Below are 52902 nucleotides of genomic sequence, written 5' to 3'. Positions count from 1 at the left end.
CACCGCCTGGCGCTGCATGTTGGAGCCCATCAGCGCGCGGTTCGCGTCGTCGTTCTCGAGGAACGGGATCAGCGCCGCGGCGACGGAGACGAGCTGCTTCGGCGAGACGTCGATGGCCGTCACCTCCTCCGGCTTCACCAGCCGGAAGTCGCCGCCGTCGCGCACCGACACCAGCTCGGCCTTCAGCCTGCCCTCGGGGTCGAGCTCGGCGTCGGCCTGCGCAACCACCAGCCGCTCCTCCTCCATGGCGGAGAGGTAGCGCGGGTCGCCCACCACCTGGCCGTTGCGGACCAGGCGGTACGGTGTCTCGATGAAGCCGTACTTGTTCACCTTGGCGAAGGTCGCGAGGCTGTTGATCAGGCCGATATTCGGGCCTTCCGGCGTCTCGATCGGGCAGATGCGGCCGTAATGCGTCGGGTGGACGTCGCGCACCTCGAAGCCCGCGCGCTCACGCGTCAGGCCGCCCGGGCCAAGCGCCGAGAGACGGCGCTTGTGCGTCACCTCGGACAGCGGGTTGGTCTGGTCCATGAACTGGCTGAGCTGCGAGGAGCCGAAGAACTCCCGCACCGCGGCCGCGGCCGGCTTCGCGTTGATCAGGTCGTGCGGCATCACGGTGTCGATGTCGACCGACCCCATGCGCTCCTTGATCGCGCGTTCCATCCTCAGCAGGCCGACGCGGTACTGGTTCTCCATTAGCTCGCCGACGGAGCGGACGCGGCGGTTGCCGAGGTTGTCGATGTCGTCGATCGAGCCGTTGCCGTCCTTGAGCTGCAGCAGCACGCGCACCGTCTCGACGATGTCCTGCTTGCGCAGCGTCCGCTGGGTGTCCGGCACCTCCTCGGCGGAGAAGCCGAGGCGCATGTTCATCTTCACCCGGCCGACGGCCGAGAGGTCGTAGCGTTCGGCGTCGAAGAACAGGCCGCGGAACAGCGTCTCCGCCGTCTCGGCAGTCGGCGGCTCGCCCGGGCGCATCACCCGGTAGATGTCCATCAGCGCTTCGTCGCGGTTGTTGTTCTTGTCGACCGTCAGCGTGTTGCGCATCCACGGCCCGGCCGACTGGTCGATCGCGAGGGTCGGCAGGCGGTCGAGGCCCGCCTCCTCGATGGCGAGGAGCTTCGGCTCGGTCAGCTCCTCGCCGGCCTCGGCCCAGATCTCGCCGGTCTCGAGGTTCACCAGGTCCTCGGCCACGTAGCGGCCGAGCAGGTCGGCGCGGCCGACCAGCACCTCCGTCGTGCCGCCCTCCGCGATCTTGCGCGCGGCGCGCGGCGTCAGCTTCGCGTCCTTCTCCGCCACCACCTGGCCGGTCTTCGCATCGACCAGCGGCTCGGCGAGCTTCACGCCGCGGAAGCTGTCCGGGTCGAAGGGGCGCGACCAGCCCTTGGCCCCGCGGGAGAAGACGACCTGGCCGTAGAAGGCGTTCAGGATCTCCTCGGCATCCATGCCGCGGATCTCGCCGATCTCGAGCGGCGGCAGGCCGGCGGCCGCGCGTTCGGCACGCAGCTTCTCGGTGTGGGCGGAATCGAGAGCGTAGAGCAGCGTCGTCGCCGGCAGCTTGCGCTTGCGGTCGATGCGGACGTAGCAGATGTCCTTGGCGTCGAACTCGAAGTCGAGCCAGGAGCCGCGATAGGGGATGACGCGCGCGGCGAACAGGTACTTGCCGCTGCTGTGCGTCTTGCCCTTGTCATGGTCGAAGAAGACGCCCGGGCTGCGGTGCATCTGGGAGACGATGACGCGCTCGGTCCCGTTGATGATGAAGGTGCCGTTGTCCGTCATGAGCGGCATGTCGCCCATGTAGACGTCCTGCTCCTTGATGTCGCGGACGGAACGGCTGCCGGTGTCCTCGTCCACGTCCCAGACGATCAGGCGCAGGCGCACCTTCAGCGGCGCCGCGAAGGTCAGGCCGCGCTGGATGCACTCCTCGACGTCGTATTTCGGCTCCTCGAGCTCGTACTGGACGAATTCGAGCCGGCCGCGACCGCCGAAATCGTCGATCGGGAAGACCGACTTGAACACCTCCTGAAGCCCGGTGTGCGTGCGCGCGTCCGGATCCACCCCCATCTGCAGGAACGCCTCGTAGGAAGCGCGCTGCACGTCGATGAGGTTGGGCATCGGCGCCACTTCGGGCAGCCGCCCGAAGGACCGCCGGATTCGCTTGCGCCCGGTGAACGACTTCGTGATAGCGTTCATGCCTGTCCCGCTTCCCTGACCCCAGGGCCGATGCGCCGGCCCGGGGCTGATCCTCTCGGCGGGTCCTGCCAGAGGCGCCCTCGCCCCCGCCCGACACCCGCCGTACCAAATTCCGAGATGCCGTCTCATCCGACGACACCGCAGCCATCAAACGCAGGCGCGGGCGGGATTCCCCTTCGGGATTCCCGCCCGTTCCCGCGAGCTTTGTCCGGTCCGGATCCCTCCGGACCGTCGCCATGACCGGCCCCGCCCTGCGGCGAAGCCGGCCACGGCCAAAGGCGTCAGCTGATCTCGACCGTGGCGCCGTTCTCTTCCAGCACCTTCTTGATCTTCGCAGCTTCGTCCTTGTTCACGCCGTCCTTCACCACCTTCGGCGCGCCCTCGACCAGGTCCTTGGCCTCCTTCAGGCCGAGACCGGTGATGGTGCGGATCTCCTTGATGACGTTGATCTTCTTGTCGCCCGAGGCCTTGAGCGTGACGGTGAACTCCGTCTTCTCCTCGACCGGGGCGGCCGCAGCGGCACCGCCGCCCGCAGGCGCCGCCGCCACCGCGACCGGAGCCGCGGCGGAGACGCCCCACTTCTCTTCCAGCATCTTGGAAAGCTCGGCAGCTTCCAGGACGGTCAGGCTGGAGAGCTCGTCAACCAGCTTCGCAAGGTCGGCCATGTGTGTATGTCCTTCGATCTAATGGCTTGGCTTGGTATTTGCAACACCCGAGGGAGAGCAGCTCCCCCGGGCGATCCCCTTCGGTGGTCGGTCAGGCCGCCGCCTGCTCGTCCTTCTTGGCATAGGCCGAGAACACCCGTGCGAGCTGGGAGCCCGGGGCCTGCAGCACGCCCGCGATCCGCGTCGCCGGCGTCTGGATCAGGCCGAGCAGCTGCGCCCGCAGCGTCTCGAGCGAGGGAAGCTCGGCGAGCGCCTTCACGCCATCGGCGTTCAGCATCTGCGTCCCGAGCGCCCCGCCAAGGATCACGAACTTGTCGTTCACCCTGGCGTAGTCCACGGCGGTCTTGGCCACGGCCACCGGATCCGTCGCCCATGCGAGCGCGGTCGGACCCTTCAGCAGCGGCGAGATCGCCTGGAACCTGGTGCCATCGAGGGCGAGGGCGGCCAGCCGGTTCTTCGCCACCTTGTAGGTCGCGCCGGCATCCCGCATGCGCCGCCGCAGCGTCGTCGCGTCGGCCACCGTCAGCCCCTTGTTCTGGCTGACGAGGACGAACGACGTATCCGCGAACACCGCCTGCAGCGCCGTCACGAAGGCGCGCTTTTCCGTACGGTCCACGTCCCGTCTCCGTATTTGGCCCGGACCTTCTGGAAGGGCCCGGACCGGTTCAAGCCGCGCCGGTCGCCCGGCGCGGGAATCGCCTGTGGAACGGGAACCGCAAGCCAAGCCGGGCCGGGAACACCGGGCCGGCAGCACTTCTCGGCACCCCGTCTATCCCCTGCGCGGGCTTCGCCGCTTCAAGGCCGGCCCGCCGGGGCGGGACGCGGACCACAGGAGGTCTCCGACAGGTTCGGGCGGAGGAAAGCCCCCGCCCTGCCCGGCAGCCTCACGGCTGCCGAATTTCACCCGGCCCGTCGGGCCGGAAGCAATTCAGGCCTGCGCCGCCAGCGTCTGGAGGTCGACCTTGAGACCCGGGCCCATCGAGGAGCTGATCGACACCTTCTTGACGTAGGTGCCCTTGGCCCCGGTCGGCTTGGCCTTCTGGATGGCGTCGATGAAGGCGCGCGCATTGCCCATCAGCGCGTCCTCGGCGAAGGACGCCTTGCCGATGCCGGCATGGATGATGCCCGCCTTCTCGGCCCGGAACTCCACCTGGCCGGCCTTCGCCGCGGTGACCGCGCCCTTCACGTCCATCGTCACGGTGCCGAGCTTCGGGTTCGGCATCAGGCCGCGCGGACCGAGCACCTTACCGAGCCGGCCGACGAGGGCCATCATGTCCGGCGTCGCGATGCAGCGCTCGAACTCGATCTTGCCTTCCTGCACGAGGGCGGCGAGGTCGTCAGCGCCAACCACGTCGGCGCCGGCGGCCTTCGCTTCCTCGGCCTTGGCACCGCGGGCGAAGACGCCGACGCGCACGGTCTTGCCGGTGCCGTTCGGCAGGCCAACCACGCCGCGCACCATCTGGTCGGCATGGCGCGGGTCGATGCCGAGATTCATCGCGATCTCGATCGTCTCGTCGAACTTGGCCCTGGCATTCGCCTTGATGAGGCGGATCGCCTCGTCCAGCGAATAGGCCTTCTCGGCATCGAGGCCGGCGTTGATCGCCTTGAGGCGCTTGCCCTGCTTGGCCATGGCGTCAGCCCTCCACCACCGTCATGCCCATCGACCGGGCGGAGCCCGCGAGCATGCGCACCGCGCTCTCCACGTCGGTGCAGTTCATGTCCTTCATCTTCACGGCCGCGATCTCGCGCAGCTGCGTCCGGGTGACGCGGCCGACATTGCCGCCCTTGCCCGGCGTCGTGCTGCCCTTCTCGATCTTGGCGGCCTTCAGCAGGAAGTAGGTGTTCGGCGGGGTCTTGGTGATGAAGGAGAAGGTGCGGTCCGAGAAGGCGGTGATGACGACGGGCGTCGGGGTGCCCGGCTCCATCTGCTGCGTCGCCGCGTTGAATTCCTTCACGAACTGCATGATGTTCAGGCCGCGCTGGCCGAGCGCGGGACCCACGGGCGGCGACGGGTTCGCCTTGCCGGCCGGGATCTGCAGCTTGATGTAGCCGACGATCTTCTTCGCCATTCTTCAGTCCTCTGTCGCGCCTCTCGGCGCTGGGTTCACAGAGGCCCGCGGTGCCAGCGGCCCCCGAGGGGGCCTCCCGCGTTCCCTGCAACGCGCAACGGCCCGGGCAGGACCCGGGCCGCTTCGCGGAGCCGGGCGTCTAGACCCTGCCGCGCGTCCTGTCCAGGGGGATTCGGGCGCGGCGCCGGCCGCAGGCGCCGCCTCAGATCTTCTCGACCTGCCCGTATTCCAGCTCGACCGGGGTGGAGCGGCCGAAGATGGAGACGCTGACCTTCACGCGCCCCTTCTCCTCGTCCACTTCCTCGACCGTGCCGTTGAAGCTGGTGAAGGGGCCGTCGGCCACGCGGACCTGCTCGCCCACCTCGAAGACGATCGCGGGGCGCTTCGGCTTCTCCGCGTTGTCGGTCATCTGCTTGAGCATGCGCTGCGCCTCCGACTCGCGGATGGCGGTCGGGCGGTTCTTCTCGCCGAGGAAGCCGGTCACCTTCGGGGTGTTCTTCACCAGGTGCCAGGCGTCGTCGGTCATCTCCATCTTCACCAGCACGTAGCCGGGGAAGAACTTGCGCTCCTGGTTGGTCTTCTGGCCGCGCTTGACCTCCACCACCTCCTCGGCGGGGACCAGGATCTCCTCGAAGGCATCGGCCAGGCCCTTCTGGGCCGCCTGCTCGCGCAGCTGCTGGGCGATCTTCTTCTCGAAGCCCGAGTAGACGTGGACCACGTACCACTTCTTGTCGGCCATGACCGGTCTCAGGCTCCCAACCCGAACAGCATCCGCACCGCGAATGCGATGATCCAGTCCACCAGCAGGAAGAACAAGGCCGCCAGCGCCGACAGAGCCAGCACGAGACCCGTGGTGATCAGCGTCTCCTTGCGGGTGGGCCAGGTGACACGCGCCACCTCCTGCCGCACCTCGCGGACGAACTGAGTGGGATCGAGCTTGGCCAAGACGGCCCCTTTCACTGACGACGGTGGTGGCACATCGGAATCCAGGATCGCGCGCCCGCGGAAGGCCCGCGGACCGCGACGCCCGCGCGGCCGCTGGCAGGGGCGGAGGGTCTCGAACCCCCAACCTCCGGTTTTGGAGACCGGCGCTCTAGCCAATTGAGCTACGCCCCTAGGGGGCCGCGCGAGCCGCGTCCTCTATCGCAGGCCGCGCCCCCTGTCGAGGGGCCAGCGGCAGGGAACGTCACGGGATGCGTCAGCGCCGTTCCCGCACCACCAGCGTGCGCCCCAGCTTGTCGTGCCAGGTCTGGCCCTGCCGGTCCCACAGCATCCAGAGATAGCCGAGGCCGAGCGGCAGGGCGGAGACCAGGTAGCCGAAGTAGCGCAGCGCCAGCCGGCCCAACGGCGGCGTGCCGCCCGTGGCCGCATCGACGATCCGCACCCCGACCACCAGCTTGCCCGGCGTTGCCCGACGCTCCGCCCAGAACAGCATCACGACGAGGGCGACCACGACATTGCCCATGACCTCCCCGCCCCAGGAGATCTCGCCCCCGTTCACCAGACCCGCGACGAGGCCCAGCAGCACGGACAGCGGCAGCAGCCAGACCAGGTCGATCAGATAGGCGCCGAGTCGCCGCCCGAAGCCCGCCAGTTCCACGCCCGCCTGCATCCCCGCCATCGCGCATCCCCGCCCGTGGTGCTTCCGTACGGCCGGGCCGCGGCGGCTGTCCAGCACCCGGACGCAGGAAGGGGGCGGACCCTGCGGCCCGCCCCCCCGTTCACGCCCGCCCTGGCGGCGAACCGGCTACTTCGTGATTTTCGCGACGACGCCGGCGCCGACGGTGCGGCCGCCCTCGCGGATGGCGAAGCGCAGGCCCTCGTCCATGGCGATCGGCGCGATCAGCTCGACATCCATCGAGACGTTGTCGCCCGGCATCACCATCTCCACGCCCTCCGGCAGCTTCACCACCCCCGTCACGTCCGTCGTGCGGAAGTAGAACTGCGGACGGTAGTTCGTGAAGAACGGCGTGTGCCGACCGCCCTCCTCCTTCGTCAGGATATACGCCTCGGCCTTGAAGCCCGTGTGCGGCGTGATCGAGCCCGGCGCCGCAAGCACCTGGCCGCGCTCCACGTCCTCGCGCTTCGTGCCGCGCAGCAGCGCCCCGATGTTGTCACCCGCCTGCCCGCTGTCCAGCAGCTTGCGGAACATCTCCACGCCCGTCACCGTCGTCTTCACCGTGGCCTTCAGGCCGACGATCTCGACCTCCTCGCCCACCTTGATGATCCCGCGCTCCACGCGACCCGTCACCACCGTGCCGCGACCCGAAATCGAGAACACGTCCTCCACCGGCATCAGGAACGGACGGTCCAGCGCACGCGCCGGCTGCGGAATGTAGGCGTCCACCGCCTCCATCAGCTTCAGGATCGCCCCCTCGCCGATCTCCGGGTTCTTGTCCTCCAGCGCGCTCAGCGCCGAGCCCTTGATCACCGGGATGTCGTCGCCCGGGAACTGATAGGAGGTCAGCAGCTCGCGCACCTCCATCTCCACCAGCTCCACAAGGTCCGGATCCGCCATGTCCATCTTGTTCAGGAACACCACCAGCGCCGGAACACCCACCTGACGCGCCAGCAGAATGTGCTCCCGCGTCTGCGGCATCGGGCCGTCCGCCGCCGACACCACGAGGATCGCCCCGTCCATCTGCGCCGCACCCGTGATCATGTTCTTCACGTAGTCGGCATGGCCCGGGCAGTCGACATGCGCATAGTGACGGTTCTGCGTCTCATACTCGACATGCGCCGTCGAAATGGTGATCCCGCGCGCCTTCTCCTCCGGCGCCTTGTCAATCTGGTCATACGCCGTGAACGTCGCACCACCGGTCTTCGCCAGAACCTTCGTGATCGCCGCCGTCAGCGACGTCTTCCCGTGGTCCACATGCCCGATCGTGCCAATGTTGCAGTGCGGCTTGTTACGCTCGAATTTCGCCTTGGCCATCGCCCTGTCGCCCTGTTCCAGTTACGCGCCCGTGACCCTGTCCCGGCACCCGCGCGCGTGGAGCGGGTGACGGGAATCGAACCCGCACAACCAGCTTGGAAGGCTGGGGCTCTACCATTGAGCTACACCCGCGCCGTGGGGAAAGCCGTCCCCGGGGGCGCGCGGCCCTCGCCCGCCGGCGGGGCGGACCCGCGCGGCGATATCCGGCCCTGGGGAGAAATGGAGGGGGTTGGATTCGAACCAACGTAGGCGCAAGCCAACGGATTTACAGTCCGTCCCCTTTAGCCACTCGGGCACCCCTCCGCAGTCTCTCCGGGCCGAACGGCGGGAGCGCGGGGGACTAGCCCCACGGACGGGCCGCTGTCAACGGCGGGACCGGCAACGCTGGACAGATGCGGCGCAACGCGCAGGATGGGGCGATGCCACGCCCCCCCACACGACGCCCCGGCCCGCCTTCCGGCAAGGCCGGCCGGTCGCCCGCCCGCCCCCCGCGCGGAGGCGATTCGCCGCAGCGCCCACGTGCCGACGCAGCCCCGCCACGGCGCGGCGATGCCGGGCCGAATCGCCGCGGCGGCGCCGCGCAGGCCCGCGACGAGTCCCGCCCGCCCCGCCGGGAGGAGGCGAGGCCCCCGCAGCGCGACGAAGGCCGGGCATCGCGCCGTGACCCCGCGGCACCCGCGCGGCGCCCAGATGCCCAGGGCCCGCGCCGGGGCAATGCCGCTCCCCTTCCCGGCCGAGACCGCTTCGCGCGCCCCGAAGCCGCCGCCGAGCCCGCACCCCGCGGCCGCGACCGCCGCGGCATGGGCGACCCCCGTCCCACCCGCGCGCCGGAACCCGCGCCCGCGGCGCGGACCCGCCCTTCCGGCCCGCGGGAGGCACCGCCGGGCGGCGCGCTATGGCTGCACGGGCTGCACGCGGTAGCCGCCGCGCTGGCCAATCCGCGCCGCGGCGTGAAGCGCCTGCTGCTGACCGAGGAGGCGGAGGCCGAACTGGCCCAGCGCCTGCCGAAGCCCTGGCGCATCCCGGCCGAGCGCACGGACCGCGTCCGCTTCCAGACCTTCCTGGCCGAGGACGCCGTCCACCAGGGCGCCGCCCTGCTGGCCGAGCCCCTGCAGCCGACCGCGCTCGAGGACGCGATCGCCGCCTCGGCGGGCCCGGTGCTGATCCTCGACCAGGTGACGGACCCGCGGAATGTCGGTGCCATCCTGCGTTCCGCCGCCGCCTTCGGCGCGGCCTGCGTGGTCATGCAGGACCGCCACGCCCCGCCCGAGACCGGGTCCCTCGCCCGCGCCGCCTCCGGCGCGCTCGAGGTCGTGCCGGTCGCGCGGGAGGTGAACCTCTCCCGCGCCATCGTGGCCCTGCAACGCGCCGGCTTCTGGGTGCTGGGCCTCGCCGGCGAGGGTCCGCGCACGCTGGCCGAGGCCGCGCCGCGCGACCGCCGCGTGGCGCTGGTGCTGGGCGCCGAGGATGCCGGGCTGCGCCGCCTCCAGCGGGAGACCTGCGACGAGCTGGTGCGGCTGCCGATCGCGCCGGGGATCGAGAGCCTGAACGTCGCCGCCGCTGCCGCCGTGGCGCTCTACGAGATCGCCCGCGGCACGGGCGTGGAGGAGATCGCCCGCGGCACGGGCGTGGAGGAGATCGCCCGCGGCGCGGGCGGGGAGACGGGCGAGGACCCGGGGGAGGACGAGGCATGACCAGTCCCGCAGCCGCCGCCATCCTGGCCGCGCGGCAGGGCCGGCAGGTGCTGCTGCCGCTCGGCGCCGCCGCCCCCGCCGATGCCGAGGCCGGCTACGCTGTGCAGCACGAGGTGGCGCAGGCGCTCGGCGCAGTGCCGCCGGCGGGCTTCAAGATCGGCGCGACGACGCGGCAGATGCAGGCCTATCTCGGCCTGTCCGGCCCCGCCGCCGGCTTCGTCGCGCGGGAAGGGCTGCACGCCTCCCCCGCCCGCCTGCGCTTCGCGGAGCTGCTGGCACCGGGGGTGGAATGCGAGGTGGGCCTCCGGCTCGGCGCCGACCTGCCAGCCGGCCCCTGCACGCGCGACCAGGCGGCGGCCGCCGTCGCCGATGTCTTCGCCGCGATCGAGGTGGTGGAGAAGCGCTACACCGACCTTGCGGAGCTCGGCACGCCGACGCTGATCGGCGACCAGGTCTTCCACCGCTGCGGCGTGCTCGGCGCGCCGGCGGCGGGCTGGCGCGGCGCCGATCTCGGCGCGATCCGCGGGCGGATGACGGTGGATGGCGCGCTGCGCGGCGAGGGGGTCGGCGCCGACCTGCTCGGCCATCCCTTCGAGGCGCTGGCCTGGCTCGCCGGGTCGCCCGCCGCGCGGGTCTTCGGCGGGTTGCGGGCGGGGCAGGTGGTGTTCCTCGGCTCCGTCACGCCGCCCATCTGGCTCGATGGCCCGGCGAAGGTGGTGGTGGAGTTCGACCTGCTCGGCCGGGCGGAGCTCACGGTCGGCTGATCGCGTCCTTCACCATCCCTCAACCCCGCCGCGCGATCATGCCCGCGCCGCGGGGTTCTGCGCGGCCAATCCCGCCAGGACGGCGCCCATGCACCGGGACCGTCATGCGAACAGCCAGTTGGAACATCCTGCCCGAGGAGATGCAGCTCGTGCTCTCGCGCGAGGCGCTGCGCCGCGCCGCGGAGACGCTGGCCGAACATGCGGAGCTGCTGGCCGAGGAGATGGAGCGCGGCACCCTCTCCGACCGGGGCGGGCCGGATGCGCTACGGCTGTTCGCCGCCGTGGTGCGCGCGACGAACGAGGACGCCTTCGGCCCGGTCGGCCACGCGTGAGGCGGCGCGCGGCGCGGCCTCGTACACCGTCGCGGTGAAGCCGCGCCGGGCATCGCGCCAGGGCGTCGCGGCCTCCCGCCAGGCGGGGTCGGCGGCCAGCGCCGCACGGGCGCGGGCGACCTGCCTGGCCCCGTCACGGTCGGTGACCGCGAGCAGGACAAGCCGCGTCGCGCCATCGGCCGGGGCGGGGATGTCCGGGGCATCCTCCCGCAGCAGCAGGATGCGCTGGTCCGGCGGCGCCTCGGCCAGCACGGCGCCGACGATGCCGACGCCGTCATTGCCGCGCGGCACCAGCAGCAGGGTCCGCGGGCCGAGCAGCGGCGAAAGCGCGGCGAAGGCATCGCGGAAGGTCTGCTGCGTGGCCGGGTGCAGCACCATCCCCGCCGCGCCCGCCGCCTGCACCGCCAGCACGAGGCCGAGGGCGGGCAAGGCGGCACGCCGGGGCAGCGCGGCCGCGGCGCCGGCGAGCAGCGCCCCCGCGAAGGGCGCGGCGAAGGCGAGGTAGCGCAACTCGATCGGCGTGTTCCCGAAGGCGGCGCCGAGCAGCAGCAGCCCCGCCGAGGGCGCGGCGAAGCCGCCGAGCCAGAGCCAGCGCGTCGGCCCCAGCGCGCGCCAGCGCCACGCGACGGCCAGCGCCGCGGCCGCCAGCAGCAGCACCAGCGCCCCCCCGAGCAGGAGCCGCGCCGGTCCCTCGACATAGAGCGGCAGGCCGCCGAACAGGCTGGCCGCATTGAACTGGCCGAGCAGCGTCAGCGCCGGGGCGATCGCGAAGGGCTCGAACTGCTCCGTGCGGGACCCGCGCTGGGCGAGGAAGAACCAGAGATTGCCGATCTGCACCAGGCCGAAGGGCAGCGCCGCCGCCGCCAGCAGCCGCAGCCGCGACCGCGCCGGCATCGGCGCGATGAGCAGCCAGCCCACCAGCGCCGCCGCCGGGAAGGCAGCGAGGTAGTTGGCGAAGGAGGCAAGCCCCGCCGCCAGCCCGCCCGCCGCGGCAGCGCCGGCCGCCTGCCGCCGCCAGGCCAGCACCACCGCCAGCGCACCCAGCCCCAGCAGCAGATGCGCCAGCGCGAAGCCGCGTGCGACACCGCCCGTATAGGCGAAACCGAAGGACAGCGCCGTGGCCAGCCCCGTCGCCAGCGGCGGCAGCCCCGCCCGGTGCGCCGCCGCCATGAAGGCGAGGACGGCGCCCAGCGCGCAGGCGACCGACAGCGCCCGCAGCGCCCCGACCGAGGTGCCGCCAAGCCCCCGAAGCACCCCCGCCGCCCAGAAATAGAGCGGCGGGTGCACATCCGTCTCGCGCAGGTTGCGCGCCGTCGCGGCCGGGCCCACCACCGCCTCCAGCGCGGGCCGGGCCTCGGCGGGCGTGAAGGGCGTGGCGGGCCAATCCGGCCGCGGCACCGGCGAGGTCACGAGGCGGGTGTAGGTCTCGTCATATTCGGTCGAGCGCAGCGCCGCCCCGCCGCCGATGACGGCGAGCGCGAGCAGCAGCACGAGCACCGCGCCGCGCCATGGAAAGGCGCCGTCCCGGCGCAGCAGGGCCGCTCCCATGCGGCAGGTCCCCCGGTCTGGTCCGGGGCCAGGACGCGGCAGCGGGCCGAAGGCTGCATCGCATCGCAACATATTCGTGCGAGTTCGTAGCGGATCCGCAACCGGCCCCGCCCGCGCCGCCGTGATTGAGCACGCGCCGCCGCTGCGTTAGGAAGGGGCCGCGCCGGGTTAGCACAGCGGTAGTGCAGCGGTTTTGTAAACCGAAGGTCGGGGGTTCGATCCCCTCACCCGGCACTTGCGCATCCCAGCAGCGGGTCGGCCTTCGATGCCGGCATCGGCAGGATTACCGGTTCGCCCCCGTGCATCCACCGATGCGTGCCGACGGCGGGATGCCGTCGGCACGCATAGGCGCAGTGGTCAGGCGACGTCGCCGCGGCGGCGGCGCGTAGGGTCGTTGGCGCTGCCGAGGTCCTCGGTCAGGCCGGGCGCGGGACCACGGCTGCCCAGCCCGTCGGAGGTCGTGCCCGTCAGGCCCGCGCCGGTCAGGCCCGCGCCGGTCAGGCCAGCGCCGCTGCCGAGGCCGGTGCCGCTGCCGGTGAGGGTGCCGGAGGCGCCGGTGCCGGCCGTGGTCATTCTGGCGGCGGACCCGCCCGTCCAGCCCTCCGCGCGCCAGTCGGCGCTGCGGCTCGCGACATCGATCGGGCCGTGGCGCTCAAGGATGCGCTCAGCCTCCATCGCGCGCGCATCCGTGGCGCGCACGACGACGAGGTGGCCGCCGCGGCGCACGCCCTCGGCATAGGTGGTCGCATGCTCCTCGCCGAAGCCCGCGCCGGTGAGTGCCCCGAGCAGGCCGCCCGCCGCTGCGCCGGCGCCGGCGCCGGTGAGGGTCGCGATCAGCCAGCCGGCCGCCACCACCGGGCCGACACCGGGGATGGCCAGCGCGCCGAGGCCCGCGAGCAGGCCCGCGCCGCCGCCGAGCACGGTGCCGAGCGTGGCGCCGGTGGCAGCGCCCGTGTCGGCGCCGGTGTCGCCGCGGCGGTCGGCGGTCGTCGTGTCATCGGCGGTGCCGCCGGTCTGGTTGCCCATGTAGCTGACGTCGTCATTGGAGAAGCCGGCCGCCTCGAGGTCGCGGATGGCGGCCTGGGCGATGGCGGAGGTTTCGTAGAGCCGGGCGATGCTGCGGGTGGTCATGGGTGTCTCCTTGGCCGTTGCGCGCCGGGGGGCGCGGCCGATCGGGGGAAGCCTGCGCGGGGCGGAGCGGCGCGCGGCCGCTCCGGCGGGCGCTACTGGGTCGCGACGACGTTGCCCTGGTAGTCGAGGGCGACGCCGGTCTGCTGGCCGCCGCGCATCGCACGGCCACGCCAGATGCCCTGGTCGTCGAGGCGCAGGTCCTGCACGTCGTTGAAGCCGGCATCGCCCATGCGGGCGCGGGCCTGGCCTTCGGTGAAGGAATTGGCGCCGGCCACCGGGGCCGCCGCCGTGCGCGGCTCGGTGTGGCGGGTGGTGGCCGCGGGCGGGCTCGCATCCGACCGGCCGCCGCCCTGGGTGGTGGTGCCGGGCGTGGTGGTGCCGGTGGCCGAACCGCCGGGCGCCGCGCCGGCGCTGCCGGTCATGCCCGGGCTCTCCCGCGTGCCGCCCTCGGCGCCGACGCCGGGGACGGGGCGCGGCTGGGCCATGGGCACGCCCGTGCCGGTGCCGGAGGTGCCCGGCTGGCTGCCGGGCGCGACGCCCGGGGTGCCGCTGGTGCCGCCCTGGGCGAGCCCGGGCGAGGCGCCGGCGCTGCCGGGGGTCGCGCCGAAGCCGCCGTCGCGCGGCGCGGTGCCGCGCTGCACGTCGGGCTGGCCACTGGGCGCGAGCGCGCCGGTGCCGCCCACCGTGCCGCGATCCTGCGCCACGCGGTCCTGCGGGTTCATGCCGCGCGCCTGGTCGGCACGGCTGCCGGGGGGCATCGGGCTCGGGTTCACCTGCTGGGCGGTGGTGCCGGGGGAGTTGTTGCCGGCGCCGTCGCTGCGCATCCCGGGCGCCTGTTCGGCGCGGCTGCCCGGCGGCATCGGGCTGGGGTTGACCTGCTGGGCGGTCTGGGCTGCGGCCATGCCAAGCCCAAGCGAGGCCGCGACAGCCGTCGCGGCCGCCATGTGGCGGATGCTCATGGGGTTTCCTTCCGTCGTTCCGGGCTTCAACGCCCGCACGGAAGCCTCAACGGCGCCCGGCCGCTTCTGTTCGTCCCGGCACCGTCACGGCGCCTCACAGGGCGGCGAGCGGAACGGGTGACGTCACCGTCACCCGGCCGCGAGGGCGGCGTTGGTCCAGGCCGGATCGCCGGTCACCTCCTGCCCGAGCCAGTCGGGCAGCGGGGGCGCCACGTCCGCCGCCGGAAGCTCGACCTCGGCCAGGACCAGCCCGGCGAGGCGGGCGGGAGCGTGGAATTCATCGACGGTCCAGGGGTGCCCGCCATGCGGCACCGACCAGCGCGTCTTGTGCAGCACCGCGCCGGGGCAGAGGTCGAGCATCGCCGCGGCGTGGTCGGGCGGGACGGGATACTCGAATTCCGCCCGCACCAGCCCGCCCGGCCCCTTCACCGTCAGGAAGGCGTGGTCGCCGGCCAGGCGGATCCGCACGCTCGGCCCCGCCGCGCCGGGGGCGGAAAGATAGCCCTGGCGCATCGGCGTGCCGGGCCCCTCCACCGCGGCGCGCCAGGCATCGCCGGCCACCAGGAACTTGCGCTCGATCTCGACGGGCATGGTGCGGATGTAGCGCGGCGCTCGACGTTGCGCGATGGCGGGCCCACATTCGGGGCATGAACGTCGTCGCCGCCCCGCCCGTGCTGTTCCATCCGCGGAAGCGCCCGCCGCTGCCGCGCGGGCTGCCGCTGAAGGTCGTCTCCCCCTTCGAGCCGAATGGCGACCAGCCGGCGGCGATCCGCCAGCTGGTGGACGGGCTGCGGGGGGGCGAGCGTGACCAGGTGCTGCTCGGCGTCACCGGGTCGGGCAAGACCTTCACCATGGCGAAGGTGATCGAGGCGGTGCAGCGGCCCACGCTGGTCCTGGCGCCGAACAAGACGCTGGCCGCGCAGCTGTACGGGGAGATGAAGAGCTTCTTCCCGGAGAACGCGGTCGAATACTTCGTCAGCTACTACGACTACTACCAGCCCGAAGCCTATGTCCCGCGCACCGACACCTACATCGAGAAGGACGCCCAGATCAACGAGCAGATCGACCGCATGCGCCACAGCGCAACGCAGTCGCTGCTGGAACGGCAGGACGTGGTGATCGTCGCCTCCGTCTCCTGCATCTACGGCATCGGCTCGGTCGAGAACTACAGCCGCATGGTGGTGAAGCTGGAGCGCGGCGGGCGGATCGACCGCGATGTGCTGGTGAAGGGGCTGGTCGAGCAGCAGTACCGCCGCAACGACACCGCCTTCGGCCGCGGCAACTTCCGCATCCGCGGCGAAACGGTGGACATCTGGCCCTCCCACCTCGAGGACCGCGCCTGGCGCGTCAGCCTGTTCGGCGACGAGGTGGACGGCCTGCGGGAGTTCGACCCCCTGACCGGCGAGGTCACCGGGGAGCTGGAGCGCGTCAGCATCTACGCCAACAGCCACTACATCACCCCGCGCCCGACGCTGCAGCAGGCGATCCGCGACATCAAGACGGAGCTGAAGCAGCGGCTGGAACAGCTGAACGCGGAAGGCCGCCTGCTGGAGGCGCAGCGGCTGGAGCAGCGTACCACCTTCGACATCGAGATGCTGGAGACCACCGGCAGCTGCAAGGGGATCGAGAACTACAGCCGCTACCTCACCGGCCGGAAGCCCGGCGAGCCGCCGCCGACCCTGTTCGAGTACCTGCCCGAGGACGCGCTGCTGGTGGTGGACGAAAGCCACGTCACCGTGCCTCAGATCGGCGGCATGTACCGCGGGGACTTCGCGCGGAAGTCGGTGCTGAACGAGTTCGGCTTCCGCCTGCCCTCCTGCATGGACAACCGCCCGCTGAAGTTCGAGGAGTGGGACGCCTATCGCCCGGGGACGGTCTTCGTTAGCGCCACCCCAGGCCCGTGGGAGATGGAGCGCACCGGCGGCGCCTTCGCCGAGCAGGTGATCCGCCCGACCGGCCTGGTCGATCCCGTCACCGAGATCCGCCCGGTGGAGGGCCAGGTGGACGACCTGCTGGCCGAGTGCAAGGAGGTGGCGAAGGCGGGCGGGCGCATCCTGGTCACCACGCTGACCAAGCGCATGGCCGAGGACCTGACGGACTACATGACGGAGACCGGCATCCGCTGCCGCTACCTCCATTCCGACGTCGACACGCTGGAGCGGATCGAGATCATCCGCGACCTCCGCAAGGGCGTCTTCGACGTGCTGATCGGCATCAACCTGCTGCGCGAGGGGCTCGACATCCCCGAATGCGCGCTGGTGGCGATCCTCGACGCAGACAAGGAAGGGTTCCTCCGCAGCACGACCAGCCTGATCCAGACCATCGGCCGCGCGGCGCGCAACGCGGAAGGCCGTGTGATCCTCTATGCCGACGTGATGACCGAGAGCCTGCGCCGCGCGACGGAGGAGACGGCGCGGCGCCGCGCCAAGCAGCAGGCCTGGAACGAGGCGCACGGCATCACGCCCCAGACCATCCGGCGCGACATCAGCGAGGTCCTGCAATCGGTCTACGAGCAGGACTACGTCACGGTCGAGGCGGTGGAAGGCGACGGGGCCGCGAATTTCGTCGGCAAGGACCTGCCGACCGCCATCGCGGAGCTGGAGAAGAAGATGCGGGCCGCGGCCGCCGACCTCGAATTCGAGGAGGCGGCGCGGCTGCGCGACGAGATCAAGCGGCTGGAGGCGCTGGAACTCGGCCTGCAGCCCAACCTCGCCGGGCGGTCGCTGCAGGCGAGCGCGCCCGCGGCCGGTGCGAAGCCGCGCGAGAAGCAGGACTGGAAGCCGAAGCCGCTCGGGCCGGGCGGGGGCGGCTACGACCCGAAGAAGGGCAAGGGGGCACGCGGCCGCAAGGGGCGCTGAACGGCGCGGCGGGTGCCGTTGCGGCCACGGATCGGGCACCCGGTTGCCCTTCCGTCGCCACAACCTGGCGATGTATTGACCTGCGACGCTGCGCGTCACAGGAGATCGCCATGCATAACATCCCCACCCGCTTCCTCGGCCGCCTCGCCCTCGCCGCGGCCATCCTGTTGCCGCTTGCGGCCTGCGAGGGGATGAGCCGCACGCAGCAGCGCGCCCTGTCGGGCGGCGCGATTGGCGCCGCGGGGGGCGCGGCGGTGGGCGTGCTGACCGGCGGCTCGGCGGTGACCGGGGCGCTGATCGGCGGCGCGGGCGGCGCGGCGGTGGGCGCGCTGACCGGCGGCAACGGCCGCAGGTAAGGAACACCGGCCCGCGCGCGGCGTTCGCCCCCCCGGACCAGCAGGGGCAGCACGACATGGCGGAACATCGCGCGCGGATCACGGTGCAGGCACCGGCGACGGAGGTCTTCGCCTTCCTCGCCAATCCCACCAACCTGCCGCGCTGGCAGCCGAGCTTCCGGGAGGCCTTCCGCGAGGAGGGCGACCGCATCCGCGCGATCGGCGGCGGGGTCGGCGCCAAGGGGGTGGTCGCGCATGCCCGCTTCAACGCGGACATCGACGGGCGCACCCTGTCCTGGGCCTCGGCATCCGGCGTCGGCTGCGCGGGGGATGTGCGCGTGGAGGAGGAAGGCGGCGCCGCGGCGGTGGAGATGGTGCTGCGCCTTGCCCGCAGCGCCGACCGGCCGGAGGCGCTGGCGGCCTGGACGGGCGACCCCGCGCTGGATGCCGATGCCGCGCTGCGCGCCAGCCTCGCCGCGGTGAAGATGCTGTGCGAGGGCGGGACGCAGGCGGTGGACCTCGTCTCCGGCGGGACCGGGTCGCACCCCGACCGCGCGGCGCTGCGCGACAGCCGGGCCTACGGGACCTCCGCCACGCAGAACCCGGAGACCACCTGACGCGACACGAAGCTTGCGCGGCGGCCGCAGGCGGTTACGCTTCGTTGCAGGAGCCTTGCAAGGGAGCACTCCATGGACCGCCGCACTCTCCTGGCCGCCACGGCCGGGGCACTCGCCTTGCCGGCCGTCACGCGGGCGCAGGGCAGCTTCCCGAAGATCACCATCGGCATGTCCGGCTGGACCGGCTTCGCGCCGCTGACGCTGGCGGAGAATGCGGGGCTGTTCCGCGCCAACGGGCTGGATGTGGAAACCCGCTTCGTGCCGCAGCGCGAACGCAACCTGGCGCTCGCCTCGGGCGCGCTGAACTGCGTCGTCACCACGGTCGACACGATGATCCAGTGGGCGGCGTCCATCCCGCTGACGCAGGTGCTGGTGCTCGACCGCTCGCGCGGGGGGGACGGCATCGCGGTGCGGCCGGCGATCCGCGGCTGGTCCGACCTGCGCGGCAAGACGGTGGCGGTGGATGGCGCGGGGACCACGCCCTATTTCGTGCTGGCCTACATGCTGCGCGAGAACGGGATGAGCATCCGCGACGTGCAGACCGCGACGCTGGCACCCCAGCCCGCGGCGCAGGCCTTCGTCGCCGGGCAGTTCGACGCCGCCTCGACCTATGAGCCCTACCTGTCGCAGGTGCGGCAGATGGGGGCGGATCGCGGCCGCATCCTGGCGACCACCAACGACCATGCCTGCGTCGTCGACACGCTCGCCTTCCAGCCCGCCTTCATCGAGCGCAACGCCGAAGCGGTGCGCCGCGTGGTGAAAAGCTGGTTCGACGCGGTCGAGATGATCGCGCGCGAGCCGATGCGGTCGTGGGAGATCATGGGCAACCGCACCCGCCAGACCGCCGAGCAGTTCCGCGATTCGGCACAGTACATCGAATGGCTCGACCTCGCGAAGAACCGCGACTACGTGGCGGCCGGGCTGCCGGAATTCACCCGCAAGGCGCACACCGTCCAGCGGGAGAGCGGGGTGCTGCGGCAGGATGTCGACGTCTCCCGCCTGTTCGACGACCGCTTCCTGCGCGCGATGGGCTGACCCGCTTGCGGCCTCTCGTCCCCGTCTCCGCCGGTGCCCGGGTGGTCCTGGGCGCCGGCTTCTTCGTGCTGTTCGTCGGCTTCTGGGCGCTGCTGTCCTATGGCGGCCTGGTGCCGCCGCTGTTCCTCGCCTCGCCCGGGCGGACGCTGGCGGCGGGGGTGGCGCTGTTCACGGAATACGGTTTCCTGCACGACATCAGCGTCACGGTGTTCCGCGTGGTGGGCGGCTTCCTGATCGCGGCGGCGATCGGCGTGCCGCTCGGCCTCGCGATGGGCGCCTTCAAGCCGGTGGAGGCGTTCTTCGAGCCCTTCATCTCCTTCGCGCGCTACCTGCCGGCATCCGCCTTCATCCCGCTGCTGATCCTCTGGGCGGGGGTGGGGGAGGCGCAGAAGCTCGCGGTCATCTTCATCGGCAGCTTCTTCCAGGTGGTCATCATGGTGGCCGTCACCGCGGGCGCGACGCGGATGGACCTGGTGGAAGCCGCGACCACGCTCGGCGCGGGGCGGCGCGGGATCGTCGCGCGCGTCATCGTGCCGGCGGCGGCGCCGCAGATCGCGGAGACGCTGCGCCTCGTGCTCGGCTGGGCCTGGACCTACGTGATCGTGGCGGAGCTGATCGGCGCGCAGTCCGGCATCGGCCACATGATCATGGACAGCCAGCGCCTGCTGGACACCGGGCAGATGATCTTCGGCATCGTGACCATCGGCGTGATCGGGCTGGTGACGGACTTCCTGTTCAAGGCGCTGAACCGCCGCCTGTTCCCCTGGGCCGTGCTGTGAGCGGCAAGACGCTGCGCATCGCGGGGGTGACGCGCACCTTCCCCGCCACCCGCCAGGCGGGGCCGACGCTCGCGCTCCAGCCCACCGACCTTACCGTCGCCCCTGGCGAGTTCGTGGCCATCCTCGGCCCGTCGGGCTGCGGCAAGTCCACGCTGCTGCGCATCGTCGCGGGGCTGGACCGGCCGACGGCCGGCGCGCTGTCCCTGGACGCCGCGCCCATCGCGGGGCCGGGGCCCGACCGGGGAATGGTGTTCCAGTCCTACACGCTGTTCCCCTGGCTGACGGTCGAGCAGAACATCCGCTTCGGCCTGCGCGAACGCGGGGTGGCAGAGGCGGAGCAGCGCGCGACCGCCGCCCGCTTCATCGCCCGCACCGGCCTGCGCGGGTTCGAGAACCACTGGCCGCGGCAGCTCTCGGGCGGGATGCAGCAGCGCTGCGCGCTGGCCCGCGCGCTGGCCAACGACCCCGAGATCCTGCTGCTCGACGAACCCTTCGGCGCGCTCGACCACCAGACGCGGGAGCTGATGCAGGAACTGCTGCTGGAGATCTGGGAGGCGGACCGCAAGACGGTGCTGTTCGTGACCCACGACATCGACGAGGCGGTGTTCCTCGCCAGCCGCGTGCTGGTGATGTCCGCCCGCCCCGGCCGCATCAAGGCCGAGGTCGCGGTGCCCCTGCCCTATCCGCGCGACTGGACGGTGAAGACCACGCCGGACTTCGCGGCGCTGAAGGCGCGGCTGATGGGCGAGATCCGCGAGGAGGTCCGCAAGGCCGCGGCCGGGTAGGCGCTACCCGCCGATCCCGCATTCGCCGAGCAGCGCGATCGGGTTGCCCCGCGCGGCATTCGCCACCCGCGCGACCCGCGCCGAATCCTCCGCCGGCAGGCTGCGGACGAGGCAGGCGCCAAGCGCCGTCGGATCGAGCGTCAGGCCGCAGCCCCGCGCGGCGCCGGCGACGCGGGTGCAGAAGGCGCGCCGCTGCTCCGGCGTCTGCTGGCCGAAGGCGCCCTGCAGCGCGGCGGCGGCGCCCCCAGCCCCGCCCCCGCCGAGCATCCCGCCCATCGCGCCGCCCAGCCCGCCGCCCGGCGCCTGGCCCTGGCCCTGCCCCTGGCCGCCGCCGAGCCCCGGAAGCCCAAGCCCCTGCGCCACGGCCGGCCCGGCCGCCAGCATCGCCACCACCAACATCGCCGCCCGCATCGCCGCCCCCTGCCTGCCGCGGGCACCCTGCGGGGATGCAGCGCGGCGGGTCAACCGGTGGTCAGGCGCCTCCATGCGCGCTATCCCCGCGCCCGCATGTCCATCCCCCCCACGATCCCACGCCACGCCTTCGTCACCGGAGGCGCGAAGCGCCTTGGCCGCGCCATGGCGCTGGCCCTCGCCGAAGCCGGATTCGACGTCACGATCCACTACGGCGCCTCCGCGGCCGAGGCCGAGGCCACGGCCGGCGCCATCCGCGCGACCGGTCGCCGCGCCCTGGCGCTGCCCGCCGACCTGGCGCGGGAGGCGGAGGTGGCGGCGCTGGTGCCGCAGGCCGAAGCGGCGCTCGGCCCGGTCGGCGTGCTGGTCAACAACGCCTCCACCTTCGAACGCGACGAATGGCACGACGCGACGCGGGAAAGCTGGGACATGCACCTGGAGCCCAACCTGCGCGCGCCCTTCGTGCTGGCGCAGGCGATGGCGAAGGCGCTGCCCGCCACGGCCGAAGGCGTGGTGGTGAACCTGCTGGACGAACGGGTCTGGTCGCTGACGCCGCATTTCGTGTCCTACACCGTCTCGAAGGCGGCGCTCTGGACGCTGACGCAGACGCTGGCACTCGCGCTCGCGCCCCGCATCCGGGTGAACGGCATCGGCCCCGGCCCCGCGCTGCCCTCGCCGCGCCAGACCGCCGCGCAGTTCGAGGCGCAGTGCCGCTCCGTCCCTCTGCGGCGCGGCACCTCGCCCGAGGAGGTGGCGCGCGCGCTGACGATGATCCTGTCGCTGCCGTCGATGACGGGGCAGATGATCGCGCTCGACGGCGGGCAGCACCTGCAATGGGCGCCATCGGGCGGCGCGCGGGAGATCGCGGAATGACCTACCTGCCGGATGCGGACCGCGGGTTGCGGCTGGTATTCGTGCGCGGGCTGGAGCTGATGGCGCGGCTCGGCATCCACCCGCATGAGAGGGCGGGTCCGCAGCGCATCCGCCTCGGCGTCGAGCTGGTGGTGCGCGACGACGCGGCGCCGGCCGATGTGGGCCCGGACGATTTCCGCCGCGTGGTCGATTACGCGCGCCTGGTCGAGGTGGCGCGCGCCACGGTCGCCGAGGGGCATGTGCTGCTGGTGGAGACGCTGGCCGAACGCGTCGCGCTCGCCGCGCTCGAGGACGGGCGGGTGGAGCGCGCCCGCGTCACGGTGGAGAAGCCGGAAGCCTTCTCCGACGTGGAAAGCGTGGGCGTGACGGTGGAGCGCCGCCGCAGGTGAAACGGTTCGTCGCAACTGTTTTCCACCGCGATCACGAAACCAGGAGATCGCGGCGCGACGTCAAGAGGGAAGATGGTCTTGACGAGCAGGAGAGAGGCTTCGCAGATTCAATCTCCAATGATTTCAATAACTTGGAAAAAGTGCCTATTTCCTGGGCAGGGACGTGTGAATGGCAGATGACCGCCATTCCGGGGCATCCGGAACCCCTCCATCCACATAGTTGTCCACAGGATCGGTGGAGAACCACGGGCGCATCGGCGCTTCGCCCCGGGCCCGGTCGTCGCCATATCGGGCGATGATGAACGGCACGCCCCCGCCCCCCCCGACGCCCCCCGCCGAGCCCATCCTGGACGACGACGCTGCCCCACCTGTCATGCAGGGCGTGCGGGTCATCGAGGAGGTGGTCGCGACGCTGCCGCTGACGCCCGGCGTCTATCGTATGCTCGATGCAAAGGGTGATGCGCTCTATGTCGGCAAGGCGCGCAGCCTGAAGCGGCGCGTGGTGACATATACGCAGGTCGCCCGCCTGCCCGAACGCCTGCGCCGCATGGTGCACGAAACGCGGCGGATGGAAATCGTCACCACCGGCAGCGAGGCGGAGGCGCTGCTGCTGGAAGCGAACCTCATCAAGCGCCTGCGGCCGCGCTACAACATCGTCCTGCGCGACGACAAGTCGTATCCCTGGCTGGTCCTGACCGAGGACCATCCCTATCCGCAGATCACCAAGCACCGCGGCGAACGCCGCAAGGGCGCGAGCTACTGGGGCCCCTTCGCCTCCGCCTGGGCGGTGAACCAGACGCTGACGGCGCTGCAGCGCGTCTTCCTGCTGCGAAGCTGCCGCGACACGGTCTTCGACCAGCGCGCGCGCCCCTGCCTGCTGCACCAGATCAAGCGCTGCTCCGCCCCCTGCGTCGAGCGCATCGCGAAGGACGACTACGCCGAGCTGGTGCGCGAGGCGAAGGAGTTCCTGTCCGGCGGCACGCCCTCGATCCAGCGGCGGCTCGCGAAGGAGATGGAGGAGGCGGCCGGAAACCTCGAATTCGAGCGTGCGGCCGCGATCCGCGACCGCATCCGGGGGCTCACGCATGTGCAGGGGCGCGACCGCATCAACCTCGACGGCGTGGGCGACGCGGATGTGGTGGCGCTGCACCAGATGGCGGGCCAGTCCTGCGTGCAGGTCTTCTTCTTCCGCGGCGGCCGCAACAACGGCAACCGCCCCTTCTTCCTGTCCCACGCCAAGTCCGAACAGCCGCCCGGGGAAGTGCTGTCCGCCTTCCTCGCGCAGCTCTACGACGACCTGCCGCCGCCGCCGCTCGTCCTCGTCAGCCACGACCCGGAGGAGGCGGAGGTGCTGGCCGAGGCGCTCACCCTCAAGGCCGGGCGCAAGGTGGATATCCACCGCCCCCAGCGCGGCGACAAGCGCGCCGTGCTGGAGCACGCCCAGACCAACGCGCGCGAGGCGATCGAGCGCCGCATGGCCGAAGGCGCCGCGCAGTCCGAGCTGCTGGCCGGCGTCGCCCGCCTGTTCGACCTGCCCGACAGCCCGGAACGGGTCGAGGTCTACGACAACAGCCACATCATGGGCACCAACGCCTATGGCGTGATGGTGGTGGCCGGCCCCGCCGGCTTCCTGAAGCAGCACTACCGCAAATACGCCATCCGCGACGCCAGGCCCGGCGACGACTTCGCGATGATGCGCGAGGTCTTCGAACGCCGCTTCGGCCGCGCACTGAAGGAGGACCCGGAGCGCGAGACGGATGGCTGGCCCGACCTGGTGCTGATCGATGGCGGCCAGGGCCAGCTTTCCGCCGCACGCGACATCCTGAACGAGATGGGGCTGCACGACATCCCGCTGGTCGCCATCGCGAAGGGCCCGGACCGCGACGCAGGGCGCGAATGGTTCCACCAGACCGGCAAGGCGCCCTTCCAGCTGCCGCCCCGCGACGCGGTGCTGTACTACCTCCAGCGCCTGCGGGACGAGGCGCACCGCTTCGCCATCGCCTCCCACCGCGCAGGCCGGTCGAAGGCGCTGACGCGGAGCGAGCTGGACGACATCCCCGGCGTCGGCACCGCGCTCAAGCGCAAGCTGCTGAACCATTTCGGCTCGGCCCGCGGGGTGCGCAACGCCGGGCTGGAGGACCTGGAGAAGGCGCCGGGCATCGGCCGGGCGGCGGCGCGGAAGATCTACGGGCATTTCCACCCGACCGAGGGGTGAGGGCGCCGCCTCGCCTCCGCCACGGAGGCGGGGCATCCTGGGCGCCTTCCTGCCGAGACATTCCCCTTGCTCCATTCCCTCTATGCCCGCGTGATGGATCTCGCGGGTCACCCGCGCGCCAGGTTCTGGCTCGGCGCCGTCAGCTTCGCGGAAAGCAGCGTCTTCCCGGTCCCGCCGGACGCGATGCTGGTGCCGATGGCGATGGCCCGGCCGGACTGGGCCTGGCGGCTGGCGGCGATCTGCACCGTCACCTCGGTCCTGGGCGGCGTGCTCGGCTACGTCATCGGCTATTTCCTGTTCGAGGCGCTGGCCGAGCCGGTGCTGACCGCCTACGGCCATGCCGGGGCGCTGGCGCGCTTCGAGGAGTGGTTCCAGCGATGGGGCGCGGCGGTGATCCTGGTGAAGGGGCTGACGCCCATCCCCTACAAGATCGTCACCATCGCCGCCGGCGCGGCGAAGATGGACTTCGCCACCTTCCTGCTGACCAGCCTGGTCACGCGCGGCGCCCGCTTCTTCCTGCTGGCGGCCCTGATCCGCCGCTTCGGCCCGGGCGTGCGCGACTTCATCGAAAGGCGGCTCATCCTGGTCACCAGCGCGGTCGCGGCGCTGCTCGTCCTGGGGGTCCTGGCGCTGCGCTACATCTGACGGTGGCACCCCCCCGCCGCGGGCGGCCCGCCCCTGCCGGGCGCCGCGCTTCGTGAGCACCCCCTCGCCTCGCGCCTCGCCCGGGGCGTCCCCTTCTGCTAGAGGGAGGTCCGCATGCCAACCGACCTGCCCAACCTGCTGACGCTGTCGCGCATCGCCGCCATCCCGCTGCTGGTGGTGGCCTGCGCGCTGCGCGACCCCTGGGCGGATGTCGCGGCCTGCGCGGTCTTCTCGGCCGCCGCCATCACCGACTACTTCGACGGCAAGCTGGCCCGCCAGCGCCAGCAGATCAGCGATCTCGGCAGGATGCTCGACCCGATCGCGGACAAGCTGCTGGTCGGCGCTGCGCTGATGCTGCTGGCGGGGATGGGGCGGCTGACGGATTTCGGCCTGTTCCCGGCCATCGTGATCCTCCTGAGGGAGATCCTGGTCTCTGGCCTGCGGGAATACCTGGCGGGGCTGTCGGTCGGGCTGCCGGTGACGCGGCTGGCCAAGTGGAAGACCGGCTTCCAGATGGGCGCGCTCGGCACCCTGCTCGCGGGCGATTCCGGGGCGCGCGTGCTGGGGCTGTCCTTCCTGCCGGTGTCGCTGATCGGGGAACTGATGCTCTGGACCGCTGCGGCGCTGACCCTGGTGACGGGGTGGGACTACCTGCAGGCGGGGCTGCGCCATGTCGGGGCGCGGGACGCCCCACCCCCCGCCCCGCCACCCCCGGCGCCGGAGCGGGCGCGCAGCCCGTTGCGCTCTTGAGGCTTTGCGGCCCGCGGCGCATCTTCCGGACGACACGACGCAGACCAGGAGCCACCATGGCCGCCACCCAACGCCCGACCGAATCCCGTCCGGCGCGCATGCTGGTCCGCCGCAGCCCGTGGCTGGCGGTGGCGCTGCTGGCCGGCGGGTGCGCGGGCCCGGTCGACTTCTCCTCGGTCGGACAGGGCCTCGGCTCCAGCCTCGACAGCATGTGGAGCCCCTTCATGGGCCCGCGCAACATCGTCACCTCCGATGCGCTCACCGTGCAGCGCATCCGCGGCGGCAATCCGGAGGTGGAACCGCTGACGCCCGAGCCCGGCAATGTCTGGCCGGTGACCGAGGCCCCCCGCCCGACCCTGATGTCCGGCCCGGACGAGGCGATGCGGAACATCCCGTCCTACACCCCCTCCCTCATCGAGGGGGCGCCGCCCGCCACCTCGCCGGTCGCGACGCCGGGCGAGCCGGCGCGGCGCGGCCGCAGCCGGGGCACCGCCGGTGCGCCGTCCGAGCCTCTGCCGCTGACCCAGCCGCCCGGCAGCCCCGTGCTGCCGCCGCCTTCCGCCTCCGCCGGCGCGGCCGCGCCGCGGCCGGGGCAGCCGCTGGTCGACCCGACCGGCCGCCCTGCGATCGGCACCGGCGGCACGCCGCGGGTTCAGGGCTTCACCCAGCCCGGCCTCGGCGGCGGCGCGGTGATCCGCGACGGCAATGTCGAGACCTGGGTCGGCCCGGACGGGCGCACCAGCACGCGCGTCGTGCCGAACTGACCCGGCCGGCCGGATGAAGCTTCTCTACTTCGCCTGGGTGCGCCAGCGCGTCGGGGTGGCGGAGGAGGAGGTCTCCCCGCCGGCCGAGGTGCGCGACGTGGCGGGCCTGGTCGCCTGGCTGGCGACCCGCGGGCCGGCCCATGCCGCCGCCTTCGCCGACCCGCGCCAGATCCGCGCCGCGGTGAACCAGGATTTCGCGCCGCCCGACCACCCGGTGGGCGCGGGCGACGAGGTCGCGTTCTTCCCGCCGGTGACCGGGGGCTGACATGGCGGCGACGCCGACCGTGCGCGTGCAGGAAGCGCCCTTCGACCTCGGCGCGGAGGCCGCGCTGCTCGCTGCCGGGCGCACCGATGTCGGCGGGCTGGCCAGTTTCGTCGGCATCTGCCGCGGCGATGACGGGCTGTCGGCCATGGTGCTGGAGCACTACCCCGGCATGACCGCCCGCGCGATCGGGCGCATCGCGGAGGAAGCCTGCGCCCGGTGGCCGCTGACCGGCTGCACGGTCATCCATCGCCATGGCCGGCTGGTGCCCGGCGACCCGATCGTGCTGGTGCTGACCGCCAGCGCGCACCGCCTGGCGGCGCTGGAAAGCTGCGCCTTCCTGATCGACTGGCTGAAGACCCGCGCCCCCTTCTGGAAGCAGGAGGAATTCGCCGACGGGCGGACACGCTGGGTCGAGGCGAAGGCCGAGGACGACGAGGCCGCCGCCCGCTGGGCGCACCGGCCGGCGGCCACGCCATAACCATGCCGCGGGCCGCCTTGGCCCGGGCCGGCCGCTGGCTCGCCATCCCGGCCGGCGCCATGCTGCTGCTGTGGCCCGCCTTCCTCAACGGCTACCCGCTGCTGTTCAGCGACACGGGCGCCTTCCTGCACCAGACGCTCGGGCCGCTGGTCATCTGGGACAAGCCGCATGTCTACGGCCCGCTGCTGCATGCCTTCCACGGGCGGATCACGCTGTGGGGCCCGGCGCTGGCGCAGGGGCTCGCGATCTCCTGGCTGCTGTGGCTGGTGCAGCGCGCGCTTCGCGGCGCGGCGGCGCCGGGGCTTCACCTGCTGGCCTGCGCGGGCGCGGCGGCGCTGACCACGGCGCCCTTCACGGTGGCGCTGCTGATGCCCGACGTCTTCGCCCCGGCGGTGCTACTGGCGCTGCTGCTGCTGGCCTTCGCGCGCGATGCGCTGTCCCGCGCCGAGGCGGCGGGGCTGGTGGCGCTTGGCACCGTCGGCATCGCGTCGCACCTGTCGCACCTGCCGCTCGCCGCGGCGGTGGTGGCGCTGGCGGCACTGCTGGCGCGGCGCCCGGGGCCGGTGCTGCGGGCGGCGCTGCCCGTCGCACTGGCCGTGCTGCTGCTGGTCGTGACGAATCTGTGGGGGCATGGGCGCGCGGCGCTGTCGCCGCACGGGGCGACCTTCGCGCTGGCGCGGCTGCAGGCCGATGGGCCCGCCGCGGCGGTGATCCGCGACCGCTGCCCGGCTGCCGGCTGGTATCTCTGCGCCTTCGCCGACCGCCTGCCGATGGACAGCGACGCCTTCCTCTGGGCCCCGGACAGCCCGGTGAACCGAGCGCCCGACGGCACGCCGCGCTTCCTCGGCGGCGCGCTGCTCTCGGCCGAGGCCGGCGCCATCGTGGGGGAGACGCTGCGGGTGCGCCCGCTGGAGGTCGCGGCGGCGATGCTCCGCAACACCCTCTCGCAGCTCGGCATGGCGACGGCGGGCGACACGCTGGTGGCGGACCACCTGGCGGCGGCGGTGAGGCCCCGCATCGCGGAGGGTTTCCCCGCGCGCGAACTCGCCGCCTACGACGCCGCGCTCCAGCCCCGTGGCGAGCTGGCGGGGGCGGTGGCGCCCTTCCTGTGGCCGCACGCGCCGGTGCTGCTGGCCGGCGCCGCGCTGGCCCTGCTGGCCTGGTGGCGGGCGGCGCGGGCGGGGGAGGCGCGGCGGCTCGGCCTCGTGCTCGGCGTTCTGGTGGGCGTCTCCGCCAACGCCTTCGCCACTGGCGCGCTGTCCAAGCCGCATCTCCGCTACGAGGCGCGGATCCTGTGGCTGGTGCCGGTGGTGGCCGCGCTCGCGCTCGCGCCGCGCCGGCGATGAGGGCGGCGGCCGCCATCCTCGCAGGGGCGGCGCTGCTGGTCTGGCCGGCGGCGCTGAACGGCTATCCGCTCGTCTTCATCGATACCGTCTCCTACCTGCTGCACACCACGACCGGCGAGCCGCCCTGGGACAAGACGCAGGCCTACGGCCCCGCCCTGCACCTGTTCCACTGGCGCCTGTCGCTCTGGCCGCCGATGGCGGCGCAGGGGCTGGCGGCGTCGCACCTGGTCTGGCTGGCGCAGCGGGCGCTGCGGGGCGGCGCCTCGGCCGCCTGGCATCTCGGGCTCTGCGCCGGGCTTGCGGCGCTGACCTCGGCGCCCTGGTTCCTGTCCACGCTGATGCCGGATGCGCTGACGGCGATGGCGCCGCTCTGCCTGTTCCTGCTGGCCTTCGGGCGGCTGTCGCGGGCCGAGGCCGCCTGGGTCACCGCGCTGGGCGCGCTGGCGGTGGCGGCGCATCTGTCGCACCTGCCAGTGGCGCTGGGGCTGGTGGTGCTGGCGGCGCTGCTGGCGCGGCGCCCGGGGCCGGTGCTGCGCGCGGCCCTGCCGGTGCTGCTGGCGGTGCTGTTCCTGTTGGGCAGCAACCTGGCGGGCTTCAGCCGCGCGGTGCTGTCGCCGCATGGCGCGACCTTCCTGCTGGCGCGCCTGCAGGCAGACGGCCCGGCGGCCGTGCTGCTGCGCGCGCGCTGCCCGGAGGCGGGCTGGCATCTCTGCGCCTTCACCGGGTCGCTGCCGATGGACAGCGACGAGTTCCTCTGGGACGGCGGGAGCCCGCTGAACCGGGAAGCCGATGGCTCCCCCCGCCCGATGGGCGGGATGCGCGGCGCGGAGGAAGCCGCGGCCATCGTGGCCGCGACGCTGCGGGCGCATCCGCTGGAGGTGGCGCAGGCCGCGCTGTCCAACGCGGTGGCGCAGCTGCTTCTCACCCGCGTGGGCGACACGCTGGCGGACACGCATCTGGCCGCCTCCGCGCGGCGGCCGGTCGCGGCGCATTTCCCGGCCCGCGAACTGGCCGCCTTCGATGCGGGGGCGCAGATGCGGGGCGTCCTGCCGGACCGCGCCGCGCCCTTCCTGCTGCCGCACCTGCCGGTGCTGGCGGCGTCGGTCCTGGCCGCGTTCGCGCTGCTGTGGCGGGCGGCGCGGGCGCGCGATGCGCGGCGGGCGGCGCTGCTGGTGTTCGCGCTGGCGGCGCTGCTGGGCAATGCGGCGGTGGCGGGGGCGCTGTCCAAGCCGCATCACCGCTACCAGGCGCGGATCGCCTGGCTGCTGCCGCTGGCCGTGGCCCTCGTCCTGCTGCCGGACTGCCGCGGACGGCCGGGTCAGCCGGGCGGCGCGGCGGAGGCGTCGGCCGGCACGGATCGCGGTCGCGGCGGCGGGGCGGCGCAGGCGGCGACCAGCATGCCGATCGCGGGCCACCGCGCCTGCCGTTCCGCCACCATCTGGCCGAAGCTGTCCCGCGGCGTCTCCGGCCCCAGCTCGGCGCCGAGCGCGGCGTAGAAGCGCAGCGCCCCGGCATTCTGCGCGAAGACCCAGAGATCCGCCTCCACCGCCCCCTGGTCCGCCATCCGGGCCGCCGCGAAGCCCAGCAGGGCGCGGCCGATGCCCGCGTTGCGCATCCCGGGGCGGACATGCAGGTTCTCCACATGGCACCGCCCGCCCTCGCGCAGCGCGGCGACGAAGCCTGCCACCTCGCGCCCGGCGGTGGCCAGGATGACCAGCCCCGGCCGGCGCCGCGCCGACAGAACCCCCTGCCAGTGGGCGCCGAGCACCCCTTCCACCGGGCCGGCGAGGAAGCCGGGGTCGAGCACGCCGCGATAGGCGTCCCGCCAGGAGGCGACATGCAGCGCCGTCACGGCGCCGATATCCGTCACCCGTGCCGATCGGAGCCGAAGCGCCACGCCGCCACCCTCCTCGCTACGCATCGTCTCGACACTGTCCTATATCCTCGGGCGGGACGCCACGCGATCGGCCCGGTTTTGTGTCGGGGAAGGAACTGGCCAACAATGCTGCCCCATCGATGAACGAGCGCGAACGCAATCCCGGCCTGGCGGCGCAGGCACCGGGACAGGGCGCGCCGCCCTCCCCCGCCGCCGGGCGCAACCTGCTCTTCCTGCGGGAGGAGGAGCTGCGCCTGGCGCAGGACCTGCTGTTCTTCGGCTATCGCGACTTCACCGCCGGGCCGGATGCGATGCTGGCCGAGATGGACATGGGCCGCGCGCATCACCGCGTGCTGCATTTCGTCGGCCGCCGCCCGGGGATCACGGTGGGGGAACTGCTGGGCATCCTCGGCATCACCAAGCAGTCGCTCGGCCGCGTGCTGACGCCGCTGGTGGAGCAGGGCCACGTCACCCAGGCTCCCGGGCGGCAGGACCGCCGGCAGCGTCTGCTGTCGCTGACCGCCAAGGGCGCCGCGCTGGAGCGCCAGCTGTTCGACCGCCAGCGGGAGACGGTGATCCGCGCCTACCGGGAGGCCGGGCCGCAGGCGGTGGAGGGCTTCCGCCGCGTCATGCGCGGCCTCATGGGCGCCGAGGCGCGCGCCGCGCTCGACCGGCTGGAGGGCATCCCGGGCGGCGGGGACGAACCGCGATGAGCGGGGCGGACGCGCCGCATGTCCTGGTGGTGGACGACGACGCGCGGCTGCGCGCCCTGCTGCAGCGCTTCCTGGCCGAGCAGGGCTTCCGCGTGACAGCCGCGGCCGATGCCGCGGCCGCCCGCCACGCCCTCGCCTCCGTCGCCTTCGACCTCGTCGTGCTCGACGTGATGATGCCGGGGGAGAGCGGGCTCGAGCTGACGGAGAGCCTGCGGCGGGAGGGGCAGGAGGTGCCGATCCTGATGCTGACCGCGCGCGGCGCGCCGGATGAACGCGTGGCGGGGTTCGAGATCGGCGTCGACGACTATCTCGGCAAGCCGTTCGACCCGCGGGAGCTGGCGCTGCGCATCCGCACCATCCTGCGCCGCGCCGCGCCCCCGCCCCTGGCCGAGCCGCCGCACGCGCCCGTGCAGCTCGGCAGCCGCTGGTTCGACACGCAGCGCGCGGAGCTGCGCGGGCCGGAGGGCGTCATCCGCCTGACGGGCGGCGAGACGGCGCTGCTGATGGCGCTGTCCACCCGCCCCAACGAGATCCTGAGCCGGGAGGAGATCGCCGCCGCCCTCGGCACGCCCGAGGCCGGGGAACGCGCGATCGACGTGCAGGTGACGCGGCTGCGCCGCAAGATCGAGCCCGACCCGCGCGAGCCGCGCTTCGTGCAGACCGTGCGCCACCGCGGCTACGTGCTGAGGCCGGGGATATGACGGGGCGCGGCGGATGAGCCCGCTGGAGCGGAGCTTCCGCGCGATGGTCCCGCGCGGCCTGCTGGGCCGGGCGCTGCTGATCATCCTGCTGCCGCTGCTGATCCTCCAGGGGGTGGCGCTGCAGCTGTTCTACGGCGGGCACCTCGACGTCATCTCCCGCCGGCTGGCGGGGGGCGTGGCGGGGGAGCTTGGCTTCGTGATCGAGGTCCTGTCGCGCGACCCCTCGCCCGAGACCCGCGCCTGGCTGTTCCGCGAGACCGCCTGGCGGCTCGACATGACGCTGGCCTTCGAGGAGGGGGCGACGCTCGGCCCCACGCCGGAACGCAGCGCGAGCCTGCCGCTCCTGCCGCTGGAGGAGGACCTGGCCAACGCGATGACGGAACGCGTCCGCCGCCCCTTCGACGCGGACTGGGTGAGCGACCCGCGCAGCGTCATCATCCGCGTCCAGCTGCCGGGCGGCGTGCTGCATGCCGAGGCCCCGCGCAAGCGGCTGTTCACCGGGACGCTCTACCTGTTCGTCATCTGGCTGGTGGGCTCCACGCTGCTGCTTTTCGCGGTGGCGGCGCTGTTCATGAAGAACCAGGTGCGCGCGATCCGGCGTCTGGCCGGCGCGGCGGAGGCCTTCGGCCTCGGCCGCGACATCGGCCCGATCAAGCCGGAAGGCGCGGCCGAGGTGCGGCAGGCGGCGACGGCCTTCAACCGCATGCAGGAACGCATCCGCCGCTTCGTGGGCCAGCGGACGGAGATGCTGGCCGGCATCAGCCACGACCTGCGCACCCCCCTCACCCGCATGCGCCTCGCCCTCGCCGTGCTGCCGCGGACCGAGGAGGAGGAACCCGACATCGCCGCCCTGGTCGAGGATGTGGAGGAGATGGAGCGGATGGTCGCCGCCTATCTCGCCTTCGCCCGCGGCGAGGGACAGGAACAGACCCGCCCGGCCGACCTGGCCGCGCTGGTGCGGGAGGTCGCGCAGAAGACGCGGCGCGACGGGGCGGAGGTGGCGGTGGAGGCGCCGGCGGCGCTGGTGCTGCCGCTGCGGGCCGATGCGCTGCGGCGCTGCCTGGCCAACCTGCTCGACAATGCGCGCAAGCATGCGCGGCGCATCGCGGTCGCGGTGGCGGAGGTGCCGCGCGGCGAGGCGGGCCTGTCCGGCCGCGGCGCGCCCCGCGGCTGGGCGCAGGTGACGGTGGACGACGACGGCCCCGGCATCCCCGCCGCCCAGCGGGAGGAGGCGTTCCGCCCCTTCGCCACCCTGTCGGCCGGCGGCACGGGGCTCGGCCTCGCCATCGCGCGGGACATCGCGCGCGCGCATGGCGGCGACATCGTGCTGGAGGACAGCCCCCTCGGCGGCCTGCGCGCGCGTGTCAGGCTGCCGGTGTGATGCGGCCGGTCATCTTCGATGACCGGTCGTCTGCTTTTCCATGCCCTCGACCGCCGGGCGCCGGCATGCGCCGGCTTGGCTCGCCGCATTTGCGGCGGCACCCATTCGGGCGCTCGGCCGGCTGCGCCGGCCGCCATCCGGCGGCTCGGGGGGCTTCGCCCGCCGCCATCGGATCACCATCCACGCAGGGCGGTGCGACCGGCGCGGGGCGGGCGGCGGCTCAGCCGCCCTTGCCCGCCATGGACTTCACCTCGTCCATCGCCTCGGCGAAGCGCTTGTTCAGCAAGCCGAGCGCCTCGGCGTTCGACTTCTGGATGAGGTCGGCGACCTCCTTCATGTTCGCCACGGCGCGCTCGTAGCCCGCCTTCAGCAGTTCCGCCTGGCGGGTCGCGCGTTCCTGCGGGCTCTCGGCGCCGGTCATGGTGCGGATCGCCTCCGTCATCTCGCCCATGGCGGACTGGACGATCTCCATGTGGCGCCGCGCCACCGCCTGCGCGCCTTCGAGCGCGATGCGGTTCGCGGCGGACAGCGCCTCGAGGTTGCGGCGCTGCGCCTGGGCCAGCCCTTCGAGGTCGGGCATGGCGGGCAGGCGGAACTCCGCCAGCATCTTCATCATATCGTCGGGCTTCATGCCGAAGCGGTCGGACATCGCGCAGCTCTCCCCTGCCTGTCCGCCCATGCTAGCCCGCGTCCCTCCGGGGCAGAAGCGCGGAGGTCGATCACGGCATCGGGGGCGGCGGCGCGGCCGGGGGGGCTTCGGGCGGCAGGGCATCGTCGGCCGGCAGGGCCAGGTCCCCCGGCCGGATGCCAAGGCTGCGGGCCAGCTGTTCCGCCCGGTCCAGCGCGCGGTCCAGCGCCGCCATGGTGGGGCCGAGATCCTGGCCCTCATCCCCTTCCCAGGCGCGCAGCGTCGCCAGCCACACGCCGATCAGCCCGGTGGCCCGCGCCGCCCCGGCCGCGCCGGCGCTGTCCAGCTCCGCCGCGTCCAGCATGCGCGCCATGCTCCAGCGCAGCACCGGGGCATAGGCGAGCGCCAGCACGGGGTCGCCCCGCATCTCCCGCATGACGCGCAGCATCCCCGCGCGGTGCGGCTGCAGGGCATCGACGCCGCGCATCAGCACGTCGAACAGCCGGTCGCGCGGCGTGCCGCCCTGGTTGGGAACGGTGCCCGCCGCCACCGCCTGCTCCACCGCCTCGGCGTGCAGGCGGAGCAGGTCGAGCCGGTTCGGGAACCGCTCCACGATCTCCCGCGCGGGCAGGCCGGAGGCGGCGGCGAGCCGCCCCGGCGTCACCCCGCGCCAGCCATGGGCGGCGACGGTGGACCAGAGGGCGTCGATCAGCGGGGCGTCGGCGTCGGTGTACATGGCCCAAGGGTGGGGGCGGCCGGGCCGCGCGCCAATGGGCAAAATGCCGTCAGCCCGCCAGTTCGCGCGACCGCGCCGTGGCGGCCGCGATGGCCCGCGACATCAGGGCGGGCAGCGCGCCCTCCGCCATCAGCACCGCCAGCGCGCGTTCGGTCGTGCCCTTGGGGCTGGTGACGTTCTTCCGCAGTTGCGCCGCGTCCTCCGCGCTCGCCCCCAGCAGCGCGCCCGATCCGGCGACAGTCGCGCGCGCCATCCGGCGGGCGAGGTCGGCCGGGATGCCCTGTTCGCGCGCCGCGGCCTCCATCACCTCGGCCAGCAGGAAGACATAGGCGGGGCCGCCGCCCGAGACGGCGGTGACGGGGTCGATCAGCCCCTCATCCTCGACCCAGGCCGTCTCGCCGGTGGCGGCCAGCAGCGAATCGGCCAGCGCGCGCTGCGCGGCGGAGACGCCGGCCCCGGCGCAGGCGACCGTGAAGCCCTGCCGCACCGCCGCCGGGGTGTTCGGCATGGCGCGGATGATGGCGGCGTCCGGCCCGAGCAGCGCGCCCATCCCGGCGATGGTGCGGCCGGCCATGACGGACACGAAGACAGCCGTCCCGGCGAAGCGCGCGTAGAGCGGCAGCGTCGCAGCCGCTTCCTGCGGCTTGGTCGCAAGGATCACGGCGGCCGGGGCGAAGCCAGCGGGGATGGCCGCCGCGTCGCGCAGCAGGGTGACGCCGGGTGGGGCCTCGGGCAGGTGCGGGTCCACCGCGATCGCCTGCGAAAGCCCGCGTTCGCGCCAGCCCGCGAGCATCGCGCCGCCCATCTTGCCGCAGCCGACGAGGAGGAGGGGGGGAAGGGTCTCGGTCATGCCGCGCAGCGTCGCCGGGCGCTGCGCGCTTGGCAACCGCGGCGCCATGCCGGGCGCGCCGCGGGAGGGAGAGGGAAGGGGCGCGCCCTATGCCTCGCCCACGCAGTCCAGCATGGCCGCCTGCAGCGCCTCGGCCGGTGGCTTGCCGCCCCAGAGCACGAACTGGAAGGCCGGGAAGAAGCGCTCGCACTCCGTCAGCGCGATGTCCACCATGTCCTCGAGGCTTTCGGCCGAGGCGCCGGGCGCGCCGCGCAGCAGGACGGAATGGCGGAACACCGGCACGCCGTCGTCGGAATCGAGGCCGAAATGGCCGATCCACAGCTTCTCGTTCGCCAGGGCCAGCAGTTCGAACAGCTTGTCCCGCCGGCCTTGCGGCACCTTGAGGTCGAAGGCGCAGGAGAAATGCATGGCGCTGATCTCGTGCGACCAGGAGAAATACAGCGCGTAGTCGCACCACTTCCCCGGCGCCTCGGCCGCCATCTCGGCGTCCGAGCGGCGGTCGAAGACCCATTCGTTGGCCGTGACGATCTGTTCCAGCACGTCGAGGGGGTTGGCGGAACGGTCGCGTTCGTCGAAGCCGAGATAGGCGGACATCGCGGCACCTCCTTCGCCCGAACAGGTCGGTGGCGTCGAGGTATTGGGGCAAGCCCCCCGAATCGCCACCACCTGTAGATTACGCAGCCGCGAAACGCGACCGCAAGCTCCGGGGTTGCCGTTCTCTCCAAAGAGTTGTGGACGAATGCCCCCGCGCCCGCTCTACGCCCCGGGCTCGGCGTCCGGGCCGTCCTCGCGCGGGGCTTCCAGCGCGGCGACCCGCGCCTCCAGCTCCGCCACGCGCTGCGCCAGCGCCTCGGCCTGTTCGCGGGCGCGGCGCGCGACTTCCAGCGTGGCGTCCAGGTCCTCGCGCCGGACCAGTTCGAGGCGCTGGACCATGCCCTCGATCTGCGCGCGGGCCATCGCCTCCATCTCGGAGCGTGCGCCGGCAAGGACGGAGAAGGCGCCGCCCGCCACCCCGGCCAGGTCCTCGAAGATGCCGCGCGGGCCGCCGCGCCCGCCCGTGCCCCCGCCGTCGCCGCCCGTGCCGCTCACCATGTCGATACTCCTTCGTGGAAAGGGGGGCCGCCCGGTCCGGGCAGCTTGTCCCTCCGTGATGCCGCGGCCTATACCCCGGGCCGGCCGCGGGATGAATGCGCGGCCCGGGTCAGCCACGCCTCGGGGAACAACCGCCGATGTATCTTGTCACCGGCGGCGCCGGTTTCATCGGGTCCAATCTCGTCGCCGCGCTCTGTGACCGCGGGGCGGAGGTGATGGTGGTCGACCGCCTGCGGGAAGGCACGCCCGGGCGGGAGAAGTGGCGCAACGTCGCCAAGCACCCGATCGCGGGCATCCTGCCGCCCGAGGAGATCGAGGATTTCTGGATCGAGACGGACGAGATCGAGGCCGTGTTCCACCTCGGCGCCATCAGCGCCACGACGGCGACCGACGGCGACCTGGTGGCGGCGACCAACCTGACGCTTCCCCTCTGGCTCTGGGCCGCCTGCGCGGAACGCGGCGTGCCGCTTATCTACGCCTCCTCCGCCGCCACCTATGGCGACGGCGCGCAGGGCTTCGCGGACGACATGTCGGCCGACGCGCTGCGCGCGCTGCGTCCGCTCAACCTCTATGGCTGGTCGAAGCTCGCCTTCGACCGGCGCGTGGCGGACATGCTGGCGCGCGGCGTGCCGGCGCCGCCGCAATGGGCGGGGCTGCGCTTCTTCAACGTCTACGGCCCGAACGAGTACCACAAGGGCCGCATGGCCAGCGTGGTGTTCCACAAGTTCCACGAGGCGGCGGCCGGCGGCCCGGCCCGCCTGTTCCGCTCCGACCGGCCGGGCATCGGCGACGGGGAGCAGAAGCGGGACTTCGTGCATGTGGACGACTGCGTGGCCGTGATGCTGTGGCTGCTCGACAACCCCGGCGTGAGCGGGCTGTTCAATGTCGGCTCCGGCCGGGCGCGCAGCTTCCTCGACCTCCTGCGCGCGATGTTCGCCGCCATGGGCCGGCCGGAAGCGATCGAGTTCGTGGACATGCCGGCCGACCTGCGCGGCCGCTACCAGTATTTCACGGAAGCGCCGCTGGACCGCCTGCGGGCGGCCGGGTTCGACGCGCCGACGACCCCGCTCGAGGAGGGCGTCGGGCGTTATGTCCGCGACTTCCTGATGCAGCCCGACGCGCATCGCTGAATGCTGCCCGTCATCGCCTTCCCCGCCATCGACCCGGTGCTGGTCGAGATCGGGCCCTTCGCGCTCCGCTGGTACGCGCTGGCCTACATCCTCGGCATCGTGCTGGGCTGGTGGCTGGCGAAGCGGCTGGCGGCGCTGCCGCCGGTCGCCGCCACGAAGGCGCAGGTGGACGACTTCGTCACCTGGGCCACGCTCGGCATCATCCTCGGCGGGCGGCTGGGCTACGTGCTGTTCTACCGCCCCGGCCACTACCTGATGCAGCCGTGGGAGGCGCTGTTCGTCTGGCAGGGCGGCATGTCCTTCCATGGCGGGATGCTGGGCGTGATCGTCGCCGCCTGGTGGTTCTGCCGCAGCCAGCGCATTGACCCCCTCGCCTTCGGCGACCGCGTGGCGGCCGTCGCGCCGATCGGGCTGTTCCTCGGCCGGGTCGCGAATTTCGTGAACGGCGAGTTGTGGGGCCGCGTCACCGACATGCCCTGGGCCATGGTCTTCCCCACCGGCGGGCCGGAGCCGCGGCACCCGAGCCAGCTCTACCAGGCGGCGATGGAGGGGCTGGCGCTGTTCGCCCTGCTGCAATGGCTGGTGCGCGTGCCGTCCATCCGCGCGCGGCCGGGGATCGTCACGGGCACGTTCCTGGCAGGCTACGCGGTGGCGCGGATGATCGGCGAGCTGTTCCGCCAGCCCGACGCGCATCTCGGCTTCCTGCTGCCGGGCATCACCATGGGGCAGGTCCTGTCGCTGCCGATGCTGGCGGCGGGGCTGTGGCTGATCGCCCGGGCCCGCGCGCGGCCGGCGGCCGCGTGACGGCGGGGGACGGGGCGGAGCGGCTGGACCGCTTCATGGCGCGCGCCGTCGCGGCCTATTACGCGCGGCCCGAAAGCCCCTTCGGCCGCGGCGGGGACTTCACCACGGCGCCCGAGATCTCCCAGGCCTTCGGCGAGGTGATCGGCCTGTGGTGCGCGGTGACGTGGGAGAGGATGGGCCGCCCTGACCCGGTGCTGCTGGTCGAATGCGGCCCCGGGCGCGGCACGCTGATGGCCGATGCGCTGCGGGCGGCGGCCGAGGTGGCGCCCGCCTTCCGCGCCGCGCTGCGGGTGCATCTGGTCGAGGCATCGCCGGCGCTGCGGGCGGTGCAGGCGCGGCTGGTGCCGGACGCCACTTGGCACGACGACCTCTCGACCCTGCCCGGCGGGCCGCTGCTGCTGGTCGCCAACGAATTCCTGGACGCCCTGCCCGTCCGGCAGTTCGTCCGCCGCGGCGGAGACTGGGTGGAACGCCATGTCCGGGACGGCGCCTTTGTCGAATTGCCGGCCGCCGATGCCCCTTCCCTGCCTGCCGATGCGCCGGACGGCGCCGTGAAGGAGGTGTCGGAGCCCTCCCTCGCCTGGGCCGCCGCGCTCGGCGCGCGGCTTGCGGCGGGGGGCGGCGCGGCGCTGCTGGTGGATTACGGCCATGCCGCCCCCGCCTTCGGCGAGAGCCTGCAGGCGGTGGCGCGGCACCGGGCCGGGCTCGACCCCCTGGCCGAACCCGGCACGCGCGACCTGACCGCGCATGTGGACTTCGCCGCCATCGCCGCCGCCGCCCAGGCCGGCGGGGCGGCCGCGCACGGGCCGCTGCCGCAGGGGCTGGTGCTGCAGCGGCTCGGCCTGGTCACGCGGGCGGCGATGCTGGCCCGGTCCCGCCCGCGCCTGGCCGGGGAGATCCTGTCGGGCGCGGAGCGGCTGGTGGCGCCGGAGGGCATGGGGCGGCTGTTCAAGGCCCTCGCGCTCTGCGATCACCGCCTCGGACCGCCTCCGGGATTCGAGACCGCATGAGCGCCGTGATGCTCACCGCCGGGTCGCTGCCGCTGCCGCATGGCTTCTTCACGCGGCAGGGCGGCGTCTCCTCCGGACCCTTCGCCAGCCTCAACTGCTCGCTCTCCAGCCGCGACGACCCGGAGGCGGTGCGGAAGAACCGCGCGCGGGCCGCGGCGGCGCTCGGCCTCTGGCCCGATGCCCTGCTCGGGCTGTTGCAGGTGCATGGCCAGGCGGTGGCGGATGCGCGCACCCCCTGGGCCGATGAGGCGCGGCCCGAGGCGGATGCGATGGTGACCGACCGCCCGGGCACCGCGCTCGGCATCGTCACGGCCGATTGCGCGCCGGTGCTGTTCGCCGATGCCGGGGCCGGGGTGATCGGCGCGGCCCATGCCGGCTGGCGCGGCGCGGTGGCCGGCGTGCTGGAGGCGACGCTCGACGCGATGGAGCGCCTCGGCGCCCGGCGGGGCCGCATCGCCGCGGTGGTCGGACCCTGCATCGCGCAGGCGAGCTACGAGGTGGGGCCGGACCTGCGCGACGCCGTGCTGGCCGGCGGCGCCGGGCATGCCCGCTTCTTCGCGCCGGGCGGGCGCGAGGGGCACTGGCAGTTCGACCTCCCGGGCTACTGCCTGGCTCGTCTGGAAGCCGCCGGCGCCGGGCAGGCGGCCGCGCTCGGCATCGACACGCTGGCGGAGGAGGCGCGGTTCTTCAGCCACCGCCGCAGAACACTGTCCGGCGGCGGGCCGATCGGTCACCAGCTTTCCGCCATCGCCCTGCCCGCGGGATGACGCGATGCCCTACCTCATCATGTTCTGCCTCATGATCGTGCTGGCGATGATGGTGTCCTGTGTCCTTCTCTAGGCGCGCCTTCCTGGCCGCGCCGCTGGCGCTGGCCGCCTGCGGGCCGCTGCCCCAGCCCTTCCGCGGCCGCCCGGGGGAGGTCGCGCGCCGGCTGGCGCGGCCGCCTGGCTACCGCGTGGCCGTGATGCCCGGGGCGGGGGTGCTGCTGACCGACGGCGATGCCGAGACGCTGTCGCGCGCCGTGGCCGAGGCGCTGGCCGGGCAGGAGATCCCGGCGGTGAGCGGCGAGGCGCTGCCGCTGGACTGGCGCCTGCTGCTGGCGGCGGAGCGGGAGGGCGGCAATGTGGTGCCGCGCTATGCCCTGCGGGACGCCGATGGGCAGGCGCTGGGAATGCTGGTGGGCCGGCCGGTGGCGGCGCGGGACTGGGCGGAGGGGGGCGAGGCGGTGCTGCGCCGCGCCGCCGCCGAGGCCGCGCCGAACCTGGCGACGCTGCTGGCCCGCATCGACGCGCAGCGCCGCACGGGGGACGAAAGGGCGACCGGCAGCGGCCCGCCCGTGCTGCGCCTGATCCCGGTGCGCGGCGCGCCGGGGGACGGCAACCGCAGCCTGACGGCGCGGATGCGCGAACGCCTGGCGGGCTTCGGCTTCGCCGTGCAGGACCAGGCGGATGGCGCGCAATACGCCGTCTCCGGCCAGGTCACGATGGCACCGGGGGCGAGCCGCGCGGTGCAGCGGGTGGAGATCGTCTGGACCGTGTCGCGCCGCGACGGCCAGGACCTTGGCCGCGTGCTGCAGCTGAACGAGGTGCCGGCGGGCAGCCTCAACGGGCTCTGGGCCGATGTGGCGCTGGTGGTGGCCGAGGAGGCCTCGGGCGGCATCCGCGACGTGGTGATGAATGCCGGGGGGTTCGCGGGACCGGCGGCGGCGCCGGCCGCGGCGGCGCCTCGATAGGGGGGCAGCCATGCCCCTTCCCCAACCCTCCCCCGCGGCGGGGGAGCGGGGCGGATGGGCGGGCGCGATGGACACCATAACGTCACGTTGCTATCGGGACGCCGCTTTCACGCTCCTCCCCGGGGTCCGCACCGCATGAAGATCATCGCCTGCAACAGCAACCGCCCGCTCGCCGAGGCGGTGGCGTCGGTGCTGGGCATCCCGCTCACCCAGGCTTCCGTCCGGCGCTTCGCGGACATGGAGATCTTCTGCGAGATCCACGACAACGTCCGCGGCCAGGACGTGTTCGTGGTGCAGTCCACCTCCTACCCGGCCAACGACAACCTGATGGAGCTGCTGATCATGCTGGACGCGCTGAAGCGCGGCAGCGCGCGGCGCATCACGGCGGTGATCCCCTATTTCGGCTATGCCCGGCAGGACCGGAAGTCCGGCCCGCGCACGCCGATCTCGGCCAAGCTGGTGGCGAACCTGATCACCGCGGCCGGCGCCAACCGGGTGCTGACGATGGACCTGCACGCCGCGCAGATCCAGGGCTTCTTCGACATCCCCGTCGACAACCTGTTCGCCGCCCCTCTGTTCTCGCGAGACATCCAGGAACGCTTCGCCGGGCGGGAGATGATGGTGGTGTCCCCCGATGTCGGCGGCGTGGTGCGCGCGCGCGCCATCGCGGCGCGCATCCACACCGACCTCGCCATAATCGACAAGCGCCGCCCGCGCGCGGGCGTGTCGGAGGTGATGAACGTGATCGGCGAGGTCGAGGGCCGGCACTGCATCCTGGTCGACGACATCGTCGATTCCGGCGGAACGCTGTGCAACGCGGCGGAGGCGCTGCTGAAGCACGGCGCGAAGTCGGCCAGCGTCTACGTGACGCACGGCGTCTTCTCGGGCGGCGCGGTGGCTCGCGTGGGCGCCGCGCCGATCGAGACGATGGTGGTGACCGACAGCATCCTCGCGACCGAGGCGGTGCGCGTCAGCCGCAACATCAAGCAGCTGACCATCGCGCCGCTGATCGCGGAGGCGATGAAGCGGATCAGCGAGGAGAGCAGCGTCAGCAGCCTGTTCTGCTGAGGCCGCGCCGGCACCGGGGCCAACACGTTCCGCGGAACGCGCCGGACGGATGCCGCCCGGCGCCAGCCCCGCGCGTTCAGGGCGGGTGCTGTCCTGATGGGAGGTGCATCGATGCAGCCACGTCGCTTCCTTCTCGCGGGCCTGGCCGGGGCGCTGGCCGCCGCATTCGCCGCGCCGGAGGCCGGTGCGGAGGAATTCCGGGAGGAAGCCCAATATGGCGGCGGGCGGCGGCGCCGCCGGCGCTGCTGGATCGAGACCCGCCGCGTGCCCTTCCGCGACCGCTGGGGCCGCGTCCGCTACCGGCTGGTGGAGCGCGAGGTCTGCCGGCGCTGACGCGTCACGCCGGCGCGAACATCGGCACCGGCGGGCCGTCGCCCTCCGTTGGCCTCCATTCCAGGCGCACCTTCATGCCGATGCGGATCGCGGCGAGGTCGCAGTCCACGATGTTGGTGAAGATGCGCGGCCCCTCCTCCAGCTCCACCATCGCGGGCGCATAGGGCTGCGCCAGGCGCATCACGCTGAAGCTGTAGACCGTGCCGCGGCCGCTCGCCTCCACCAGGTCGACCTCGGTGGAGAGCGTGAAGGGCGACACGCCGCGGGGCGGGAAGAAGTGCCGCCCCGTGTCGCGGCAGCGGCCGAGCATCAGCCGCCCCTCCCTCGCCGCGTCCCAGAAGGGCTTCGTCGTCGGGTCGGGGATCGGGGCGGGGATCACGCGGTCGGCCATCGCTCTCACTCCCGCTCCATGATCAGCGTGGCGCTGCCGTGCCGGTGGCCGAGCAGCCCGCCGGTGCCATGCGCCAGCGCCAGGTGGCAGTCCTTCACCTGCACCGCCGGATGCGCCTCCCCCCGCAACTGCCGCACCGCCTCGATCACCTTCGTCATGCCGCCGCGGTTCGCCGGGTGGTTGTTGCAGAGCCCGCCGCCATCGGTGTTGAAGGGCAGCCGGCCCACGCCGCTGATCAGGTTGCCATCCGCCACGAAGGCGCCCCCCCTGCCCTTTTCGCAGAAGCCGAGATCCTCGAGCTGGATCAGCACGGTGATGGTGAAGCTGTCATAGATGCTGGCATAGCGGATGTCGGCGGGCGTCACGCCGGCTTCGGCGAAGGCCCGCGCGCCGGACCAGCGGGCGGCGGAGAAGGTAAGGTCGTTGTAGCCGCCGGCATGGTTCTTCGTCGCCTCCCCCGTGCCGCGGATGGTGACCACCGGACGCGCGAGGCTGCGCGCGATCTCCGGCCGGGCGACGACAACGGCGCCGCCGCCGTCGCTGATGACGCAGCAGTCCAGCCTGTGCAGCGGGTCCGCCACCATCGGCGAATTCACCACCTCCTCCACCGTGACCACCTTCTTCAGCATCGCATGCGGGTTGTGCTGCGCGTGATGGCTGGCCGCGACCTTGATCCAGGCGAGCTGTTCGGAGGTGGTGCCGAATTCGTGCATGTGGCGCATCGCGCACATCGCATAGGCGCCGGCGACGGTGCGGCCCATCGGGATCTCGAACTGGTCGTCGGGGATGGTGGGGTTCTGCGCCCGCGCCGCGGTGCCGGTGGCCTGCCCCTCGCTCCGTGGCCGCCCGGCCAGCGTGACGAGCGCGACGTTGCAGCGGCCGAGCGCGATGGCCGCCGCCGCATGGGCGACATGGGCGAGATAGGAGCTGCCGCCGATATCGGTGGAATCGAGATGGCTCAGCCGGTCGAGCCCGAGATACTCCGCCATCGAGAGCGGACCCATCCCCGGCGCGTCGCCGGCGCAGAAATACCCGTCCACGTCGTCCTTCGACAGCCCGGCATCGCGCAGCGCGCCGAGCGCAACCTCGGCATGCAGTTGCGCGACCGACCTGTCCTCGGCCTTGCGGGTGGGATGCTCGAAGGCGCCGACGATGCAGGCGCGGCCGTTCAGGCTCATGCTCGCGTGATCTCCTCGGGGCCAAGGGTGGCGCGGGGGGCGGCGCGCTGCAAGCCGGGGCGGGATGGGCTATAGAGGGCGGAAGGAGGAGGCACCGCCATGGACGTGACGCCACAGGATGGCCGCAGCATCGCCGGCAGCGCCGGCTACATGTCCGGCTTCGGCAATTCCTTCGAGACGGAAGCCCTGCCCGGCGCGCTGCCGGTCGGCCGCAATTCGCCGCAGAGATGCGCCTACGGGCTCTACGCGGAACAGTTGAGCGGATCGCCCTTCACCGCGCCGCGCGGCAGCAACCAGCGGTCCTGGCTGTACCGCATCCGCCCGACCGTCGCGCATATCGGGCGCTTCCGGAAGGCGGATCCCGGGCTGTGGCGCACCGCGCCGGTGGCGGAGGAGGCGGACCTGCCCATCCAGCCGCTGCGCTGGGACCCGATCCCGATCCCGGCCGAGGGGCTGACCTTCGTCGCGGGGATGCGCACCATCACCACGGCGGGGGATGCGGGGTCGCAGGCCGGCATGGCGGCGCATATCGCCCTCGTCACCCGCAGCATGGCGGACGAGACCTTCTGGAACGCGGATGGCGAATTGCTGGTCGCCCCCCAGCAGGGACGGATGCGCTTCCGCACGGAATTCGGCGTGATCGACGCCGCGCCGGGCGAGATCTGCGTGATCCCCCGCGGCGTGAAGTTCCGGGTCGAGGTGGATGCGCCCGCCCGCGCCTATGTGTGCGAGAACTACGGCGGCGCCTTCACCCTGCCCGAGCGCGGGCCGATCGGCGCCAACTGCATGGCGAACCAGCGCGACTTCCTCTCCCCCGTCGCGGCCTATGAGGATGCGGAGGGGCCGCACCGGGTGACGGTGAAATGGGGCGGCAGCTTCTGGACCAGCGAGATCGGCCATTCGCCGATCGACGTCGTCGCCTGGCACGGCAACTACGCGCCCTACAAATACGACCTGTCGCGCTACTCGCCCGTCGGGCCGCTGCTGTTCGACCACGCGGACCCCAGCATCTTCACCTGCCTGACCGCGCCGTCCGAGACGCCGGGCACGGCCAACATCGACTTCGTGCTGTTCCCCGAACGCTGGATGGTGGCGGAGAACACCTTCCGCCCGCCCTGGTACCACATGAACATCATGAGCGAGTTCATGGGTCTCATCCAGGGCCAGTACGACGCCAAGCCGCAGGGCTTCGTCCCCGGCGGCTTCAGCCTGCACAACTGCATGCTGCCGCACGGCCCGGATGCCGAGGCCTTCGAGAAGGCGTCCACGATGGAACTCGCGCCCCACAAGCTGGCCAACACCATGGCCTTCATGTTCGAGACGCGGCTGCCCCAGCGCGTGACGGCCTATGCCGCCGCGCTGCCGCAGCTGCAGTCCGGCTACCTCGACTGCTGGTCGGGGTTGAGGAAGACCTTCGACCCGACGCGGCGCTGAACCGATGCTCGACGGAACGCATGACGCGGGGCGGCGCAGCTTCGTCGCCTCGGCCAACGGGCACGACGCCTTCCCGGTCCAGAACCTGCCCTTCGGCGTCTTCTCGCCGCAGGGGGGCACGCGGCGGGCGGGGGTGGCGATCGGGGACATGATCCTCGACCTCGATGCGGTGCTGGCGGCGGGGCTGCTGGACGGCGCGGCGGAGGATGCTGCGGCGGCGGCCACGGGCGGGGCGCTGAATGCCATGCTCGCGCTCGGCGCCGGGCCGCGGCGGGCGCTGCGGGCCAGGCTGTCGGAGCTGCTGGCGGAAGGGTCGGCCGAGGCGCGGCGCCTGTCCGGCATGCTGCACGCGTCCGCGGATTGCGCGCTGCACCTGCCCGCGCGGATCGGCGACTACACCGATTTCTACGCGGGCATCCAACACGCAACCAATGTCGGCGCGCTGTTCCGCCCCGACAACCCGCTGCTGCCGAACTACAAGCATGTGCCCATCGGCTACCATGGCCGCGCCAGCAGCGTGGTACCCTCCGGTGCGCCGGTGCGGCGCCCGAACGGCCAGCGCAAGCCGGCCGCCGAGGCGGAGCCGAGCTTCGGGCCGTCCCGCAACCTCGACTACGAACTGGAACTCGGGCTCTGGATCGGGCCGGGCAATGCGTTGGGCGAGCCCATCCCGATCGGGGCGGCGGAGGGCCACGTCGCGGGCTACTGCCTGCTGAACGATTGGTCGGCGCGCGACATCCAGGGCTGGGAGTACCAGCCGCTCGGCCCCTTCCTGGCGAAGAACTTCTGCACCACCGTCAGCCCCTGGATCGTGACGCCGGAGGCACTCGCCCCCTTCCGGGCAGCCCAGGCCCCGCGGCCGCAGGGCGACCCGCGGCCGATGGACTACCTCTGGGACGAACGGGATCAGGCAGGGGGCGCGCTGGACCTGCTGCTGGAGGTCTTCCTGGTGACGGAGGGGCTGCGCGCCAAGGGGCTGCCGGCGCATCGCCTCTCCTCCGGCAATGCCCGCGCGCTCTACTGGACGCCGGCGCAGCTCGTCGCGCACCATGCCTGCGGCGGTTGCAACCTGCAGCCGGGGGACCTGTTCGGCACCGGCACCATCTCCACCGAGGGCGGGGACGGCCTCGGCTCCCTGCTCGAGATCACGCGCGGCGGGCGGCAGCCGGTGGCGCTCGCCTCGGGCGAGACGCGGCGTTTCCTGGAGGACGGGGACGAGATCACGCTGCGTGCCACGGCACGCCGCGACGGCTTCGCGACGATCGGCTTCGGGGAGTGCCGCGGCGCCATCCTGCCCGCGCCTTGAACCGCGCGCCGCCATGGCGCAACCTACCGCCTGGTAAGCAGGAGGAACGGCACCATGGCGGACCGGCCGAAGCGCGTGGAATTCCGCGAGGAAGGCCCACGCGAGGGCTTCCAGATCGAGAAGACCGTCTACCCGCTCGACCAGCGCGTGCAGCTGGTGGAGGCGCTGGCCGAGACCGGGCTGCGCCACATCCAGGTGGCCAGCTTCGTCAGCCCGAAGCACGTCCCCCAGATGGCCGACAGCGAGGCCCTTTTCGCCGCCATCCGCAGGAAGCCGGGCGTCCACTATGCCGGGCTGTGGCTGAACGAACAGGGCTTCGCCCGGGCGCGGGCCACGCCGGGCGTGGACCTGGCGGGCAAGATCTCGCTCTACGCCTCCGACGCCTTCGCGCGGAAGAACAACGGCTGCTCGGCCGAGGAGATGGCGCAACGGCAGAGGCGCTGGCTGGAGCTCTACGCCGAGGCGGGGCTGACGCCCGACTTCGCCATCGTCATGGCGGCCTTCGGCTGCAACTACGAAGGCGACATTCCGGCCGAACGCGTGGTGAAGCTGGCCCGCTACGCGCGCGACATCTGCGCCGGGCGCGGCGAGCGGCTGCGGCAGTTCTTCCTGGCCGACACGATGGGCTGGGCCAACCCCGAACAGGTCCGCCGCCTGGTGGGAGAGGTGCGGAACGCCATCCCGGAGGTGCGGATCGGCCTGCACCTGCACGACACGCGCGGCCTCGGCGCGGCGAATGTGCTGGCGGCGCTGGAGATGGGGGTGGACCTGTTCGACAGCTCGGTCGCCGGCCTCGGCGGCTGCCCTTTCGCGGCGCATGGCGATGCGGGCGCGGCGGGCAACATCTGCACCGAGGACATGGTCTTCATGTGCCACGAGATGGGGATCGAGACGGGCATCGACCTCGAGGCGCTGGTGGAATGCGCGCGGCTGGCGGAGCGCATCATCGGCCGCCGGCTGAACGGGCATGTGATGCATGCCGGCACGCTCGCGAAATACCGCGCCGGCAGGAAGGAGGCGGCATGATGAGGCCCACCCGGCGCGCCTTCGCCGCGCTTCCGCTGCTGGCCGCGCTGCCGGCCGCGGCGCAGGAACGCTACCCGTCCCGCGCCATCCGCATGGTGGTGCCCTTCGCGGCAGGCGCCGCGACCGACCTGCGCGCGCGGATCTTCGCCGAACGCATGGCGCAGGACTGGGGGCAGCCGGTGGTGGTGGACAACCGCGGCGGCGCCAACGGCTTCCTGGCGGCCGAGGCGGTGGCCCGCGCCAGGCCGGATGGCTACACGCTGCTGTTCACGTCGAATACCACCCACGGGTCGAACCCCGCGCTGTTCAAGCGCCTGCCCTACGACCCGATCCGCGACTTCGAACCGGTGGCGCTGCTCGGCGTCTCGACCATGCTCGTCGTCGTCAACAACGCCCTTCCCGTCCGCAGCATCGCGGAACTGGTGGCCCATGGTCGCGCCAATCCGGGGAAGCTCTCCTTCGGCAGCGGCAGCCAGTCCAGCCGGATGGCGGGGGAGATGTTCAAGACCATGACGGGGATCGACATGGTCAACGTCTCCTACCGGTCGAACCCCCAGGCCATCACGGACGTCATCTCCGGCACGCTGCCGCTGATGTTCTGCGACACCACCACCTCCATCCCGCAGGTGCGGGAAGGGCGGGTGCGCGCGCTGGCCGTCACCGCCGCGAACCGCATCTCCGCCATGCCGGACCTGCCGACGGTGGCGGAAGCCGGCAACCTGCCGGGCTACGAGCTCGGCACCTGGACCGCGGTCTACGCGACCGGCGGCACCCCGCGGGAGATCGTGGACCAGTTGAACGTCAAGCTGCGCGAGATCCTGGCCCTTCCCGCCGTCTCCGCGCGCCTCCGGGAGGATGCGACGGAACCGCTGACCGGCAGCCCCGACCACCTGCGCGACTTCACCCGCAGCGAGATCGAGAAATGGACCCGCGTGGCCCGGCAGGCGGGGATCGAGCCCGAATGAGCCTGCCCCTCGCCGGCGTGAAGGTGGTGGAGATCGGGCAGGTGCTGTCGGGCCCCTTCGCGGGCGCGATCCTGTCCGACCTCGGCGCCGACGTGATCAAGATCGAGAAGCCGCAGGGCGGCGACGATGCGCGGCAGATGGGGCCGGCCTTCCGCCACGGCGACGCGCTGAACTTCCACGAGTTCAACCGCGGCAAGCGCAGCGTGGCGCTGGACCTGAAGTCGGAAGGGGGCATGGCGGCGCTGCATGCGCTGCTCGACCAAGCCGACATCCTGGTCCACAACATGCGCCCCGGCGTGCCGGAGGCGCTGGGCCTGGCGCCGGAGGAGACGGTCGCGCGGCATCCGCGGCTGATCTACTGCAACATGGGCGCCTTCGGGCATCTCGGCCCGAAGCGGGACGAGCCGGGCTACGAGCCGCTCATGCAGGCCTTCGGCGGCCTGTCCTCCATCACCGGCGAACCCGATGGTCCCCCGGTGCGGATGGGCGCGAGCGTGGTGGACCAGGGCACGGGGATGTGGACCGTGATCGGCGCGCTGTCGGCCCTGCAGCAGCGCGCGCGGACGGGGCGCGGCTGCGTCGTGGACACGTCCCTGTTCGAGACGGCGATGTGCTGGGCCGGGCAGAAGGTCGGCGCCTTCGTGAACCAGGGGAAGCTGCCGGAACGCCATGCCAGCGGCCATCCCGGCTTCGTCCCCTACGAGGCCTTCGACGCGGCCGATGGCCCGCTGCTGGTCTGCTGCGGCAATGACCGGCTGTTCCGGAAATTCGCCGCCGAGCTCGGCCATCCCGAATGGCCCGAGGACCCGCGCTTCGCCACCAACCGCCAGCGCCTGGCCAACAAGGCGGAGTGCCTGGCGCTGGTGCGCGCCGCGATGCGAACGCGCCCGCGCGCCGAATGGCTGGACCGGCTGGTGGCGGCCGGCGTGCCCTGCGCGCCGATCAACACCATCCCCGAATTGCTGGAGGAGCCGCAGGCGCAGGCGGTCGGGATGCTGGTGACCCCGCCGGGCGAGGACTTCCGGGTCACCGCGCTGCCGGTCAGCTTCGACAAGGTCCGGCCCCTGCCGCGCCGGGGCGCGCCGCGGCTGGACGAGCACAAGGGGGCGGGGTTCGAGTAGCGCCGCCCCGCCCTACCCCAACGCCTTCGGCGCGCTGACCGATGCCCGCAGCCGGGCATGGGCGCGCAGCAGGTCCCGCACCGCGCCATGCGTCGGCGCGCCCGGGTCGTGCAGCCCGGCCCGGATCTCCCCCGACAGGGCGGCGAGGTCGGGCGCCTCCACCGCCGCCGCATCCACCGCGCGTTCCCGCAGCGCGATCGCGATGGCGGCGGCGACCATGCGGGCGGCGAGCGCGCGTTCCGGCGGCAGGGTGGGCAGGAGTTCGTTCAGCACCACGTCGCGCGCGGTGGCAAGCAGGTCGTCGCCGCCCGGCTTCTCCAGCATCACAGCGCCTCCGCCATCGCCAGGATGTCCCATTCGAGTTCGGGGACGATGTGGCCGGTCAGCGCCAGCTCCAGGCTGCGCTCCTGCCCCGAGATGTGGCGCATCGCCTGGTCGGCGGCGATCACCGCCCAGCGGATGGTCGCCATCAGTTCCCACCACGGCAGCCGCGCGCGGTCGATGCGGGTGCCGGATTCGGCCTCGTAGCCGGCATGGAAGGCGTCCCGCGGGCCGATGCCGCCGGCTTCCTGCGCGACATTGCCGAAGCGCCAGCATTTGGCGCAGAACCAGCCGAGATCGGCATGCGGGTCGCCCCATGCGGCGAATTCCCAGTCCAGCACCGCGGTCACGCCCGTCGCGTCCAGCATCACGTTGCCGGTGCGGAAGTCGTTGTGGTTCAGCACCGTCGGCAGCGGCGGCGGCGCCTTGCGCTCCAGCGCGCGAAGCCCCCATTCCAGCACCGGCCGCGGCGTGCCTGCGGCATCAAGCCGGGCGCGCATCGCCGCGACCAGCGCCAGCGCCGGGTCGGCCGGCGGGGCGCCGAGGAAGGCAAGGTCCGCGCGCGGCGGGCGGATGCGGTGGATGCGGGCCAGTTCGCGCCCGAGCATCCGCGCCATCCTCTCCCGCCCGCCGCCGAGCGTGGCGTCCTTCACCACGCGATGCCCGGCCGCGACCCCTTCGGCGCGGGTCATCACGAAGAAGGGGCGGCCGAGCACCGACAGGTCCTCGCAGAGGAACAGCGGTGCGGGCACCGTCACCCCTTCGGCATGGGCGGCGCGCAGCAGCGCGAATTCGGCGGCGCGGCCATGGCTGACGGCCAGCACCGCGTCGCTGTCCGTCCGCAGCACCCAGCGATGCGGCGCGCCGTGCAGCGTGACGTCGAGCGCCCAGTTCTGCTGGATGGCGCCGCCGGACAGCCGCGCCAGCGACGTGATGCGCAGCGCGGGGTCGCCCGCGGCCGCCGCCAGCCAGTCGCGCAGGTGCGCGCTATCCATGCGCGCCCCATTCGAAGAAGTGCCGCCCCTCGCGCCGGAGGATGTTCGCCAGCACCATGCGGTGCACCTCGCTCGCGCCATCCACCAGGCGCGCCTGGCGGGCGTAGCGGTACATCCACTCCACCGGCGTGTCCTTGGAATAGCCACGCGCCCCGAGCAGCTGCAGCGAGGTGTCGACGGCCTTGTGCAGCGCGTCCGCCACGACGATCTTCGCCATCGACACCTCCTTCCGCGCGAAGCTGCCGCGGTCCAGCGCCCAGGCGGCCTTCATCGTCAGCAGGCGGCCGATCTCCAGCTCCATCGCGGCCTGGCCGACCAGGCCCTGCACGCTCTCGCGGTCGATCAGCTTCATGCCGAAGCTGTCGCGCCGGGCGATGCTCTCCATCGCGATCTCGATCGCGCGGCGCCCCATGCCGAGCCAGCGCATGCAATGCGTCAGCCGCGCGGTGCCCAGCCGGATCTGCGTGAGCTTCAGGCCGTCGCCCACCCCCATCAGCACGTTCTCGTCCGGGATCTCGAGCCCGTCGAAGCGGATTTCGCAATGGCCGCCATGTTCCTCCGGCCCCATGATCGGGATGCGGCGGACGATCTCCCACCCCGGCTGGTCGGCGTGGAACAGGAAGGCGGTGAGGCCCTTGCGGTCGTCGTCGCTGGTGCGGGCGATGAGAATGAAGTGCTTCGCCTCCCCCGCGCCGGTGATGTAGTGCTTGCGGCCGGTGACGCGCCAGCGGTCGTTGCCGACGCGCTCGGCCCGCGTGTAGGTCAGGCCGGGGTCGCTGCCGCAGCCATCGGGTTCCGTCATGGCGAAGGCGGACTGCACGGCGCCGTCCACGATCGGCTGCAGCCAGCGCGCCTTCTGCGCCTCCGTCGCGACCTTCTCCAGCACGATCATGTTGCCGTCGTCCGGCGCGGCGGAGTTGAACACGACGGGGCCGAAGATGGAGCGGTTCATCTCCTCGTAGCAGGCGGCCATCCCCACCACGTCGAGCCCGCCGCCGCCGCGGTGCCGCGGCATCTGCAAGGCCCAGAGCCCGGCGGCCTTCGCCTCCCCGCGCAGGCGCCGCAGCAGGACGGGGTCGATGTTCTCATGCGCGTCGTAGCTGCCGCGGTCGGCTTCCAGCGGGATCAGCCGCTGTTCCACGAAGTCGCGCACCCGCAGGCGGATGGCGTCGGTCCCGGGGGGGAGGGAGAAGTCCATGTCGTGCGGGTCCTAGAGGCTGTTCACGCTGTGTCCGCCATCGATGGTGACGGTGCTGCCGGTCATGTGCGCCCCGGCGTCGGA

General features: G+C 72.9%; 59 protein-coding genes, 4 tRNA genes and 1 pseudogene (2 of these 64 cut by a window edge). 35 read left to right on the top strand and 29 right to left on the bottom strand.

The annotated features are described in order from the left end of the window. From rpoB to ACK8OX_RS10630, 12 genes are all read right to left on the bottom strand, one after another. Positions 1-2187, bottom strand: the 5' portion of a protein-coding gene (rpoB, locus tag ACK8OX_RS10685; protein ID WP_430664025.1) for a DNA-directed RNA polymerase subunit beta. The gene continues 2001 nt to the left of window position 1, outside the view; only the first 2187 of its 4188 coding nucleotides appear in the window; its start codon is at positions 2185-2187; the stop codon falls past the left edge of the window. A gap of 281 nt (positions 2188-2468) precedes the next feature. Next, entirely contained in the window at positions 2469-2852 is a 384-nt protein-coding gene (rplL, locus tag ACK8OX_RS10680; protein WP_430664024.1) for a 50S ribosomal protein L7/L12, read from the bottom strand. 91 nt (positions 2853-2943) lie between these two features. Continuing rightward, positions 2944-3468 (bottom strand): 50S ribosomal protein L10, encoded by a 525-nt coding sequence (gene rplJ, locus ACK8OX_RS10675; RefSeq protein ID WP_430664023.1) that lies wholly within the window; start codon positions 3466-3468, stop codon positions 2944-2946. 312 nt (positions 3469-3780) lie between these two features. Beyond that, positions 3781-4482, bottom strand: coding sequence for a 50S ribosomal protein L1 (gene rplA / locus ACK8OX_RS10670; RefSeq protein WP_430664022.1), 702 nt, complete (start codon positions 4480-4482; stop codon positions 3781-3783). Positions 4483-4486: 4 nt separating this feature from the next. Then, positions 4487-4921: a 50S ribosomal protein L11 gene (gene rplK, locus ACK8OX_RS10665; RefSeq protein WP_430664021.1), complete on the bottom strand. Its 435-nt coding sequence runs from the start codon at positions 4919-4921 to the stop codon at positions 4487-4489. A gap of 202 nt (positions 4922-5123) precedes the next feature. Further along, on the bottom strand, positions 5124-5660 hold the full coding sequence (nusG, locus tag ACK8OX_RS10660; RefSeq protein WP_430664020.1) for a transcription termination/antitermination protein NusG: 537 nt from the start codon (positions 5658-5660) through the stop codon (positions 5124-5126). 8 nt (positions 5661-5668) lie between these two features. Continuing rightward, positions 5669-5866 (bottom strand): preprotein translocase subunit SecE, encoded by a 198-nt coding sequence (gene secE, locus ACK8OX_RS10655; protein ID WP_430664019.1) that lies wholly within the window; start codon positions 5864-5866, stop codon positions 5669-5671. Positions 5867-5960: 94 nt separating this feature from the next. After that, positions 5961-6037 (bottom strand) — tRNA-Trp (locus tag ACK8OX_RS10650). Between the two features lie 82 nt (positions 6038-6119). Further along, positions 6120-6542: an RDD family protein gene (locus ACK8OX_RS10645; RefSeq protein WP_430664018.1), complete on the bottom strand. Its 423-nt coding sequence runs from the start codon at positions 6540-6542 to the stop codon at positions 6120-6122. Positions 6543-6668: 126 nt separating this feature from the next. Next, on the bottom strand, positions 6669-7856 hold the full coding sequence (tuf, locus tag ACK8OX_RS10640; protein WP_430664017.1) for an elongation factor Tu: 1188 nt from the start codon (positions 7854-7856) through the stop codon (positions 6669-6671). A 58-nt stretch (positions 7857-7914) separates the two neighbouring features. Beyond that, positions 7915-7988: transfer RNA gene (locus ACK8OX_RS10635), tRNA-Gly, on the bottom strand. Positions 7989-8076: 88 nt separating this feature from the next. Beyond that, positions 8077-8159 (bottom strand) — tRNA-Tyr (locus ACK8OX_RS10630). 497 nt (positions 8160-8656) lie between these two features. Between ACK8OX_RS10630 and rlmB the strand changes: the two genes are divergently transcribed. The 3 genes from rlmB (at position 8657) to ACK8OX_RS10615 (ending at position 10646) form a co-directional block, all read left to right on the top strand. Beyond that, positions 8657-9550 (top strand): 23S rRNA (guanosine(2251)-2'-O)-methyltransferase RlmB, encoded by an 894-nt coding sequence (gene rlmB / locus ACK8OX_RS10625; RefSeq protein ID WP_430664016.1) that lies wholly within the window; start codon positions 8657-8659, stop codon positions 9548-9550. Beyond that, the gene (locus ACK8OX_RS10620; RefSeq protein WP_430664015.1) at positions 9547-10314 is read left to right on the top strand and encodes a 2-keto-4-pentenoate hydratase; all 768 of its coding nucleotides are present in this window, start codon (positions 9547-9549) and stop codon (positions 10312-10314) included. Before rlmB ends, ACK8OX_RS10620 begins: the two co-directional genes overlap by 4 nt. A 104-nt stretch (positions 10315-10418) precedes the next feature. After that, entirely contained in the window at positions 10419-10646 is a 228-nt protein-coding gene (locus tag ACK8OX_RS10615) for a hypothetical protein (RefSeq protein ID WP_430664013.1), read from the top strand. On the opposite strand, the gene ACK8OX_RS10610 is transcribed toward ACK8OX_RS10615, so the two are convergent. After that, the gene (locus tag ACK8OX_RS10610) at positions 10578-12194 is read right to left on the bottom strand and encodes a hypothetical protein (RefSeq protein ID WP_430664012.1); all 1617 of its coding nucleotides are present in this window, start codon (positions 12192-12194) and stop codon (positions 10578-10580) included. The two genes, ACK8OX_RS10615 and ACK8OX_RS10610, sit on opposite strands and share 69 nt — an antisense overlap. A gap of 162 nt (positions 12195-12356) precedes the next feature. Between ACK8OX_RS10610 and ACK8OX_RS10605 the strand changes: the two genes are divergently transcribed. Beyond that, positions 12357-12428 (top strand) — tRNA-Thr (locus tag ACK8OX_RS10605). Between the two features lie 123 nt (positions 12429-12551). Here ACK8OX_RS10605 and ACK8OX_RS10600 read toward each other — a convergent pair. From ACK8OX_RS10600 to ACK8OX_RS10590, 3 genes are all read right to left on the bottom strand, one after another. After that, positions 12552-13325 carry a hypothetical protein gene (locus ACK8OX_RS10600; protein ID WP_430664011.1) on the bottom strand — a complete coding sequence of 258 codons (774 nt, stop codon included), beginning with the start codon at positions 13323-13325 and terminating at the stop codon, positions 12552-12554. Between the two features lie 92 nt (positions 13326-13417). Further along, on the bottom strand, positions 13418-14284 hold the full coding sequence (locus ACK8OX_RS10595; protein WP_430664010.1) for a hypothetical protein: 867 nt from the start codon (positions 14282-14284) through the stop codon (positions 13418-13420). 129 nt (positions 14285-14413) lie between these two features. After that, positions 14414-14875, bottom strand: coding sequence for a CYTH domain-containing protein (locus ACK8OX_RS10590; protein ID WP_430664009.1), 462 nt, complete (start codon positions 14873-14875; stop codon positions 14414-14416). 56 nt (positions 14876-14931) lie between these two features. On the opposite strand from ACK8OX_RS10590, the gene uvrB reads away from it, so the two are divergent. From uvrB to ACK8OX_RS10560, 6 genes are all read left to right on the top strand, one after another. Further along, positions 14932-17142 (top strand): excinuclease ABC subunit UvrB, encoded by a 2211-nt coding sequence (uvrB, locus tag ACK8OX_RS10585; protein WP_430664008.1) that lies wholly within the window; start codon positions 14932-14934, stop codon positions 17140-17142. A 110-nt stretch (positions 17143-17252) separates the two neighbouring features. Next, the gene (locus ACK8OX_RS10580; protein ID WP_430664007.1) at positions 17253-17498 is read left to right on the top strand and encodes a hypothetical protein; all 246 of its coding nucleotides are present in this window, start codon (positions 17253-17255) and stop codon (positions 17496-17498) included. Between the two features lie 56 nt (positions 17499-17554). Then, positions 17555-18094 carry an SRPBCC family protein gene (locus ACK8OX_RS10575; RefSeq protein WP_430664006.1) on the top strand — a complete coding sequence of 180 codons (540 nt, stop codon included), beginning with the start codon at positions 17555-17557 and terminating at the stop codon, positions 18092-18094. Between the two features lie 72 nt (positions 18095-18166). Continuing rightward, on the top strand, positions 18167-19129 hold the full coding sequence (locus tag ACK8OX_RS10570; RefSeq protein WP_430664005.1) for an ABC transporter substrate-binding protein: 963 nt from the start codon (positions 18167-18169) through the stop codon (positions 19127-19129). Between the two features lie 5 nt (positions 19130-19134). Beyond that, entirely contained in the window at positions 19135-19908 is a 774-nt protein-coding gene (locus ACK8OX_RS10565; RefSeq protein ID WP_430664004.1) for an ABC transporter permease, read from the top strand. Beyond that, complete coding sequence (locus ACK8OX_RS10560) at positions 19905-20693, top strand: ABC transporter ATP-binding protein (protein WP_430664003.1); 789 nt, start codon at positions 19905-19907, stop codon at positions 20691-20693. The genes ACK8OX_RS10565 and ACK8OX_RS10560 overlap by 4 nt, the downstream gene beginning before the upstream one ends. Positions 20694-20696: 3 nt before the next feature. Here the strand turns inward: ACK8OX_RS10560 and ACK8OX_RS10555 are convergent, their stop codons facing one another. Beyond that, on the bottom strand, positions 20697-21104 hold the full coding sequence (locus ACK8OX_RS10555; protein ID WP_430664001.1) for a hypothetical protein: 408 nt from the start codon (positions 21102-21104) through the stop codon (positions 20697-20699). 96 nt (positions 21105-21200) lie between these two features. Between ACK8OX_RS10555 and ACK8OX_RS10550 the strand changes: the two genes are divergently transcribed. The 10 genes from ACK8OX_RS10550 (at position 21201) to ACK8OX_RS10505 (ending at position 30325) form a co-directional block, all read left to right on the top strand. Next, positions 21201-21977, top strand: coding sequence for an SDR family oxidoreductase (locus tag ACK8OX_RS10550; protein ID WP_430664000.1), 777 nt, complete (start codon positions 21201-21203; stop codon positions 21975-21977). Further along, positions 21974-22366: a dihydroneopterin aldolase gene (locus ACK8OX_RS10545; RefSeq protein WP_430663999.1), complete on the top strand. Its 393-nt coding sequence runs from the start codon at positions 21974-21976 to the stop codon at positions 22364-22366. The genes ACK8OX_RS10550 and ACK8OX_RS10545 overlap by 4 nt, the downstream gene beginning before the upstream one ends. Before the next feature lie 373 nt (positions 22367-22739). Beyond that, entirely contained in the window at positions 22740-24581 is a 1842-nt protein-coding gene (uvrC, locus tag ACK8OX_RS10540; protein ID WP_430664072.1) for an excinuclease ABC subunit UvrC, read from the top strand. A 66-nt stretch (positions 24582-24647) separates the two neighbouring features. Next, positions 24648-25226 carry a YqaA family protein gene (locus tag ACK8OX_RS10535; RefSeq protein WP_430663998.1) on the top strand — a complete coding sequence of 193 codons (579 nt, stop codon included), beginning with the start codon at positions 24648-24650 and terminating at the stop codon, positions 25224-25226. 114 nt (positions 25227-25340) lie between these two features. Next, a complete protein-coding gene (pgsA, locus tag ACK8OX_RS10530) occupies positions 25341-25976 on the top strand; it encodes a CDP-diacylglycerol--glycerol-3-phosphate 3-phosphatidyltransferase (protein ID WP_430663997.1) in 636 nt (211 codons plus the stop codon). 56 nt (positions 25977-26032) lie between these two features. Then, positions 26033-26740: a hypothetical protein gene (locus tag ACK8OX_RS10525; RefSeq protein WP_430663996.1), complete on the top strand. Its 708-nt coding sequence runs from the start codon at positions 26033-26035 to the stop codon at positions 26738-26740. Positions 26741-26753: 13 nt separating this feature from the next. Next, positions 26754-27005 (top strand): molybdopterin converting factor subunit 1, encoded by a 252-nt coding sequence (moaD, locus tag ACK8OX_RS10520; protein WP_430663995.1) that lies wholly within the window; start codon positions 26754-26756, stop codon positions 27003-27005. A 1-nt stretch (position 27006) separates the two neighbouring features. Further along, on the top strand, positions 27007-27483 hold the full coding sequence (locus tag ACK8OX_RS10515) for a molybdenum cofactor biosynthesis protein MoaE (RefSeq protein WP_430663994.1): 477 nt from the start codon (positions 27007-27009) through the stop codon (positions 27481-27483). Between the two features lie 17 nt (positions 27484-27500). Then, a complete protein-coding gene (locus ACK8OX_RS10510; protein ID WP_430663993.1) occupies positions 27501-28829 on the top strand; it encodes a hypothetical protein in 1329 nt (442 codons plus the stop codon). Next, positions 28826-30325 (top strand): hypothetical protein, encoded by a 1500-nt coding sequence (locus ACK8OX_RS10505; RefSeq protein ID WP_430663992.1) that lies wholly within the window; start codon positions 28826-28828, stop codon positions 30323-30325. Before ACK8OX_RS10510 ends, ACK8OX_RS10505 begins: the two co-directional genes overlap by 4 nt. A 44-nt stretch (positions 30326-30369) precedes the next feature. Here the strand turns inward: ACK8OX_RS10505 and ACK8OX_RS10500 are convergent. Then, a pseudogene (locus tag ACK8OX_RS10500) lies at positions 30370-30750 on the bottom strand (GNAT family N-acetyltransferase); the annotation flags it as partial. Positions 30751-30845: 95 nt separating this feature from the next. Here ACK8OX_RS10500 and ACK8OX_RS10495 point away from each other — a divergent pair. Genes ACK8OX_RS10495 through ACK8OX_RS10485 form a run of 3 tightly spaced genes read left to right on the top strand, consistent with a single transcriptional unit; the run spans position 30846 to position 33500 of the window. After that, positions 30846-31418, top strand: a complete 573-nt coding sequence (locus tag ACK8OX_RS10495; RefSeq protein ID WP_430663991.1) for a MarR family winged helix-turn-helix transcriptional regulator — start codon at positions 30846-30848, stop codon at positions 31416-31418. Then, on the top strand, positions 31415-32119 hold the full coding sequence (locus ACK8OX_RS10490) for a response regulator (RefSeq protein ID WP_430663990.1): 705 nt from the start codon (positions 31415-31417) through the stop codon (positions 32117-32119). The genes ACK8OX_RS10495 and ACK8OX_RS10490 overlap by 4 nt, the downstream gene beginning before the upstream one ends. 13 nt (positions 32120-32132) lie before the next feature. After that, the gene (locus ACK8OX_RS10485; RefSeq protein WP_430663989.1) at positions 32133-33500 is read left to right on the top strand and encodes an ATP-binding protein; all 1368 of its coding nucleotides are present in this window, start codon (positions 32133-32135) and stop codon (positions 33498-33500) included. A 220-nt stretch (positions 33501-33720) separates the two neighbouring features. On the opposite strand, the gene ACK8OX_RS10480 is transcribed toward ACK8OX_RS10485, so the two are convergent. The 5 genes from ACK8OX_RS10480 to ACK8OX_RS10460 all read right to left on the bottom strand — a co-directional run bounded on the left by ACK8OX_RS10480 (position 33721) and on the right by ACK8OX_RS10460 (position 36806). After that, on the bottom strand, positions 33721-34149 hold the full coding sequence (locus tag ACK8OX_RS10480) for a phasin family protein (RefSeq protein WP_430663988.1): 429 nt from the start codon (positions 34147-34149) through the stop codon (positions 33721-33723). A gap of 70 nt (positions 34150-34219) precedes the next feature. Next, positions 34220-34864 carry a TetR family transcriptional regulator gene (locus tag ACK8OX_RS10475; RefSeq protein ID WP_430663987.1) on the bottom strand — a complete coding sequence of 215 codons (645 nt, stop codon included), beginning with the start codon at positions 34862-34864 and terminating at the stop codon, positions 34220-34222. A 49-nt stretch (positions 34865-34913) separates the two neighbouring features. Beyond that, on the bottom strand, positions 34914-35714 hold the full coding sequence (proC, locus tag ACK8OX_RS10470) for a pyrroline-5-carboxylate reductase (protein ID WP_430663985.1): 801 nt from the start codon (positions 35712-35714) through the stop codon (positions 34914-34916). A gap of 87 nt (positions 35715-35801) precedes the next feature. After that, a complete protein-coding gene (locus ACK8OX_RS10465) occupies positions 35802-36308 on the bottom strand; it encodes a YbjN domain-containing protein (RefSeq protein ID WP_430663984.1) in 507 nt (168 codons plus the stop codon). A gap of 162 nt (positions 36309-36470) precedes the next feature. Beyond that, on the bottom strand, positions 36471-36806 hold the full coding sequence (locus tag ACK8OX_RS10460) for an accessory factor UbiK family protein (RefSeq protein WP_430663983.1): 336 nt from the start codon (positions 36804-36806) through the stop codon (positions 36471-36473). Positions 36807-36943: 137 nt separating this feature from the next. On the opposite strand from ACK8OX_RS10460, the gene rfaD reads away from it, so the two are divergent. From rfaD to ACK8OX_RS10425, 7 genes are all read left to right on the top strand, one after another. Continuing rightward, positions 36944-37936: an ADP-glyceromanno-heptose 6-epimerase gene (rfaD, locus tag ACK8OX_RS10455; protein ID WP_430663982.1), complete on the top strand. Its 993-nt coding sequence runs from the start codon at positions 36944-36946 to the stop codon at positions 37934-37936. Then, complete coding sequence (gene lgt, locus ACK8OX_RS10450; protein WP_430663981.1) at positions 37937-38740, top strand: prolipoprotein diacylglyceryl transferase; 804 nt, start codon at positions 37937-37939, stop codon at positions 38738-38740. A gap of 35 nt (positions 38741-38775) precedes the next feature. Further along, entirely contained in the window at positions 38776-39750 is a 975-nt protein-coding gene (locus tag ACK8OX_RS10445; RefSeq protein ID WP_430664071.1) for a class I SAM-dependent methyltransferase, read from the top strand. Then, positions 39747-40517 (top strand): peptidoglycan editing factor PgeF, encoded by a 771-nt coding sequence (gene pgeF, locus ACK8OX_RS10440; RefSeq protein ID WP_430663980.1) that lies wholly within the window; start codon positions 39747-39749, stop codon positions 40515-40517. Before ACK8OX_RS10445 ends, pgeF begins: the two co-directional genes overlap by 4 nt. A 59-nt stretch (positions 40518-40576) precedes the next feature. Beyond that, complete coding sequence (locus tag ACK8OX_RS10435; protein ID WP_430663979.1) at positions 40577-41482, top strand: hypothetical protein; 906 nt, start codon at positions 40577-40579, stop codon at positions 41480-41482. A 135-nt stretch (positions 41483-41617) separates the two neighbouring features. Beyond that, entirely contained in the window at positions 41618-42550 is a 933-nt protein-coding gene (locus ACK8OX_RS10430; RefSeq protein ID WP_430663978.1) for a ribose-phosphate pyrophosphokinase, read from the top strand. A gap of 111 nt (positions 42551-42661) precedes the next feature. Next, on the top strand, positions 42662-42883 hold the full coding sequence (locus tag ACK8OX_RS10425) for a hypothetical protein (protein WP_430663976.1): 222 nt from the start codon (positions 42662-42664) through the stop codon (positions 42881-42883). A 4-nt stretch (positions 42884-42887) separates the two neighbouring features. Here the strand turns inward: ACK8OX_RS10425 and ACK8OX_RS10420 are convergent, their stop codons facing one another. Then, positions 42888-43274 (bottom strand): Zn-ribbon domain-containing OB-fold protein, encoded by a 387-nt coding sequence (locus ACK8OX_RS10420; RefSeq protein ID WP_430663975.1) that lies wholly within the window; start codon positions 43272-43274, stop codon positions 42888-42890. A gap of 5 nt (positions 43275-43279) precedes the next feature. Then, positions 43280-44452: a thiolase domain-containing protein gene (locus ACK8OX_RS10415; protein ID WP_430663974.1), complete on the bottom strand. Its 1173-nt coding sequence runs from the start codon at positions 44450-44452 to the stop codon at positions 43280-43282. 99 nt (positions 44453-44551) lie between these two features. Here ACK8OX_RS10415 and hmgA point away from each other — a divergent pair, with 99 nt between their 5' ends. The 5 genes from hmgA to ACK8OX_RS10390 are packed head-to-tail and all read left to right on the top strand — an operon-like array spanning position 44552 to position 50304. Beyond that, complete coding sequence (gene hmgA, locus ACK8OX_RS10410) at positions 44552-45886, top strand: homogentisate 1,2-dioxygenase (RefSeq protein ID WP_430663973.1); 1335 nt, start codon at positions 44552-44554, stop codon at positions 45884-45886. Positions 45887-45890: 4 nt separating this feature from the next. Further along, complete coding sequence (gene fahA, locus ACK8OX_RS10405) at positions 45891-47192, top strand: fumarylacetoacetase (protein ID WP_430663972.1); 1302 nt, start codon at positions 45891-45893, stop codon at positions 47190-47192. Between the two features lie 54 nt (positions 47193-47246). Continuing rightward, positions 47247-48218 (top strand): hydroxymethylglutaryl-CoA lyase, encoded by a 972-nt coding sequence (locus ACK8OX_RS10400; RefSeq protein ID WP_430663971.1) that lies wholly within the window; start codon positions 47247-47249, stop codon positions 48216-48218. Continuing rightward, complete coding sequence (locus ACK8OX_RS10395; protein WP_430663970.1) at positions 48215-49183, top strand: Bug family tripartite tricarboxylate transporter substrate binding protein; 969 nt, start codon at positions 48215-48217, stop codon at positions 49181-49183. The genes ACK8OX_RS10400 and ACK8OX_RS10395 overlap by 4 nt, the downstream gene beginning before the upstream one ends. Continuing rightward, positions 49180-50304, top strand: a complete 1125-nt coding sequence (locus tag ACK8OX_RS10390) for a CaiB/BaiF CoA transferase family protein (RefSeq protein WP_430663969.1) — start codon at positions 49180-49182, stop codon at positions 50302-50304. Before ACK8OX_RS10395 ends, ACK8OX_RS10390 begins: the two co-directional genes overlap by 4 nt. Before the next feature lie 12 nt (positions 50305-50316). Here the strand turns inward: ACK8OX_RS10390 and ACK8OX_RS10385 are convergent, their stop codons facing one another. The 4 genes in view from ACK8OX_RS10385 to ACK8OX_RS10370 are tightly spaced (at most 12 nt apart) and all read right to left on the bottom strand, a layout consistent with a single transcriptional unit that may run on beyond the window. Continuing rightward, on the bottom strand, positions 50317-50628 hold the full coding sequence (locus ACK8OX_RS10385) for a hypothetical protein (protein ID WP_430663968.1): 312 nt from the start codon (positions 50626-50628) through the stop codon (positions 50317-50319). After that, positions 50628-51620 carry a phosphotransferase family protein gene (locus tag ACK8OX_RS10380; protein ID WP_430663967.1) on the bottom strand — a complete coding sequence of 331 codons (993 nt, stop codon included), beginning with the start codon at positions 51618-51620 and terminating at the stop codon, positions 50628-50630. Before ACK8OX_RS10380 ends, ACK8OX_RS10385 begins: the two co-directional genes overlap by 1 nt. Continuing rightward, complete coding sequence (locus tag ACK8OX_RS10375; RefSeq protein WP_430663966.1) at positions 51613-52818, bottom strand: acyl-CoA dehydrogenase family protein; 1206 nt, start codon at positions 52816-52818, stop codon at positions 51613-51615. The genes ACK8OX_RS10380 and ACK8OX_RS10375 overlap by 8 nt, the downstream gene beginning before the upstream one ends. 12 nt (positions 52819-52830) lie before the next feature. Continuing rightward, a protein-coding gene (locus tag ACK8OX_RS10370) for an SDR family NAD(P)-dependent oxidoreductase (RefSeq protein ID WP_430663965.1) crosses the window boundary here: on the bottom strand, positions 52831-52902 show its 3' portion. The gene runs 684 nt beyond the window's last position; the window shows 72 of its 756 coding nt (coding positions 685-756); its start codon lies beyond the right edge, outside the window — the gene reads right to left on this strand; the stop codon is at positions 52831-52833.

The organism is Falsiroseomonas sp. CW058, assembly GCF_050563535.1.
GTDB lineage: Bacteria > Pseudomonadota > Alphaproteobacteria > Acetobacterales > Acetobacteraceae > Falsiroseomonas.
Note: the sequence above shows the minus strand (reverse complement) of the source record. Positions and strands in the feature narration are given on the sequence as shown.

What these genes read in the sequence shown, in the direction of transcription:
- moaD (WP_430663995.1), top strand. Translation starts at nt 26,754, where the DNA reads ATGAAGCTTCTCTACTTCGCCTGGGTGCGCCAGCGCGTCGGGGTGGCG.
- ACK8OX_RS10515 (WP_430663994.1), top strand. Translation starts at nt 27,007, where the DNA reads ATGGCGGCGACGCCGACCGTGCGCGTGCAGGAAGCGCCCTTCGACCTC.
- rplK (WP_430664021.1), bottom strand. Translation starts at nt 4,921, where the DNA reads ATGGCGAAGAAGATCGTCGGCTACATCAAGCTGCAGATCCCGGCCGGC.
- ACK8OX_RS10490 (WP_430663990.1), top strand. Translation starts at nt 31,415, where the DNA reads ATGAGCGGGGCGGACGCGCCGCATGTCCTGGTGGTGGACGACGACGCG.
- fahA (WP_430663972.1), top strand. Translation starts at nt 45,891, where the DNA reads ATGCTCGACGGAACGCATGACGCGGGGCGGCGCAGCTTCGTCGCCTCG.
- ACK8OX_RS10380 (WP_430663967.1), bottom strand. Translation starts at nt 51,620, where the DNA reads ATGGATAGCGCGCACCTGCGCGACTGGCTGGCGGCGGCCGCGGGCGAC.
- ACK8OX_RS10460 (WP_430663983.1), bottom strand. Translation starts at nt 36,806, where the DNA reads ATGGTGAGCGGCACGGGCGGCGACGGCGGGGGCACGGGCGGGCGCGGC.
- proC (WP_430663985.1), bottom strand. Translation starts at nt 35,714, where the DNA reads ATGACCGAGACCCTTCCCCCCCTCCTCCTCGTCGGCTGCGGCAAGATG.
- ACK8OX_RS10425 (WP_430663976.1), top strand. Translation starts at nt 42,662, where the DNA reads ATGCAGCCACGTCGCTTCCTTCTCGCGGGCCTGGCCGGGGCGCTGGCC.
- ACK8OX_RS10545 (WP_430663999.1), top strand. Translation starts at nt 21,974, where the DNA reads ATGACCTACCTGCCGGATGCGGACCGCGGGTTGCGGCTGGTATTCGTG.
- ACK8OX_RS10495 (WP_430663991.1), top strand. Translation starts at nt 30,846, where the DNA reads ATGAACGAGCGCGAACGCAATCCCGGCCTGGCGGCGCAGGCACCGGGA.
- ACK8OX_RS10615 (WP_430664013.1), top strand. Translation starts at nt 10,419, where the DNA reads ATGCGAACAGCCAGTTGGAACATCCTGCCCGAGGAGATGCAGCTCGTG.
- ACK8OX_RS10375 (WP_430663966.1), bottom strand. Translation starts at nt 52,818, where the DNA reads ATGGACTTCTCCCTCCCCCCCGGGACCGACGCCATCCGCCTGCGGGTG.
- ACK8OX_RS10610 (WP_430664012.1), bottom strand. Translation starts at nt 12,194, where the DNA reads ATGGGAGCGGCCCTGCTGCGCCGGGACGGCGCCTTTCCATGGCGCGGC.
- ACK8OX_RS10550 (WP_430664000.1), top strand. Translation starts at nt 21,201, where the DNA reads ATGTCCATCCCCCCCACGATCCCACGCCACGCCTTCGTCACCGGAGGC.
- ACK8OX_RS10465 (WP_430663984.1), bottom strand. Translation starts at nt 36,308, where the DNA reads ATGTCCGCCTATCTCGGCTTCGACGAACGCGACCGTTCCGCCAACCCC.
- ACK8OX_RS10575 (WP_430664006.1), top strand. Translation starts at nt 17,555, where the DNA reads ATGGCGGAACATCGCGCGCGGATCACGGTGCAGGCACCGGCGACGGAG.
- ACK8OX_RS10595 (WP_430664010.1), bottom strand. Translation starts at nt 14,284, where the DNA reads ATGAGCATCCGCCACATGGCGGCCGCGACGGCTGTCGCGGCCTCGCTT.
- rlmB (WP_430664016.1), top strand. Translation starts at nt 8,657, where the DNA reads ATGGGCGACCCCCGTCCCACCCGCGCGCCGGAACCCGCGCCCGCGGCG.
- ACK8OX_RS10445 (WP_430664071.1), top strand. Translation starts at nt 38,776, where the DNA reads ATGGCGCGCGCCGTCGCGGCCTATTACGCGCGGCCCGAAAGCCCCTTC.
- uvrB (WP_430664008.1), top strand. Translation starts at nt 14,932, where the DNA reads ATGAACGTCGTCGCCGCCCCGCCCGTGCTGTTCCATCCGCGGAAGCGC.
- nusG (WP_430664020.1), bottom strand. Translation starts at nt 5,660, where the DNA reads ATGGCCGACAAGAAGTGGTACGTGGTCCACGTCTACTCGGGCTTCGAG.
- pgsA (WP_430663997.1), top strand. Translation starts at nt 25,341, where the DNA reads ATGCCAACCGACCTGCCCAACCTGCTGACGCTGTCGCGCATCGCCGCC.
- ACK8OX_RS10525 (WP_430663996.1), top strand. Translation starts at nt 26,033, where the DNA reads ATGGCCGCCACCCAACGCCCGACCGAATCCCGTCCGGCGCGCATGCTG.
- uvrC (WP_430664072.1), top strand. Translation starts at nt 22,740, where the DNA reads ATGCAGGGCGTGCGGGTCATCGAGGAGGTGGTCGCGACGCTGCCGCTG.
- ACK8OX_RS10555 (WP_430664001.1), bottom strand. Translation starts at nt 21,104, where the DNA reads ATGCGGGCGGCGATGTTGGTGGTGGCGATGCTGGCGGCCGGGCCGGCC.
- ACK8OX_RS10475 (WP_430663987.1), bottom strand. Translation starts at nt 34,864, where the DNA reads ATGTACACCGACGCCGACGCCCCGCTGATCGACGCCCTCTGGTCCACC.
- ACK8OX_RS10395 (WP_430663970.1), top strand. Translation starts at nt 48,215, where the DNA reads ATGATGAGGCCCACCCGGCGCGCCTTCGCCGCGCTTCCGCTGCTGGCC.
- hmgA (WP_430663973.1), top strand. Translation starts at nt 44,552, where the DNA reads ATGGACGTGACGCCACAGGATGGCCGCAGCATCGCCGGCAGCGCCGGC.
- ACK8OX_RS10645 (WP_430664018.1), bottom strand. Translation starts at nt 6,542, where the DNA reads ATGGCGGGGATGCAGGCGGGCGTGGAACTGGCGGGCTTCGGGCGGCGA.
- lgt (WP_430663981.1), top strand. Translation starts at nt 37,937, where the DNA reads ATGCTGCCCGTCATCGCCTTCCCCGCCATCGACCCGGTGCTGGTCGAG.
- ACK8OX_RS10590 (WP_430664009.1), bottom strand. Translation starts at nt 14,875, where the DNA reads ATGCCCGTCGAGATCGAGCGCAAGTTCCTGGTGGCCGGCGATGCCTGG.
- ACK8OX_RS10505 (WP_430663992.1), top strand. Translation starts at nt 28,826, where the DNA reads ATGAGGGCGGCGGCCGCCATCCTCGCAGGGGCGGCGCTGCTGGTCTGG.
- ACK8OX_RS10390 (WP_430663969.1), top strand. Translation starts at nt 49,180, where the DNA reads ATGAGCCTGCCCCTCGCCGGCGTGAAGGTGGTGGAGATCGGGCAGGTG.
- ACK8OX_RS10430 (WP_430663978.1), top strand. Translation starts at nt 41,618, where the DNA reads ATGAAGATCATCGCCTGCAACAGCAACCGCCCGCTCGCCGAGGCGGTG.
- ACK8OX_RS10580 (WP_430664007.1), top strand. Translation starts at nt 17,253, where the DNA reads ATGCATAACATCCCCACCCGCTTCCTCGGCCGCCTCGCCCTCGCCGCG.
- ACK8OX_RS10600 (WP_430664011.1), bottom strand. Translation starts at nt 13,325, where the DNA reads ATGACCACCCGCAGCATCGCCCGGCTCTACGAAACCTCCGCCATCGCC.
- rplA (WP_430664022.1), bottom strand. Translation starts at nt 4,482, where the DNA reads ATGGCCAAGCAGGGCAAGCGCCTCAAGGCGATCAACGCCGGCCTCGAT.
- rplL (WP_430664024.1), bottom strand. Translation starts at nt 2,852, where the DNA reads ATGGCCGACCTTGCGAAGCTGGTTGACGAGCTCTCCAGCCTGACCGTC.
- pgeF (WP_430663980.1), top strand. Translation starts at nt 39,747, where the DNA reads ATGAGCGCCGTGATGCTCACCGCCGGGTCGCTGCCGCTGCCGCATGGC.
- ACK8OX_RS10570 (WP_430664005.1), top strand. Translation starts at nt 18,167, where the DNA reads ATGGACCGCCGCACTCTCCTGGCCGCCACGGCCGGGGCACTCGCCTTG.
- tuf (WP_430664017.1), bottom strand. Translation starts at nt 7,856, where the DNA reads ATGGCCAAGGCGAAATTCGAGCGTAACAAGCCGCACTGCAACATTGGC.
- rfaD (WP_430663982.1), top strand. Translation starts at nt 36,944, where the DNA reads ATGTATCTTGTCACCGGCGGCGCCGGTTTCATCGGGTCCAATCTCGTC.
- ACK8OX_RS10415 (WP_430663974.1), bottom strand. Translation starts at nt 44,452, where the DNA reads ATGAGCCTGAACGGCCGCGCCTGCATCGTCGGCGCCTTCGAGCATCCC.
- ACK8OX_RS10420 (WP_430663975.1), bottom strand. Translation starts at nt 43,274, where the DNA reads ATGGCCGACCGCGTGATCCCCGCCCCGATCCCCGACCCGACGACGAAG.
- ACK8OX_RS10400 (WP_430663971.1), top strand. Translation starts at nt 47,247, where the DNA reads ATGGCGGACCGGCCGAAGCGCGTGGAATTCCGCGAGGAAGGCCCACGC.
- ACK8OX_RS10620 (WP_430664015.1), top strand. Translation starts at nt 9,547, where the DNA reads ATGACCAGTCCCGCAGCCGCCGCCATCCTGGCCGCGCGGCAGGGCCGG.
- ACK8OX_RS10480 (WP_430663988.1), bottom strand. Translation starts at nt 34,149, where the DNA reads ATGTCCGACCGCTTCGGCATGAAGCCCGACGATATGATGAAGATGCTG.
- ACK8OX_RS10485 (WP_430663989.1), top strand. Translation starts at nt 32,133, where the DNA reads ATGAGCCCGCTGGAGCGGAGCTTCCGCGCGATGGTCCCGCGCGGCCTG.
- ACK8OX_RS10385 (WP_430663968.1), bottom strand. Translation starts at nt 50,628, where the DNA reads ATGCTGGAGAAGCCGGGCGGCGACGACCTGCTTGCCACCGCGCGCGAC.